The organism is Pseudomonas sp. A214 (assembly GCF_900156295.1).
GTDB classification, from domain to species: Bacteria; Pseudomonadota; Gammaproteobacteria; order Pseudomonadales; family Pseudomonadaceae; genus Aquipseudomonas; species Aquipseudomonas rhizophila.
Genome location: NZ_LT707062.1, coordinates 3,700,074 through 3,756,499 on the forward strand (window position 1 = coordinate 3,700,074; position 56,426 = coordinate 3,756,499).

Consider the following 56,426-nt stretch of genomic DNA (forward strand, 5'->3'; position numbering starts at 1 on the left):
GGATTGCGCGAATGGAGGTCTATCGGCCGTTGCAGGTCGGTCTGCTCAGCAGCGGCGATGAACTGCGCGAACCGGGCGAAGCATTGGCGCCGGGGCAGATCTACAACAGCAATCGCCATAGCCTCGCGGCACTGCTGCGCGGCTGGGGCATGGAGGTGCATGACTACGGCGCCATGCCCGACAAGCTGCTCGCCAGTCGCCAGGCCTTGAGTCTGGCGGCGGCCGAGTGTGATGTGCTGCTGACCTCCGGCGGCGTTTCGGTGGGCGAGGAGGATCACCTCAAACAAGCCATCGAAGCGCTGGGCAGCGTTGACCTGTGGCGCCTGGCAATCCAGCCGGGCAAACCGCTGGCCTTTGGCGAAGTCGCCGGCAAACCCTGGATCGGTTTGCCAGGTAACCCATCGGCGGCGCTGATTACCGCATTGATTGTCGTGCGCCCGTTCCTGTTCCGGGCCCAAGGCATGGACGAAGTATTGCCTATCTCATTGCAGTTGCCGGCCGGGTTTGACTGGCCAAAGCCCAACCGGCGGCGGCAGTACCTGCGGGCGAAACTGGTCCCCGGTGCCGATGGTTCGCTGTGTGTCGAGCTGCATCCCCAGCAAAGTTCGGCCATGTTGGCTGCCGCATGCTGGGCCGACGGTCTGGCCGTGGTCGAGTGCCAGGCGCACGTGCGCATGCTCGACAAGGTGATGTACTTGCCGTTCGCGAGCCTGATGCATTAACGGCAATTGATTGTCGTCAAGGTCGCCGCCGATGAGCTGACTAGACTGGCGGCGCTCCGAGTTTTCTCATGAGGATGCCCCATGCAACTGGTTTGCCCGGCAGGGAATCTGCCTGCCCTCAAAGCGGCGGTGCGCCAAGGCGCCGATGCCGTCTATGTCGGCTTTCGCGATGACACCAACGCCCGGCATTTCGCCGGGCTGAACATGGACGACAAACAGTTCGACGCGGCGGTCGCGCACATCCGCCAGCACCAACGCAAACTCTATGTGGCGGTCAACACCTACCCACAACCCAAGGGCTGGGAGCGTTGGCAGCGCGCGGTGGATCGCGCCGCCGATCTGGGCGTCGACGCCCTGATCGCCGCCGACCCCGGGGTGCTCGGCTACGCCAGCCAGCGCCACCCACAACTGGCCCTGCATCTTTCGGTACAAGGTTCGGCGACCCATGCCGCGGCGCTGGCTTTTTACGCCGAGCGCTACGGCATTCGGCGTGCGGTGCTGCCACGGGTGCTGTCCCTGGCCCAGGTGCGGCAGGTAGCAGCAGCGAGCCCAGTGCCGATCGAAGTCTTCGGTTTCGGCAGCCTGTGCATCATGGCCGAGGGCCGTTGTCACTTGTCCTCTTACATCACCGGTGAGTCGCCGAACCTGTGCGGCGTGTGCTCACCGGCCAAGGCAGTGCGCTGGAGCGAAGACGCCGACGGCCTGAGCGCACGCTTGAGCGAGGTGCTGATCGATCGCTACACCCCTGACGAGCCGGCCGGTTACCCGACCCTGTGCAAGGGCCGCTTCCTGGTCGGCGGCAAGCGCTTCCATGCCCTGGAAGAACCCACCAGCCTCGACACCCTGGACCTGCTGCCGGAGCTGGCGGCCATCGGCGTCGAGGCAGTGAAGATCGAGGGCCGCCAGCGCAGCCCGGCCTACGTTGAACAAGTGACCCGGGTCTGGCGCGCCGCACTGGATGCCCACCGGGCTGCGCCGCAACGATTCCGGGTGCGGGAAGAATGGCGCCAGGTGTTGGCCGGTTTGTCGGAAGGCAGCCAGACCACCCTGGGCGCTTACCATCGATCATGGCAATGAGGGAGGCCAGATGAAACTCAGCCTGGGACCGGTCCTGTTTTACTGGGACAAAGCGCAACTGGGGAATTTCTACGCCGAGATGTCGGCCTTGCCGCTGGATGTGATTTACCTGGGGGAAACCGTGTGCTCAAAGCGCCGGGCATTCTCCCTGGATCAATGGCTGGGCCTGGGGCGCGAACTGCAAGCGTGCAGCCAGGCACAGATTGTGTTGTCGAGCCTGACGCTGATCGAAGCGGCCTCGGAGCTGTCGTCCTTGCGTCGGCTGTGTGACAACGGCCAATTGTTGGTGGAAGCCAATGACATGGGCGCGGTGCAGTTTCTCGCTGAACGCAAGTTGCCTTTCGTGGGCGGCCCGGCGTTGAACCTGTACAACGGCCATGCCCTGGGGCAATTGCTCGACAGCGGCATGATTCGCTGGGTACCACCTGTGGAATGCTCGGCGGCGCTGATCGGCGATGTGCTGGAGCAGGTGCGGGAAATGGAACGCGAGGTCCCCGAGGTGGAGATTTTTGCCTACGGCCACTTGCCCCTGGCTTATTCGGCACGCTGCTTCACCGCCCGGGCCGAAAACCGGCCCAAGGACGACTGTCAGTTCTGTTGCATCAACTATCCCGACGGCCTGGCGTTGAGCAGTCAGGAGGGCCAGCAACTGTTCACCCTCAATGGCATTCAGACGATGTCCGGTGAGGTGACCAATCTGTTGGCCGATTACCCCGCGCTGATGGCCAGTGGCGCCGACGTGCTGCGTCTGAGCCCGCGCGCCCAGGGCATGGCCGAGGTGGTCAGGTCCTTCGACAACGTTCGCCAGGGCGAGGCACCACCGCTGTTTGTGGCCGGTTGCAACGGCTATTGGCACGGTCATGCCGGTATGTTGAAAGTTGAGGAGGCGGGCCTGTGCTGAGTCGAAAAAAATGGTTGCTCAAAGGCGCTGACCGGGTGCTGCCGCTGGTGGGCAAGGTGCCGTTTGTCGTACAGCGCCTGGCGTTGCAGCAGGCGCTCAACCGTTGCCTGGCCGAGCCGCTGCGCGATGGCGGGTTCGAGGTGTTGCGCGGGCGTTGGCTATGCCTGCGGGTGCCGGACCTGAAGTTGTGCTGGTACCTGACGCTGTCGCGGGATGGACTGCGCATTGCCGAACAAGCCGAAGCCCAGGTCAGCATCAGCGGCAACTGGCGTGAATTTCTCTTGCTCGCCAGTCGGCAGGAAGATCCCGACACGTTGTTCTTCCGGCGACGCCTGGTGATTGAGGGCGACACCGAATTGGGGCTGGCGCTGAAGAACCTGATCGACAGCCTCGACCCGGAGGTCTTGCCGCCCTGGTTATGGCGCAATCTGGAACGGGCGGGCAAGGGATTGGCGGCGGCCTGATGAAAGCTCCAGGCTCACTGCCCCTGGTGTACTCCTGTTCCGGTTGTTCCAACGTGGCGCAACTGGCCAACACCGTCGCCCTGCGCCTGGACCGCGCCGGCCTGGCCGAGATGTCCTGCATCGTCGGGGTCGGCGGGCATGTGCCGGCACTGGTCAACAAAGCGCGCTCGGGGCGGCGGATCATCGCGCTGGACGGTTGTCCGTTGCAGTGCGTTCAGGCGTGTTTGCAGCAGCATGATCTGGAAGCGGATGTGCATGTGATTTTGAGCCAGTTGGGCTGGCGCAAGCGTTTCGGCGTCGATTGCACGCAAGAGGAGGGGGACGCGTTGTTTGAGCGGTTGATACCGATGATCGTTGAAAATGACACAGCAGATAGTGAGTCTGGCTGAGCCTGTGGCGAGGGGATTTATCCCCGCTGGACTGCGAAGCAGTCCCAATGCGCTGTGTCAGACAGTTTGAATAGGGGCCGCTTCGCGCCCCAGCGGGGATAAATCCCCTCGCCACAAGGGAATTGGGGCTGCGCGCGTTATTGCTGGTAAGCGTCCAGCTCATCTTCGGCCAGGATGCGAATGTTGCGCCGCTCCATGGCAATCAGGCCACCGTCTACCAGGCGATGGAGAATGCGCGAAAAAGTCTCTGGCTGGATTCCCAGCTTGGAGGCCACCAGGCGTTTGGACACCTGTAGCACCACCTGGCCGTCGCGCGGGTCGCGTTCCTGAAGCAGAAAGTTGATGACCCGCCGGCTGGCGCTGGCCAGGGTCAGGTTGTCGATGTCCTTGAGGCGCTGGTGCAAATGAATACTCATGCTCGCCAGGATCGCCAGGCAGACCTTCGGCTGGTCTTCCAGGGCCTTGCGGTAATGAGTGCCTTCGATACTCACCAGTACGCTGTCCTTGAGCGCCGACGCACTGACCGGGTAGCACCGGGCCTGGCTGAACAGCAGAGCCTCGGCGAAGGTCTGCCCGGGCTGGATGATTTCCACCAGGTTTTCCTGACCTTCACCGGTGACCCGGAACAGCTTGATCTGACCGCTGACCAGCAGGAAAAACCGCTTGGCCGGGTCGCCCTGGTGCATGAGCGTGCTGTTGCACTCCAGGCGTTTGAGCACGGCCAGGTTGCACACGTCTTCGAAGACCCGCTCCGGTAACTGGCTGAACAGGTGATGACGACGCAACAGTAAAACGATGGAAGGATGAGTCAGCATGGCGTACCTCCGCGTGCCGTCATGGTAGAACCCCACGCGCCCCCGGCCTATGCCTCCGCAGGCCTACCTCGGAAGAGGGAGGTGAGTCCCCGCTCAAACACAAACCTTGTGGGAGCGAGCCTGCTCGCGATAGCGGAGGGTCAGCTTGCAGGGATGTTGAATGTGCCGCCGTCATCGCGAGCAGGCTTTGCTCCCACAGGAGGTGTGGTTTGCCGGGCTAGCCCACTCCGCGCAGATGCTCCATGGCCCACACGGCGGCTTCGACCCGTGAGCGCAACCCCAGTTTGTGCAGCAGGTTCTTCACATGGACCTTGACCGTGCCTTCGGTGATGCCCAGCTTGTGGCCGATGACTTTGTTGCTGCAGCCGCCGGCGATGGTCTTGAGTACCTGGCGTTCGCGTTCGGTCAGTTCCACGTCGGCCTGGCGGGGAGGGGAGCGCAAGGCCTGGGCCATGACGCGGGTCAGGCCGGGGCTGATCACCAGCGCGCCGTTGAGGGCATCGCGGATGTACTGCACCAGCAACTCCGGCTCCATGTCCTTGAGCAGGTAACCGTTGGCATCCAGGCGCAGGGCATCGCGAATGTCGTCCTCGGCGTCGGATACGGTGAACAGCAATACCTTGCCGGTGTAATGCATGGCCCGCAGCCGGCGCAGGGTTTCGATGCCGTTCATTTGCGGCATGTTGTTGTCCAGCAGGACCAGGTCAGGTTTGAGCGGTTCGATCAGGGTCAGGGCTTCTTCGCCGTGGCTGGCTTCGCCGACGATGTGCAAGTCGTCTTCGAGTTCGAGCATTTGGCGGATCCCTCGACGCATCATTGGATGGTCGTCGACCAGCAGGAGGGTGTGACGCAGGGGGGCGTTCATGTTGCAAGACCTTCGCTGTGTTGGCCCAGGAATTCCGGTTGGAAATGCACCTGGATACGGGTGCCCTGGGGCGTTCGGGAGATAATTTGCAGTTGGCCGCGCAAGCTGCGGGCCCGTTCGTTCATGATGTTCAGGCCGTGGTGTTCGCGCTGGTCCACTTCGCCACTGAAGCCCCGGCCATCGTCTTCGACCGACAGTCGCACGGTTTCGCCTTCCTGGCGCAGTTCGAGCCAGGCGTTCTCTGCGTGGGCATGGCGCAGGCAGTTGGAGAGCGCCTCGCGGGTGATCTGCAGGATATGGATCTGCTCACTGGCCGACAGCTCGAAGGCCAGGGTGTCGACGAACAGATGCACCCGGAAATCGCCCCGGCGGGAGAACTCTTCAGCGGTGTCCTTGAGTTCCTGGACCAGCCCGTCGTCGTGGATCTGCAAGCGGAACGTGGTGAGCAGTTCGCGCAACTGCCGGTAGGCATTGTTCAGGCCTTCGCGCAGTTCGGCGGTGACGGTTTCCAGGGTTTGCACCGGTTCGCCGCGACGCATCAGGGTTTGCATGCGGCTGACTTGCAGCTTCATGTACGACAAGGCCTGGGCCAGGGAGTCATGCAGTTCGCGGGCGATGATCGTGCGCTCATCGAGCAACAGCAGGCGATGGTCCTGTTCGCGCTGGCGCTTGAGAGACAGCGAGGTGCCGATCAGGTTTGCCAGGGCCTGGATCAGTGCGGTTTCCCAGGGTTGCGCCGCGTGACCGTCGACAAAATGCGCCTTGAGTTCACCCAGTTCCGTGCCCTGGTTACTGATGCTGAACGTCTGCGGCCGGGCGCTGTGGTGTTTCTGGCAGGTGGCGCAATCGCTGCTGGCGCAGACCTCGCGGCTGTTGGCGCCATGCAGCGACAGCAGTTGCCGGGCGGGCGCCTGCAACTGGCCTTGCAGACACAGCGACAGGCGCAGGCCCGGCAGCCGCTGCTGGAACCGGCTGATCAGTTCATCCAGCCCTTCGGCATTGGCCTGCCGCGTGGCCAGGCTGCGGCTGCTCTGGTACAGCAGCTCCAGGGCGGCATTGGCCTGTTGCAGGTTCAGGGTCTTTTGCTGGACCTGATTCTCCAGGGTGCGATGGGATTGCTCGATGGTCTCGGCCATGGTGTTGAAGCTGGTCGCCAGTTGGCCCAGTTCATCCTCTGACTGATGGTTGACCCGCACCTGGAATTCGCCACGGCGAAAGCGCTGGGTGGCGTCCACCAGTTCCTGCAAGGGCGTGACCACACCGTACTGCAATTCATACAGACCGATCAGCAGGATGATCATGGTGGTGAACAGCGCCATGCCCTGGATCGTCTGTTGCCAGGCTTGCTTGTGCTCGCTCTGGCGTTGCAACAGGGTGACGAACTGGTCCAGTTGCGCAACGAAGGAAGCGGCACTGGCCTGGAAGAACGCCGAATCGCCGCGTTCGATGGCCGGGCGCAAGGTCTGGTTCCAACGCTGCATGAGGCTCTGATAACTCTGATGCAGGGAGGTCGCCGGTCCGTCTTCCAGCACGGCGCGCAAGGACGGGCTTTCGAGACGTCGTTGCAGGCTGTCGATGATCGCCGGGACATCGTCGCTGGCCCCGGCTGCCAGTTTCCAGCTCAGGTGATAGGTCTCCATACGCACGGAACCGGCGGTGTTGATGGCGGCCGCGTCGCCCTGGCTGAACCAGGCAATCAGACCTGCGCTCAAGGAACTGGCCAGGGCGAGGATGGCGATCAGGATCACCGCCAGCCCGGCGCGAGCGGGCAGGGAACTGCGCAGCCACCGCATCATCGAGACTGGCCCTGGAGGAAATTCTGCAAACCGAACATGGGGACGCCCTGGCGTTGGGGGGGTATAGCAGCCGATCCCGGGCGCACTACCTCTAAAGAGTTGTCGGCCGCTACGTTTCGATAAAAGCCACGGCCGAAATGTTCAAAGCCTTGATAAATAAAGGTTCTTATCAACTTCAGGCTCTACCCCCTAAGAGGTAGACGGCCCCAGCATAGGCCAGTACCGCCGGGACGCACGTTGACCCAGGTCAAGTTTTTACGGGGTAGGCATCACTAGGCTGCGCTCATCGAACTGACGGGGAGTGCATCGAGATGCGAGCGCAAGTGCAACAAGGGTTGGTACTGGGGATGAGTACCCTGGCCTTCACCGTGTGCTTCATGGTCTGGATGATGTTTGCCGTGCTCGGTGTTCCGATCAAGGAAATGCTGGCGCTCAACGAAACCCAATTCGGTCTGCTGGCCGCCACGCCGGTGCTGACCGGTTCCCTGGTGCGCTTGCCCCTGGGCCTGCTGACCGACCGCTTCGGCGGGCGCATCGTGTTCTTCCTGCTGATGCTCTCCTGTGTGCTGCCGTTGTACCTGATCACCCTGGCCACGGCTTTCTGGCAGTTCCTGGTGCTGGGCCTGTTTGTCGGGCTGGCCGGTGGATCGTTCTCGGTGGGCATCGCTTATGTGGCCAAGTGGTTCGACAAGCAGAATCAAGGCTTCGCCATGGGTGTGTTCGGCGCGGGCAACGCCGGCGCCGCGCTGACCAAATTCCTCGCTCCTGCCTTGATCGCCTTCGGTTCCTGGCACCTGGTGCCGAAGGTGTTCAGCGCCATTCTGTTCATCACCGCGCTGCTGTTCTGGTTTCTCACAACCGAGAAGAAGGAGCACAGCGGCACCGGCGGCGCCACGTTGCGCGAGCAACTGAAAACCCTGAAAGAACCAGCGGTGTGGCGCTACTGCCAGTACTACTCGATCGTGTTCGGCGGCTATGTAGCCCTGGCCCTGTGGATGACCAAGTACTACGTGCAGGAATACGGCTTCAGCCTGCAAAGCGCGGCGCTGCTGGCGGCCTGCTTCTCCCTGCCCGGTGGCGTATTGCGGGCCGTCGGTGGCTGGATGTCCGACCGCTGGGGCGCCCAGAGCGTGACCTGGTGGGTGTTGTGGGTCAGCTGGATCTGCCTGTTCCTGCTCTCGTACCCACAGACCCAACTGCAAGTGCAGACCGTCAACGGCACGGTGGATTTTCATATCGGCCTCAACGCCACGCTGTTCACCGTGCTGCTGTTCGTGATGGGCATCGCCTTCGCGTTCGGCAAGGCCTCGGTCTTCAAGTACATCGCCAACGACTACCCGAAAAACATGGGCGCGGTGTCCGGCATCGTCGGCCTGGCCGGCGGCCTGGGCGGGTTCGTGTTGCCGATCATGTTCGGCGCCCTGGTGGACCTCACCGGCGTGCGCTCGTCCTGCTTCATGTTGATGTACGGCGTGGTCTGGGTCTCCCTGACCTGGATGTACTTCAGCGAAGTTCGCAAGCGCCCGCTGCTGGGTAAACAGCCGCCGGCCAGCCAATCCCCGTTTTCCAGCATTGCCCAAGGAGAAGAACATGTCCGTTCTGCAAACGCCTGAAAAGGGCCCGGTCATTCATGACTGGCGTCCGGAAGACCCCGCGTTCTGGGGCAAGAGTGGCAAACAGACTGCCCGGCGTAACCTGTGGATTTCCATCCCGGCGCTGCTGTTGGCCTTCGCGGTGTGGATGGTCTGGAGCACGGTGATCGTGCGCCTGAACGCCATCGGTTTCAGTTTCAGCACCGACCAGTTGTTCTGGCTCGCGGCGTTGCCGGGCCTGTCCGGCGCGACCTTGCGCATCTTCTATTCGTTCATGGTGCCGATCTTCGGCGGTCGTCGCTGGACGGCCCTGAGCACTGCGTCGCTGCTGTTGCCGGCGCTGTGGATGGGCTTTGCCGTGCAGGATCCGGCCACGCCTTACAGCGTGTTCGTGCTGATTGCGCTGCTCTGCGGCTTTGGCGGCGGTAACTTCGCCTCGAGCATGTCCAACATCAGCTTCTTTTACCCCAAGTCCCAGCAGGGCACAGCCCTGGGCCTGAACGCCGGGCTGGGCAACCTGGGCGTGTCGGTGATGCAGTTCAGCGTGCCGCTGGTGATTTCCTTCGGCGTGTTCGGCTTCATGGGCGGCCAGCCGCAGGTACTGGCTGACGGCAGCTCGCTGTGGCTGCAAAACGCCGGTTTTATCTGGGTGCCGTTCATCCTCGCCGTGACCGTGATTGCCTGGTTCGGCATGAACGACCTGTCCAGCGCCCGCGCTTCGTTCAGTGAGCAGGCAGTGATTTTCAAGCGCAAGCACAACTGGCTGATGTGCTGGTTGTACCTGGCGACCTTCGGCTCGTTCATCGGCTTCTCCGCCGCGTTTCCGCTGCTGATCAAAACCTCGTTCCCGGAAGTCATCGCCCTGAAGTTCGCCTTCCTCGGTCCGCTGGTCGGTGCCCTGGTGCGGCCACTGGGTGGCTGGCTGGCGGACAAGCTCGGCGGCGCGAAGGTTACGTTGTGGAACTTCGTGCTGATGATCGCGATGGTGTTCGGGGTCCTTCATTTCCTGCCCCAAGGCGGCCAGGGCGGCAGCTTCTACGGCTTCCTGGGGATGTTCATGTTGCTGTTCGTCACCACTGGCGTGGGCAACGGGTCGACCTTCCGCATGATCCCGGTGATCTTCCGCACCCTGCATGAAAAAGCCAGCCGCGGCCAAAAGCCCGAGCTACGCGAACAAGCGCTCAAGAACGCCGGCAAGGAATCGGCCGCAGTGCTGGGTTTCAGCTCGGCCATGGGCGCCTTCGGCGCGTTCTTCATCCCCAAATCATTCGGCACTTCGATGGCCCTGACCGGCGGCCCGGAGATGGCCTTCTACATGTTCGTCGGCTTTTACCTGAGCTGCATCGTGGTGACCTGGTGGTGGTATGCCCGCAAGGGCGCCGCAACACCGTGCTAAGCCGAACCTAAACCTGCGTGGGCGGGGCGCAGACCCCGCGGAGCAAGCCTGAGAGGAACACACTGTGAGTCATTTACTGGATCAACTGCGGTTTTTCAACCGCAAGCAAGGCGAGTTTTCCGAGGGGCACGGCGAGACCCGCAAGGAGTCCCGCGACTGGGAGAACGTCTACCGCTCCCGCTGGCAGTACGACAAGATCGTGCGCTCCACCCATGGGGTGAACTGCACCGGCTCGTGCTCGTGGAAAATCTACGTCAAGAACGGCCTGATCACCTGGGAAACCCAGCAGACCGACTACCCGCGCACCCGTAACGACCTGCCCAACCACGAGCCGCGTGGCTGCCCTCGTGGCGCCAGCTACAGCTGGTACATCTACAGCGCCAACCGGCTCAAGTACCCGAAGATCCGCAAGCCATTGCTCAAGCTGTGGCGCGAAGCCCGGCAGACCCTGCCGCCCGTGGAAGCGTGGGCCAGCATTGTCGAAAACAAGGCCAAGGCCGACTCGTATAAAAGCAAGCGCGGCATGGGTGGTTTCATCCGTTCCAACTGGGAAGAAGTCAACGAGATCATCGCCGCCGCCAACGTCTACACCGTCAAGCAATACGGCCCGGATCGGGTGGTTGGCTTCTCGCCGATCCCGGCGATGTCGATGGTCAGCTACGCCGCGGGTTCGCGTTACCTGTCGCTGATCGGTGGCGTGTGCCTGAGCTTCTACGACTGGTACTGCGACCTGCCGCCAGCCTCGCCGATGGTCTGGGGCGAGCAGACCGACGTGCCGGAATCGGCCGACTGGTACAACTCCAACTACATCATTGCCTGGGGCTCCAACGTCCCGCAGACCCGTACCCCCGACGCGCACTTTTTCACCGAGGTGCGTTACAAGGGCACCAAGACCGTGGCGATCACCCCGGACTATTCGGAAGTCGCCAAGCTCACCGACCTGTGGCTCAACCCTAAGCAGGGCACCGACGCGGCACTTGCCCAGGCTTTCAACCATGTGATCTTCAAAGAGTTTCACCTGGACAAGCCCAGCGCCTACTTCACCGAGTACGCCAAGCGCTACACCGACCTGCCGGTGCTGGTGATGCTCAAGCCGATGCTCGGCGTGGCGCCGGGCTCCGGCTACCAGCCTGATCGCTTCCTGCGCGCCAGCGACCTGACCAACAACCTCGGCCAGGACAATAACCCGGAGTGGAAAACCATCGCCCTGGATGCCAGCGGTGAACTGGTTTCTCCCCAAGGCTCCATCGGCTATCGCTGGGGCGAAGAGGGCAAATGGAACATCCTGGCCCGTGAAGGCGGCGAGGGCCGTGAGATCGACCTCAAGCTCAGCCTGATTGGCGATGACGTGGCTGAAGTGGCCTTCCCGTATTTTGCCGGTGAAGCCCAGGAGTACTTCCAGCATGTGGCCGGTGACGCGGTGCAGTACCGCCGGGTGCCGGTGCACAACGTGGTGCTGGCCGACGGCAGCGTGGTGAAAGTCGCCACGGTGTTTGACCTGTCGGCGGCCAACCTGGCCATCGACCGTGGCCTGGGCGGCGCCAACGTCGCCAAGGACTACGACGACGCCTCGGTGCCCGGCACCCCGGCCTGGCAGGAGCAGATCACCGGTGTGAGCCGCGAGAAAGCGATCCAGATCGCCCGCGAATTCGCCGACAACGCCGACAAGACCCGTGGCCGTTCGATGATCATCGTCGGCGCGGCGATGAACCACTGGTACCACATGGACATGAACTACCGTGGGCTGATCAACATGCTCATGCTGTGTGGTTGTGTCGGCCAGACCGGCGGCGGTTGGGCCCACTATGTCGGCCAGGAAAAACTCCGTCCGCAATGTGGCTGGCTGCCCCTGGCCTTCGGCCTGGACTGGAACCGTCCGCCACGGCAGATGAACGGCACCAGCTTCTTCTACGGCCACAGCTCGCAATGGCGCCACGAGAAGATGAGCATGCACGACGTGCTGTCGCCTCTGGCGGATAAATCGCAGTTCCCTGAGCATGCCCTGGACTACAACATCCGCGCCGAACGCGCCGGCTGGTTGCCCAGCGCGCCACAATTGAACACCAACCCGCTGAACATTTGCCGCGATGCTGCTGCCGCCGGCATGGACCCGAAAGACTACGTGGTCAAGTCCTGGCAGGACGGCAGCCTGCGGTTTGCCTGCGAACAACCCGACAGCCCGGAAAACTTCCCGCGCAACATGTTCATCTGGCGTTCCAATCTGCTGGGGTCCTCGGGCAAAGGCCACGAGTACATGCTCAAGTACCTGCTGGGCACCAAGAACGGCGTGATGAACGAAGACATCGGCTTTGGTGGCGAATCCAAGCCGACCGAGGCTGAATGGGTCGACAACGGTGCCATCGGCAAACTGGACCTGGTGACCACCCTGGACTTCCGCATGTCCTCGACCTGCGTGTATTCCGACATCGTCTTGCCGACCGCGACCTGGTACGAAAAAGACGACATGAACACCTCGGACATGCACCCGTTCATTCACCCGCTGTCAGCGGCTATCGACCCGGCCTGGGAGTCGCGTTCGGACTGGGAAATCTACAAGGGCATCGCCAAGGCGTTCTCCGCCATGTCGGTCGGGCACCTGGGTGTCGAGAAAGACCTGGTCACCGTGCCGTTGATGCATGACAGCGTCGGTGAACTGGCCCAGCCGTTTGGCGGCACTGACTGGAAAAGCGCCGGCGTGGCGCCGCAACCGGGCAAGAACGCACCGAACCTGCAAGTGGTGGAGCGCGATTACCCCAACATCTACAAGCAGTTCACCTCCCTGGGCCCGATGTTGGAGAAACTCGGCAATGGCGGCAAGGGCATCAACTGGAACACCGACGATGAAGTGAAATTCCTCGGTGAGCTCAATCACCATGAGGTCGACGCCGGTATCAGCCAGGGTCGGCCGAAGATCGACAGCGCCATTGACGCGGCCGAAGTGATTCTGTCCCTGGCCCCGGAAACCAACGGCCAGGTGGCCGTCAAGGCCTGGGCGGCCCTGTCGAAATTCACCGGCATCGATCACAGCCACCTGGCGCTGTCCAAGGCCCACGAGGCGATTCGCTTCCGCGACATCCAGGCGCAGCCGCGCAAGATCATTTCCAGCCCGACCTGGTCTGGCCTGGAAGACGATCACGTCAGCTACAACGCCGGTTACACCAACGTTCACGAAGCGATTCCATGGCGCACCATCACCGGCCGCCAGCAGTTCTACCAGGATCACCCGTGGATGCAGGCGTTCGGCGAGCAACTGATGAGTTATCGGCCGCCGGTCAACACCCGCACCATCGAAGGCGTCAAGGGCAAGCGCAGCAATGGCGAGACCGAAATCGTCCTGAACTGGATCACCCCGCACCAGAAGTGGGGCATCCACAGCACCTACAGCGACAACTTGCTGATGCTCACCTTGAGCCGCGGCGGGCCGATCGTCTGGCTCTCGGAAATCGACGCCAAGCGCGCCGGTATCGAGGACAACGACTGGATTGAATGCTTCAACGTCAACGGTGCGCTGACCGCCCGTGCGGTGGTCAGCCAGCGGGTCAAGGAAGGCATGGTGATGATGTACCACGCCCAGGAACGGATCGTGAACGTGCCCGGCTCGGAAACCACCAAGACCCGTGGCGGCCACCACAACTCGGTGACCCGCGTGGTGCTCAAGCCCACTCATATGATCGGTGGCTACGCGCAACAGGCCTACGGTTTCAACTATTACGGCACGGTCGGTTGCAACCGCGACGAGTTCGTCGTGGTGCGCAAGATGTCCAAGGTCGATTGGCTCGACGGTTCCAGTGGCGATGATCTGCCGCGTCCACTGCCAACCGATATCGAGGAGAACTGAGATGAAAATTCGCTCACAAATCGGCATGGTCCTGAACCTGGACAAATGCATCGGCTGTCACACCTGCTCGATTACCTGCAAGAACGTCTGGACCAGCCGCGAAGGCATGGAATACGCCTGGTTCAACAACGTCGAATCCAAGCCTGGCATCGGTTACCCCAAAGAATGGGAAAACCAGGACAAGTGGAAGGGCGGCTGGATCCGTAACGCCGACGGTTCGATCAACCCACGCATCGGCGGCAAGTTCCGCGTGCTGGCGAACATCTTCGCCAACCCGGACTTGCCGAGCCTGGACGATTACTACGAACCGTTCGACTTCGACTACCAGCACCTGCACACCGCGCCTTTGGGCGAGCATCAGCCCACCGCACGGCCGCGCTCGCTGGTGTCCGGCAAGCGCATGGAGAAAATCGAGTGGGGCCCGAACTGGGAGGAGATCCTGGGCACCGAGTTTGCCAAGCGGCGCAAGGACAAGAACTTCGACCAGATCCAGGCCGACATCTACGGCGAGTACGAAAACACCTTCATGATGTACCTGCCGCGCCTGTGCGAGCACTGCCTGAACCCGGCGTGCGCGGCGTCCTGCCCGAGCGGGGCGATCTACAAGCGCGAGGAGGACGGCATCGTCCTGATCGACCAGGAGAAATGCCGCGGCTGGCGCATGTGCATCAGCGGCTGCCCGTACAAGAAGATCTATTTCAACTGGAAGAGCGGCAAATCGGAGAAATGCATTTTCTGCTACCCGCGCATCGAAGCCGGGATGCCGACGGTTTGCGCTGAAACCTGCGTCGGCCGCATCCGCTACCTCGGGGTGTTGCTGTACGACGCCGACCGCATCAGCGAAGTGGCGAGCACCGCCAACGAGCACGATCTGTATGAGAAGCAACTGGAGATCTTCCTCGACCCGAACGACCCGGCGGTGATTCGCCAAGCCCTGGCCGACGGTGTGCCGCAGTCGGTGATCGACTCGGCGCAACGCTCGCCGGTCTACAAAATGGCCGTGGACTGGAAACTCGCGCTGCCACTGCACCCGGAATACCGCACCTTGCCAATGGTCTGGTACGTGCCGCCACTGTCGCCGATCCAGAACGCTGCGGCGGCCGGCACCGTGGGCATGAACGGGGTGATCCCGGACGTCGACAGCCTGCGCATTCCGCTGCGCTACCTGGCCAACATGCTCACCGCCGGCGATGAAAAGCCGGTCAAGCGCGCCCTCAAGCGCCTGCTGGCGATGCGTGCCTACAAGCGTTCCGAACAGGTGGACGGCGTGCAGGACCTGCAAGTGCTGGCCGATGTCGGCCTGAGCGTGAACCAGGTGGAAGAGATGTACCGCTACCTGGCCATCGCCAACTACGAAGACCGTTTTGTCGTGCCAAGCGCCCACCGCGAAGACGCCATGAGCGATGCGTTCGCCGAACGCTCCGGTTGTGGTTTCAGTTTCGGCAGCGGTTGCAGCGGCAGTTCCGACACCAACATGTTCGGCGCCAAGAAGGCCAACCGCCGCGACGTCATCAAAACCGTGCAGTTGTGGGAGGAATGAACATGCGCATTCTCAAGGTGATTTCGTTGCTGCTCGATTATCCGACCGAAATCCTGGTGGCCGGTCGCGACGAGCTGGAGCAGGCGATTGTGCAGGCACGGGAAATCAGCCCGAAGCAGCGCGCTGCGCTGTTCGAGCTGCTGGAACTGATCTGTGGCCAGGACCTGATGGACGGCCAGGAGCACTACGGCGCGCTGTTCGGCCGTGGGCGCTCGCTGTCGCTGCTGCTGTTCGAACACGTCCATGGCGAGTCCCGCGACCGGGGCCAGGCCATGGTGGACATGATGGCCCAGTACGAAGAGGCCGGTTTTGCCATCGGCGTGAAGGAACTGCCCGATTACATCCCGCTGTACCTGGAGTTTCTCTCCACCCGCGAAGACATCGAGGCCCGCGAAGGACTGGCCGATGTGGCGCATCTGCTGGCCTTGCTGGCTGCGCGCCTGGAAGAGCGCGAGAGTGCCTACGCCAGTTGTTTCCGTGCCTTGCTGCAAATCGCCGGGGCCGAGCCCCAGGTGGCGGTGGCCGAGTTGCGTGAGCAGGTCAAGGCCGAGCCACGCGACGACTCCCTCGAAGCCCTGGACAGGATCTGGGAAGAGGAAGCGGTGGATTTCATGAAGGCCGAGCAGCAGGACCGTTGCAGTTCGCTGCCGAGTGCGCCGGGCAAGGCCCGGGACGAAAGCGCGGTGCCGTTGCATTGGGTGGATTTTCAGCATGAAGGACGGGCCGCTGCGCCCGCCGGGGAGGTGGGCAATGTCTAAATGGGATCTGTTGATGTTCGGGGTCTACCCCTATGTCGCCTTGGCGATTTGCCTGATCGGCAGTTGGGCGCGGTTTGACCTGTCCCAGTACACCTGGAAGGCCGGCTCCAGCCAGATGCTGAGCAACCGTGGCATGCGCGTGGCGAGCAATCTGTTCCATGTCGGTGTGTTGTTCGTCCTGGCCGGCCACTTTGTCGGCCTGCTGACGCCGGCGGCGATCTATCACCATGTGTTGAGCACTGAGAACAAACAGTTGCTGGCGATGGTGTCCGGCGGGTTCTTTGGGGTGCTGGGTCTGATCGGTCTGGTGATGCTGCTCAACCGGCGGCTGAGCGACCCGCGAGTGCGCGCCACGTCCAGCACGTCGGACATCCTGGTGTTGGTGGTGCTGCTGGTGCAACTGGTGCTGGGGTTGATGACCATTGTGGCATCCACCGCCCATATGGACGGTTCGGTGATGGTGATGCTGGCCGACTGGGCACAGAACACTGTGCTGTTGCGTCCGGTGGAGGCGGCCGCGGCCATTGCGCCGGTGGGCTTGGTCTACAAGCTTCATGTGGTACTGGGCCTGACCCTGTTCGTGCTGTTCCCGTTCACCCGTCTCGTCCATATCGTCAGTGCGCCGGTCTGGTACCTGGGGCGTCGTTATCAAATCGTGCGGCAGAAGTTCTAAGGAGACGATCATGGCTAGTGGATGCGGATGTGGCGGCGGTAACGGGGGCAGCGGCGGCTGCGGTTCTTCAGCGAAAGCAGCGCCAGTGACCCCGCCGCTCAGCGATATCGAGCCGGCGGGCGCGGTGCAGTTCGAACCGGCCCAGGCCGGGCCGGTGGCCGGTGAGGAAGCCCCGGCACAATTGATTGCCAGCAGTGAGCAGGAGTGGCCGATCATCAGCGTCAACGGGGTGTCGATCACCCCCCAGGCGATGGCCCAGGAGCTGCAGTATCACCCGGCTGAGAGCCGCGAGGATGCGGTCTACCAGGCGGCCCGGGCGTTGGTGATCCGGGAGTTGCTTCAGCAACGCATCGCCGAGCTGGGGCTGGCGTTGCAGGTGGGCGCCGGTGAAAACGAAGAGGAGGCGGCCACGCGGCTGTTGCTCGAGCGTGAGGTGCAGGTGCCGCAATGTGATGAGGCGACCTGCCTGCGCTACTACGAAAGCAATCGGGCGCGCTTTCACAGCGCCCCCTTGCTGGCGGTGCGGCACATTCTGCTCGAATGCGCACCGGACGACGCCGAAGCGCGCGACCAGGCTCACGGCCAGGCCGAAACCCTGCTGCAACGCCTGGACGAGTTCCCCGGTAGCTTTGCCGAACTGGCGTTGAACCACTCAGCCTGCCCGTCCAAGGCTCAGGGCGGCTCGCTGGGGCAGATCAGTAAGGGCCAGACCGTGCCCGAACTGGAGCGCCAGTTGTTTGCCTTGCCGGCGGGCCTGGTGGGCAAACCGCTGGAAAGCCGCTACGGCTGGCATGTGATCAGCATCGATCAGCGTGTCGAAGGCCAACCGTTGCCTTATGAGGCGGTGGCGACGGCGATTCGCACCCAGCTGCAACAAGGCGTGTGGCAGAAGGCGCTGGTGCAGTACCTGCAAACCCTGATCGGTGCGGCGGACATTCGCGGCATTCATCTTCAGGGCGCCGACTCGCCGCTGGTGCAGTGAGCACCGGCTCAATCAGGGGACAGACATGAACGCCGTGTTGCAGGACGGATTTGGGCGCCAGATCGACTATCTGCGGATGTCGGTGACCGATCGTTGTGATTTTCGCTGCGTGTATTGCATGGCGAAAAACATGACCTTCCTGCCGCGCCAGCAGGTGTTGACCCTGGAGGAACTGCACCGATTGGCGCGGTTGTTCGTGGGGCTGGGGGTCAAGAAAATCCGCCTGACCGGTGGCGAACCGCTGATCCGTCCGGGCATCGTCGGGTTGTGTCGCGACATCGCGGCATTGCCCGGCCTGCGGGAACTGGTGATGACCAGCAACGGTTCGCAGCTGGGACGACTGGCCCGGCCGCTGGTCGATGTCGGGGTCAAGCGCATGAACATCAGCCTGGACAGCCTGGATGGCGAGCGTTTTCGGGCGATCACCCGCAACGGCGATCTGGATCAGGTGCTGGCGGGCATTGAAGCGGCGAAGGGCGCAGGGTTCGAGCGGATCAAGCTCAACTGCGTGGTGATGAAAGGGCGCAACTTCGATGAAGTCCCGGCGCTGGTGCAGTACGCCATCGAGCAACGCATCGACATCAGCTTCATCGAGGAAATGCCCTTGGGTGAGGTCGGGCGTGCCCGGGGCGAGTCGTTCTGTTCCAGCGATGAGGTGCGGGCGGTCATTGCCAATCATCACCGCTTGCTCGACAGCACCGAAAACAGCGGCGGCCCGGCGCGTTATGTGCGCCTGGAGCAGCACGCGCAGACCCGGATCGGTTTCATTTCCCCCAATACCCACAACTTTTGCGCCAGTTGCAACCGGGTGCGCATGACCGTTGAAGGGCGGTTGCTGCTGTGCCTGGGACAGGAAGATTCTCTGGACCTGCGCAGTTTGTTGCGGCGCTATCCGCTGGACGATCAACCGCTGATCCAGGCGGTACAACAGGCGCTGCGCGGCAAACCCCTGCGTCACGACTTCAACCCTGGCGGGGAAGTGCAGATTGTGCGGTTCATGAACATGAGTGGTGGGTGAGCCTCAGCGCAGATGTTGAATGGACCGCCGTTATCGCGAGCAGGCTCGCTCCCACAGGGATTTGTGGTGTACGCAGAAAGAGCAGACACCTGAAAACCCATGTGGGAGCGAGCCTGCTCGCGATGGGTTATACCGGTCGACATCTCAAGCGGCTGATCCACCCTCGATTCTTGATATCGATCAATTGCAACCCTCACTTTTGGTCGTACTCTCCACTGCATATTGTGTTTGAAGATTGTTAATTATCTATATGTAGTGTCTGGAGCCAAAATGCAGAGCACGTTGATCTCAGTAGGCTGTAACCGCTTGCACAAGCGCGATGGCAGTGTGGTTGCCTTCGACGCGGACAAGATCCGCCAGGCGCTGATCGCCGCCGGCAAGGCCACCGGCGAATACGCTGAGGGGGAGGCTGAAGGGTTGCTGGAAGCGGTGCTGACGCGATTGGAAGGACAGACGCGCTTGAGCGTCGAGCAGATCCAGGACCGTGTCGAGCGAGTACTGATGGACGCCGGTTTCTTTCTGGCCATGCGTGCCTATATCGTCTACCGCGAGCAACATGGACGCCTGCGCCGGGATCGTCGCACCCTGGTGGAAGTTGCCACCTCGATGAACGAATACCTGGACCGCGAAGACTGGCGCGTACAGGCCAATGCCAACCAGGGTTACTCCCTCGGTGGGCTGATCCTCAACGTATCGGGCAAGGTCACCGCCAACTATTGGCTCGACGAGGTCTACAGCCAGGCCATCGGCCAAGCGCACCGCGAGGCCGACCTGCATATCCACGACCTCGACATGCTCGCCGGCTACTGCGCCGGCTGGTCGCTGCGCACGCTGTTGCACGAAGGCCTCAATGGGGTGCCGGGACGGGTCGAAGCCGGGCCGCCCAAACATTTGAGCAGCGCCTTGGGGCAGATGGTGAATTTCCTCGGCACGCTGCAAAACGAATGGGCCGGTGCCCAGGCGTTCAGCTCGTTCGACACCTACCTGGCGCCGTATGTACGCAAGGACAGACTCAGCTACGACGAGGTCCGCCAGTCGTTGCAGGAGTTCATCTACAACCTCAACGTCCCGTCACGCTGGGGCACGCAAACACCTTTTACCAACCTTACGTTCGACTGGGTCTGCCCGGAGGATTTGCGCGAACAGATTCCGGTGATCGGTGGCGAGGAGATGCCGTTCGCCTACGGTGATCTGCAAGTGGAAATGGAATTGATCAATCGCGCCTACATCGAGGTGATGCAGGCCGGTGATGCAAAGGGCCGGGTGTTCACTTTCCCGATCCCGACCTACAACATCACCCATGACTTCCCGTGGGACAGCGAGAACGCCGACCGCTTGTTCGAGATGACCGCCCGCTACGGTCTGCCGTATTTCCAGAACTTCCTCAACTCGGACATGCAACCCAACCAGGTGCGCTCGATGTGCTGCCGCCTGCAACTGGATGTGCGCGAGTTGCTCAAGCGCGGAGGAGGCCTGTTCGGCTCGGCGGAACAGACCGGCTCACTAGGTGTGGTGACGATCAACTGCGCACGCCTGGGCTACCTGTACAAAGGCGATACCAGCGCATTGCTGCAACGCATCGATACGCTGATGGAACTGGCGAAGGAAAGCCTGGAGGTCAAGCGCAAGGTCATCCAGCACCACATGGACGCCGGGCTGTACCCGTACACCAAGCGCTACCTGGGCACCCTGCGTAATCACTTCTCCACCATCGGCGTTAACGGCCTGCACGAAATGCTGCGCAATTTCACCGATGACCAGCAAGGCCTGCATACCGAGCAAGGCCGGGCATTCGCCCTGAAACTGCTGGATCACGTGCGCGCCACGCTGCTGCGCTTTCAGGAAGAAACCGGCCACCTCTACAACCTGGAAGCCACCCCTGCCGAGGGCACCACCTACCGTTTCGCCAAGGAAGACCTCAAGCGTTACCCCGATATCTTGCAGGCCGGCAGCCCGATCGCCCCGTATTACACCAACTCGTCGCAGTTGCCGGTGGGCTTCACCGACGATCCGTTCGAAGCCTTGGAGCTGCAAGACGAACTGCAATGCAAATACACCGGCGGCACCGTGCTGCACCTGTACATGGCCGAGCAGATTTCCTCCACACAGGCCTGCAAGCAGCTGGTGCGCAAGGCCCTGGGACGCTTCCGGCTGCCGTACCTGACCATCACGCCGACGTTTTCCATCTGCCCGGTTCACGGCTACCTGGCCGGGGAACATGAGTTTTGCCCCAAATGCGACGAGGCCTTGCTGTTGCAACAGCAGTTGGCAGGCAGCGTTCACTGATCCGATCCATCGACCGCAAGGAGCTTCATCCATGAACGCATCACAATCTCTTCCGCAGGCACAGCGTCAACGTTGCGAAGTCTGGACCCGCGTGATGGGTTATCACCGTCCGGTGGCGGCCTTCAACCCAGGCAAACAGTCCGAGCATCGCGAACGGGTTCACTTCACTGAAAGCGCGGCCGGGCGTCCATGAGTCGAGCGCTACGGGTTGGGGGCATGGTGCCCCTGACCACCCTCGATTATCCGGGCCAACTGGCTTGCGTACTGTTTTGCCAGGGCTGCGCCTGGCGTTGTCGTTATTGCCACAACCCGCAACTGATCCCGCCGCGCGGCAGCGAAGAGGTGGATTGGTGTCGGGTGTTGGCATTTTTGCAACGTCGCCAGGATCTGCTTGACGCCGTGGTGTTCAGCGGTGGTGAGCCGACCCTGCAGGACGGCCTGGCGCCAGCCATGGAGCAAGTGCGGCAGATGGGTTTTCGCATCGGCCTGCACAGCGCCGGCATCAAACCGGCGGCCTTCGCCAAAGTGGTCGGGCAAGCCGACTGGGTTGGCTTCGACATCAAGGCCTTGCCCGAAGACGCCCTGGACGTGACTCGGGTTCATGGCAGCGGTGCCGCCAACTGGCGCAGCCTCGACTATCTGCTGGCCAGCGGCGTGGATTATGAATGCCGGACCACCGTGCATTGGCATTTGTTCGATCCCGAACGGTTGTTGACCCTGGCTCGCCGCCTGAGCGAGCAGGGCGTCACGCGTTTCGCTGTGCAACTGGTGCGCACGGCCCGGATGCTCGACCCCCATCTTTCCAGTGTTTCGGCACAGGCCTTGCAGCCGGAGTTGTGGGCCGCCATGCGCGAGTTGTTTCCCTCGTTCGTTTTACGCAGTTGACCGTCCCCGGGGATGAACGACCGACAGCGGTTCGGGATCGCCGGGCCGCTCTTTTTTATGGCTTTTTTTATGGTTTTCAAATGCGCTGCCAATCGGCAGGTAGTTGAACAGGGAGCATTTGATATGACCAGACTCACCACTGCCCACCGTATCGTGATCGGTTTTGCCATCGCTCCACTGGCGTTGATCGCCCTGGCGTTATACGCCTTGAACGACCTGGCCACGCTGCGCGACCAGGCGGTGCAAATCGTCAGACAGGATTGGCCGAAGATCGACCCGATCATGGTGATCGCCACGGGTGTGCGCGATAACGCCAGGAACACCCGGGACCTGTTGATCGACAAGAACAACGCGCAGGTCCAGCAATCGATCGACATGACCCGGCAACGTATTACCCAGGCCTTTACCACGCTGGAGCCGCTGTTCGACCAGCCGGAAGGCAAAGCGGCGTATGCGGCACTGAAGAAGCACCGTGAGGCGTACGTGGCCGCGTTCGTTCAGGTGCAGGCGTTGATTCGCCAGGGAGCCACGGACGACGCGATGACGCAACTCAAGCAGGGCGTGATGCCGGCCGAGCTTGAGGTCTACAAAAGCCTGGAAGGGCTGATGGCGATGCAGGGCCGGTTGTTTGTCGAGCGTGAACAGCTGGCCCAGGCGCGCTACAGCGACGCGCGGCGCAACATGCTGACACTGGTGCTGGCCTGCCTGGCCCTGGTCAGTACCGTTGCGGTCCTGGTGACCCGCAGCGTGACCCGTCCGCTGGGTGGCGAGCCCGATGATGCGGCGCGGGTGCTGAGCCAGATTGCCCAAGGCGACTTGACGATCCGCGTGCCGCTGGACGCCGGGAGTGCAAACGACAGCGTAATGAGCAACATGCATGACATGCAGCAGAGCCTCAACAGCATGGTCCGGCACATTGCGGCTTCGGTGGATCGGGTGGCCAGTTCCTCCGAAGAGCTGAGTGCGGTGAGCAGTCAGACCAACAGCACCCTGGAACTGCAAGGCCAGGAAATCGAACAGGCCGCGGCGGCCGTGAACCAGATGACGGCGGCGGTGGACGAAGTGGCGCGCAATGCGGTGAGTACCAGCGAAGCCTCGCGGATATCCGAGCAAACCGCCCAGCGCGGTCGTGAGCAGGTTCAGGAGACCGTTGCTTCGATCAGCGCATTGGCGCTTGGGGTGACGGACTCTTCGGGGCGCATCCAGCAGTTGGCAGGCAGGGTCGAGCACATCAGTTCGGTGCTGGACGTGATCCGCGGCATTGCCGATCAAACCAATCTGCTGGCCTTGAACGCCGCCATTGAAGCAGCCCGCGCTGGCGATGCCGGGCGTGGTTTTGCCGTGGTGGCCGACGAAGTCCGGGCACTGGCCCATCGCACCCAGGATTCGACTCGGGAAATCGAGGAGATGATCGGCAACATCCGCCAGGACAGCGAGCACGCCGTGACCGCCATGCAAAGCAACAGCGAACTGGTGCAGACCACTTTGCAAGTGGCCCGCCGCTCCGGCGATGCCCTGGATGAAATCGCCCGTTCGATCTCGCAGATCAACGAGCGCAATCTGATGATCGCCAGCGCCACCGAAGAACAGGCGCTGGTAGCCCGAGAAGTGGACCGTAACCTGGTGGGTATTCGCAACCTGTCCGAACAGGTATTGCTCGGGGCCCGGCATACTGATACCGCCGGTCAGGACCTGGCGCAGATGGCCGGCTCACTGCATGAGACCGTGGCGCGGTTCAAGGTCTAGGCCAGCCCCGCGTCAGCTGTTGTGAACCACACAAATCCACCGTGGGAGCAACGCTTGCACTGCGTGTTCACCATCCCCAGAACTGCAACCACCAGCCATAACCCACCAGGCCATTGGCTAATACCAGGCAGGCCATTGCGAGGGGCCTGCGGGCTGCATGTTCCAGGCGCTTGTAGCCCAGCCACAGACTCCAGGCGATTGCCGCGACCAGCAGCGCGGCCCGAGCCGGTTGTACCCAGTCGAGCAACAACCCTTCATAGCGCAGCAGTTTGACGGTGGTGGCCGACAAGCCGAGGAACAACCCTGCACCGCCGAGGGGCGTCAGGGTGATGGCCAAGGGCCAATACTGTGCAGGATCGCCCGAGAGTCTTGCCGCCAGGCGCATCAACAGCAGCAGCGACGTGCCCAACAGCAAGGCACTCATGCCCAGATAAGCGACGATGCAAAAGCCATCGAGCCAACTGAAGCTGTCATTGAGCTGCGGATAGTGGGTCAGCAACCACCAAGGGGCGTTGTCTTGCAATGGCCAGAACAGCTCATGGGCGACCAGCCATTGGGCCAGGCTCTGCTTCATGGCAATGAACCAGGGGCTGACGGTCCACTGAAAAGCCCCCATGGCCAGGCCAATGACGCCGAACAACAACAAGCGCGCGTCCCAGGGCGAAAGGGTGGTTGCGTTCGAGTGAAGGATTTCCTCGTTACTGGAACGGGCTATCAGGCGCACCGCATCGCGCTGGCCGCTGCAGCGACCACAGGCGTGGCAATCGGCGGCACCGCGCATCCGGCGAATGTCCAGCAATGGCGCGCAGTTGGGAGGCGGGCGGCGCGGCGCGGGGTTTTCCAGCCAGCGTTGCTCGTTCACCTGGAAGTGCACCGGCGCCAGGCGAGCAAGCAGGGCAAAGACGCCACTGACTGGACACAGGTAGCGGCACCACACGCGCTTGCCTCGGGCGAACAGCAGGCCAACGATCACCGCTGCGACCGTCGAGCCCCCCAGGATCAACAGCGCCGCCTGGGCATAGTCATAGACGCTGATCAACTGCCCATAGATCGTGGTCAGGCAGAACGCCAGGGTCGGCCAGCCGGCCCAACGCACCCCGCGTGGCACGCCCAGGCCTTTGCCATACTGGCTGGCCCATTCACTCAAGGCACCTTCAGGACACAGCACGCCACACCAGAGTCGACCGAACAGCACAATCGACAGCAACACGAAAGGCCACCAGATGCCCCAGAACAGAAACTGCGCCAGCAGCGTGAGGTTGTCCAACAGCCGAGCCTGGCTGCTGGGCAATGGCAACAGCGCCGGCACCACCAGCAGTACCGCATAGACCAGCACCACCGCCCATTGCACGGCGCGAATGGTTGCGCCGTGGCGCCGCATGCCGTCGCCCAGACGTTGCAGCCAGAGGTTCAAGTCGGACATGGCAGCGTTTGCGCTTTGCGTGGCCGCAGCCAGCCGGCAACCCCCAGCCAATAGCCGAGCCACACCAGCAAGGTCATGGCACTGGGACTGGCTCGATAGCCGGTGAAATCCGCCAGGAAACCACCCAGGCCGTGACCGTCATTCAATACCGCGCTGCTGTCCCAGAGCGCGTCGCCGATGCCTTGGTAGACCACTTCGGGCCAGTCCATCGCCAGCAACTGACCGCTGATCCGCTCAATGCCGCTGACCAGCAGCGCTGCCCCCAATAACAACAGAATGGTTTCGCTGATGGCAAAGAAACGCGGCCATGAGATGAACCGTCGACTGCCGTGCAGCAAGACGATGGTCAGCAGCGCCAGCAGCAGGCCGGCCACCGCGCCCACGGCGAACAAGCCCAGTGGCGCCCCTTGCAGACGTGCCCCGGCGCCATACAGGAAGACCACGGTTTCACTGCCTTCGCGGCTGACGGCCAGCAGCGCCAACACCATCAGCCCCCATCCACCCTGGCGGCTGAAACGATGGTCGGCGTGACGCGTCAGATCCTGTTTCAACGTCCCGGCGTTTCGGTGCATCCAACCGACCATTTGCACGATCAGCAGACTGGCGACCAGCGCCAACGCCGCCTGGAACCATTCATTGGCCGCGCCGCTCATGGCTTCGCCGGCCAACAGAATCAGACCGGCCAAGATGCCCGACAACAGCAAACCCAGCGCCACGCCAGCCCACACGAACTGCAACAAGCGACCGGCCTGTTGCTGCCGGCTGACCCAGGCCTGGAGTATGCCGATTACCAACAGCGCCTCGACGCTTTCGCGCCAGACAATAAACATGGATTGAGTCATGCAAACACCTCCTGTTCGCCGACTACTGGGCGAGGATGCCGCCCTCGGGCAGTTGCGGGTTGAATTCATCGAAAAACGGATAGTGCCCGGGGCGCAGCGGGTGAATGACGACAAACGTGGTAACGCCGGGCGACAGGACCTTTTCCACCCGCAGGGGCGTGCTCTCGAATTCCGCCGGACCCTGGCCGACGTTTTTCAGCACGATCTTGAAGCGCTGCCCGGCCGGTACTTCCAGCAGCGGCGGGGTGAAATGGCCGTCGCGCATGCTCAACTCGTAAGTAAGCAGTTGGGCATGGGCGATTGAAGGCAACAGCAATCCGGCCAGCATCCACCCGGCCAGCTGTCGCGCTGTTCGGCTCGTTGAACGACGCATCTTCAATACCCGCCTTTTTTGCCAATCCCGGCGTAGACGAATTCGTAATGCAGTTCACAGCGCTCGAACCACGGTGCCACGCCGGTTTCCTTGTCGGTATGACGGCCGAGGGAGCCATGGCCGCCGGGCGGCAGGACGGTGAAGGTCAATTGGTATTTGCCGGGGCCCAGCAGCTTGACGTTGTCGCCATAGTGCGGCCCGTCATTGGCCACCATGGCGTGGAAGTCGCCCTTGAGCGGGGTGTCGTTGCCTTGTTTTTTCAGTTGGAACGACACGTTGAGGTAGGGCACGAAGCTGCCTTCCTGGAAACCTTGCTGGTTGTCGGCCGTGGCCCTGATATCGGCCTCCAGGTGAACGTCAGACTCGGCGGTTGGGCGCATCATGCCGGCCGGGGCCATTTCGATCGGTTGCAGGTACACCGCGCCGACCTCCAGGCCCGGGCACATTTGCGGTTCGCCAATGGGGTATTCCTTGGCCTGGGACAGAGGGGCGAGAAACAGCAGGGCGAGAGGCAGCGGAGCGAGGGTACGCATGGGAAGACTTCCTGAGGACTATGGGATGGCCGAGTCTAGGAAGCTTTGCTGCGAATAATAATGATTCTTGTCAATTTTCGGGGCATTTAACCCGCCAGGAACGCCGATACCGTCATGCCGGTGGTTCTTGATCGATATCAAGGGCACTTCGGCCCTGACACGCTAGGGTACAGGCACACCCATCGGCTATACGGGGGCGTCATGGCAAAGCCTTTTCCAATCAGTCCGAAACATCCCGAGCGCATTTGCTGGGGCTGCGACCGTTATTGCCCGGCCAGTGCCCTGGCGTGTGGCAACGGTGCGGATCGAACCATGCACCCGGCCGAAATGATCGGGGAGGATTGGTACCTGCATGGTGATTGGGGGGTGGAGTTGGTGGACATTAGCGCCAAGGTCATCGATCCAAGCGCCACTCACCCGAAGGAATGAAGTGAACCTGTGGCGAGGGAGCTTGCTCCCGCTCGGTAGCTCAGCAACCTCAAAATCTTGGGGGCCGCTGCGCAGCCCAGCGGGAGCAAGCTCCCTCGCCACAGTGAATAAAATACGCCTCACAGGTTTTACAACTTCGGCAACTGCCCGATCCGCCCCATCATCTCGGTCACGATCTGCAGGTCCAGCAAAAACTGCTCGACGGTCTTGAACTCGTTGTCGTTATGCCCGGTGTACTTGACGTCGGGCATGGCCAGGCCGAACTGCACGCCGTTGGGCAAGTCATGAACCGAGGTGGCGCCAGCGGAGGTGCCGTACTTGTGCTCCATGCCGAGGTTTTCGCTGGCCACGGCCAACAGTGCCTTGACCCATTCACCGTCCGGGTTGCGATACATCGGCTCATCGATTGAATAATCGAACGCCACGGCGACCTCCGTCTTCTTGCTCCAGGCGGCCAGTTTGTCGGTGATTTCAGCCTTGATCGCTTCCGTCGGCTTGCCCACCGGCACGCGCAGATTGACGGCCAGCTTGAAGGCTTTGTCATCCATGCCGACATACGTCAGGGAAGCGGTCAGCGGCCCCATGAAGGCGTCGGAAAAGCCAATCCCCAGTTTGCTTCCCAGGTAGTCCAGGCCCCAGTTGTCGGCGGCATAGCGGGCGACATCGGTGATGTGGTTGTGCTTGAGCGCGACCTTGCCCTCGAGGCTGTTGATGAAGTCCAGCATCCTCGCCACCGGGTTGACCCCGGACTCTGGTTCTGAGGAATGGGCGGAGACGCCTGTGAAGGTCAGTTTGACGTCCTTACCGACGACCGCGGTGGTCACCTGGAAGTCGCCGCCATTGCCCTTGGCATACGCGGAAGCGGCTTTTTGCAGCGTCGCGGCCAGTTCAGCAGGCTGATCGCCCACGAAGGTAGCGACCGATGTGGACGGAATCTGATTGGTGGCCAGGCCACCGGTCATCGCCGTGATCTCAGCGCCTTTGCCCTGGGCCGCACGCCGGGCGAAGTTGGCCATGACGGTGCCATAGCCTTTTTCGGCAATCACCACCGGGTAGCCGCCATCCAGCGCCAGGTTGTAGTTGGGGGTTGGGTTGCGCTCGAAGTAATAGGGGATGGCGTCGCCGGTGGTTTCCTCGGTGGTATCTACCAGCAGTTTGAAATTCCTCGCCAGCGGCAGCTTTTCTTCCTTGATGATCTTCATGGCGTACAGCGCCACGACAATGCCGTTCTTATCATCTTCGGTGCCCCGGCCGTACATGCGGTCGCCCACCAAGGTGACCTTGAACGGATCCAGACGAGTGCCGTCTTTCAATACCCAGTTTTCCGGGGTCACCGGCACGACGTCGGCATGGGCGTGAATGCCCACGACTTCGTCGCCACTGCCATGCAGTGAAATCTCGTAGACGCGGTTGTCGATGTTGCGAAAGTCCAGGTTGAAGGCTAGGGCAAGGCGCTTGATCTTGTCCGCGATCTTGAGGAACTCGGGGTTCTCGTGCTGGGCAACACCGTCCTTGCGAAAGGTCGGGATCGCCACCAGTTCGCGCAGGGTTTCGGTAGCGGCGTTGCCGTATTTCACCCGTGCATAGAGGCCGAGCAGACGATGAATTTCGTTCTGCTGCTCAGCCGTAAGGGGTTTGTTGTCGAGGAACGTGCTGATGGCCGGGCCAAGCTTGGCGGTTTCGGCCAACTCGCTTCTGGCCACGTTTCCCAGGAACTGCCTGAAGTCGGTGACGGAGGTGTCAGCGAGGGTTTTGACGAGGGCCGAGCTCTGTTGCGCAGTGATGTTGGCCAAGGCGGGTGGGGTGATCGACGCCAGGCTGGACAGCAGCAGGGTGCTCACGGCCAGGTGCTTGAGGGATAAGTTCATTGGTAGAGGCATTCCTTTGCAGACGGTGGGAAAGAAGTGACTGATTGATGGAACACTCACTTACAACCTAGCACCGAGAAGGACCTGCCGGGAGTTTTGTAATCAACATTAATGCATGCCGATCCATTGCTATCGCGAGCAGGCCCGCTCCCACAAGGGATTAGAGGTGGTCACACGATCTTGTGTCCACTTTGCAATCCCTGTGGGAGCGAGCCTGCTCGCGATTGCTTAATGCGGCGCGCGAGGGATCGTCTTGAGCAGGTCTTCCGGGCTGATGTGACCGACGATGGGCTCCGCGCTGCTGCCCGGCAGCGGCAGGTCGAGGATGTGCCCCTTGATCTTGCCGACCACATGCATCTCGCAGGGTTTGCAGTCGAACTTCAGCGTCAGCACCTCGTCACCATGGATCAACTGCATCGGCGCAACCTTGGTGCGCACGCCGGTGACGCCCTTGGCCTGCTTGGGACAGAGGTTGAACGAGAAACGCAGACAGTGCTTGGTGATCATCACCGGTACTTCACCGGTTTCTTCGTGGGCTTCGAACGCCGCATCGATCAGTTTCACACCGTGGCGATGATAAAAATCCCGGGCCTTCTGGTTGTAGACGTTGGCCAGGAACGACAGGTGCGACTCCGGGTACACCGGCGGTGGATTGGTCTCGGCCTTGCGCCCCCCTCGGGGATGGGCCTCGACACGGGCGGTGGTCAGGGCTTCGATGACTTCGCGGCGCACCGCCTTGAGCTGCGAGTTGGGAATGAAATACGCCTGGGGCGCATCCAGCTCGATGGCGGTGGCGTGGTACTCGGTGGTGCCCAGTTGGCCGAGCAGGTCGTGCAGTTGCTCCAGCGCCTGCTCCGGCTTGTTCGCCAGGCCGAATGGCCCGTCCAGGCTGACGCTGGCGCTGACGCCTTCCTCGCTGGTAGCAGTCAGCTCCAGGCGCTCTTCACGCAGGCGTGCGACCCAGGCAACGCCCACCCGGCGCTCGGCGGAGGTCTTGAGCAGCGCTTGCTGCCAGTTGTGGTCCAGGTTACGACTCAGCGGGTGGTTGGGGCGTAATGTGTGCAACCCTGCCGGCATTTCATTGGGCTCGACGCGGTAGCGGTAACGCTTCTGGCCGTCTTCCTCGAATTCGCCCTTGGGCTCGGCGATGTTGGCGCGAAAACCCACCACTTCACGCTTGACCAGCACGTTGAGGCCATCGCCGTTGGACAGCGGATCAAAGGTCACGACTTGCAGGTCGCGCTTGCCGACTTTCTCCACCACGCCCACCGGCACGCCGGTAAAGGTCGGGGAATCGAAGGCGCCGATGTCGATCTTGCGCTCGCTGACGAAGTAGTCGGTGCTGCCGCGGTGGAACGTCTTCTCCGGGTCGGGCAGGAAGAAGTGCGCGGTGCGACCGCTGGAGGCGCGGGCCAGGTCCGGACGGTCTTCGAGGACATCGTCCAGGCGCTGGCGGTAGTAGGCGGTGATGTTCTTCACATAGCCCATGTCCTTGTAGCGTCCTTCGATCTTGAACGAACGCACACCGGCTTCGACCAGGGCGCGGATGTTGGCGCTCTGGTTGTTGTCCTTCATCGACAGCAGGTGCTTCTCATAGGCAACCACCCGGCCCTGATCATCCTTGAGGGTGTAGGGCAGGCGACAGGCCTGGGAGCAATCACCACGGTTGGCGCTGCGGCCGTTCTGGGCGTGGGAGATATTGCATTGGCCGGAAAACGCCACGCACAGCGCGCCGTGGATAAAGAACTCGATGGCCGCGTCGGTTTCGTCGGCGATGGCGCGGATTTCCTGCAGGTTCAACTCCCGCGCCAGTACCAGTTGGGAGAAACCGGCCTGATCAAGGAACTTTGCCCGTGCCAGGGTACGGATGTCGGTCTGGGTGCTGGCGTGCAGTTCGATCGGCGGGATGTCCAGTTCCATCACCCCTAGATCCTGGACGATCAACGCATCGACACCCGCATCGTACAACTGGTGGATCAACTGGCGGGCCGGCTCCAGTTCGTTGTCATGCAGGATGGTGTTGATCGTGGTGAACACCCGGGCGTGGTAGCGATGGGCGAACTCCACCAACCGGGCGATATCACTCACCTCGTTACAGGCGTTGTGACGCGCGCCGAAACTCGGGCCACCGATGTACACGGCGTCAGCGCCATGCAGGATGGCCTCGCGGGCGATGGTCACGTCGCGGGCGGGGCTGAGCAATTCCAGATGATGTTTGGGCAAGGACATTTGTTTTTAGTCAGGCTGATCACGGTCGAAGCGCGCATTGTAGCCGCCAGGCGCCCGGCCGGCACCTGTGGACTTGGATTTGCGCGATATGACCGATATGCGGCTTCGCCCCGTGGGTCATCCCGGCGAAGCATCAGGGCTGCACCAGCGGTTTCTCCCGGTGTTTTTTGCCAGATACAAGAACGCATCAGCGGCCTTGATCAGCATGGCCGGGGTCACGTCCTCGGTGCTTGGCCGGCAGGTGGTGATGCCCGCGCTGGCGGTGACCAGGCCCAAGGGATGGTCGCCGTGTTCGATGTTCAGCGCCCTGATGGACTCCAGAATCTCTTGTGCGATCGTGGCGGCCCCCGCGCTGTGGGTGTCGGGCAGCAAAATGGTGAATTCTTCACCCCCGTAGCGCACCGCCAGGTCGCCGGGCCGTTTGATCGCTTGCTGGATCGCCCCCGCGATCGCGCGCAGACAGTCGTCCCCGGCAGCATGGCCGTATTTGTCGTTGTAGCGTTTGAAGTAATCGACATCAAGCATGATCAAGGCCAAGGAGGCGTGCTGACGCCTGGCCCGGCGAATCTCATCGGCCAATGCAATGTCCAGCCGTCTGCGGTTGCCCAAACCGGTCAGGCTGTCGGTCAGTGCCATGTCCCGCATGGTTTGGTGGGCGCTGCGAATCTGTTTCTCCATGGTCATTCTGTAGCGCAACTGGCTCAACACGATCAGCCCAAAGCCGACGAGTATCACGATCAGGAATATCAGTACGAAGCCGGTCTTGAGCAGATCGTGACGCCAGGGGGTGATGATCGATTCGCGAGACAATCCGGCCTCGACCACCAGCGGATAAGTGGTCAAGGCTCGGTAGCCATAAATGCGTTCAGTGCCGTCGACGACGGCCCTGGCCTCGGCGACGCCCTGATTGGAGTTGGGCAAGTGGTCACGGAAGATCACGCTATTGACCAGGCTCTTGCCGACCACCGAGGCGACGAAGGGCCGCCGGACCAGAATCGTGCCATCTCGAAGGGCCAGGACCAGGGCTCCCTTGTCGTCGATCTTGAAGTCGCCGTAGTAGTCCACGAAATAGCTGACCTTGACCGTTCCCAGCAACACACCGGCGAACGAGCCGTCAGGATTGTTCAAGCGGCGGGAGATGGGGATGATCAGGTCATTGGTGGATCGGCTCCTGATCACTTCGCCGATCCGCACGTTTCGGTCCTCGTGGGTGCGGTGATACTGGAAGTAGTCGCGGTCGGCATTGTTCGCCGAGTCTGGCGTTGTTTGCTTGTCTGTCACTATCCACTGCCCGTCGGGGCCGTAGATAAACAAACCGTGCAACTGCGGCATGATGGCCGACTGTTGCACCAGCAGTTTATGGATGCGCGGGATGTCGATGTTCTGCAGGCCATCGCCTTCCACTCGCTCGCTGAGTGCGGCGGTCACCACGTCCACTTGCCGGATGGTGTCTTCGGCGTGCTGGGCCGTCGCTCGCGCCAGGTTTGTCACCGAATCGCGGGCCGAGGCAAAGGCAGAGCGATAGTCACGCCATGTTCTCCAGCCTTCAACGGCCAGGAACACCATCACCACCACCAGCATGAAAGTGATGGTGAGCCGCAGGGCAGCTCCGGCCCGCGCTACCTGAGGGGGAAAGGATTCGTCAGCACTTTCTTTCTTTAGCTGCGGCCGTTCACGTCCGAGCATTAACATTTCCTTCTACAGCAGCGCGACTGCGCATTATTAGGGCGCAGGCTACCTTATCCGATAACAGCACGTTAGCTGAAGGATTCGAGGCAGGCACAGATCGCCAAAGCACGGGTGGATATAAAAGGCCATAACTCGCGAATCCACTCAAAAAAGCTGTACAAATCATACTTCATGTACAACTATTGAGCGACCTTCGGCAATCCAGTGATGTTTTTTCAATGGCAAGGTCGTTTGCCTTCAAGAAAAGCCTGAGCCGGTTCATGGCCTGCGTTTTGGTGCTTTACGCCAGCCAGGCTCTGTGCGACTGGCGCACGGTACTGCCTGACGCCCGTCTGGTGGGGCAAGCCGATTATTCCTGGTACGGGTTCGATCTCTACCAGGCCAGGTTATGGAGTGCGGCCTCGCAACCCAGCCTGGAAACGCCGCTGGCACTTGAGCTGAATTACCGCCGCGCGATCAGCAAGCAAACCTTGGTGCAAGCGAGCATGGAGGAGATGCGCCGAATCGCGGGTAAATCCCTGGACCCAGTACAGCTCGACAGCTGGAGCGATGACATGCGGCGGTCCTTCGTCGACGTCAGGCCAGGCAGTCAAATCACCGGGCTTTACCTGCCCGGCAAGGGTTGCCGCTTTTATGTCGACGGGCGCTTGACCCATGAAGTCGCCGACTCATCGTTCGCTCGAAACTTCTTCGCCATCTGGCTCGATCCCCGCACCCGGCATCCGGAGTTGCGGCAACAGCTGCTGGGGCTCAATAACGCGCGCGTAGGGGGGCAAACACCATGACTCGGCTAATGGTTGTACTGCTTTTAATGATGAGTTTGACCAGTTGCGGGAACGTGAATGTCGATCGTTATGCCGACCAGCAACCGCAGCTGGATCTGGTGCGCTTCTTCAGTCAGCCAATCAAGGCCTGGGGCATCTATCAAAAACGTTCCGGCGAGGTCATCAAGCGTTTCGAGGTTGAGATATTGAGTCACCGTGAAGGTGAACGGCTGATTCTCGATGAGCGCTTTCTCTACAGTGATGGCAGCCGACAACGGCGCGTATGGACGCTGACCGCCGATGGCCCGGGGCTCTGGCGCGGTCGCGCCGACGATGTGATCGGCGAGGCGCGGGGAGAGGTGGCCGGCAACGCGCTGCGCTGGCGCTATCGATTGAACCTGCCAGTAGACGGATCGACTTACGAAGTGACTTTTGACGACTGGATGTACTTGATGGACGAAGACACGATGATCAACCGCTCGAGCATGAGCAAGTTTGGCGTCGAGTTGGGCCAGGTCACGCTGTTTTTCCGGCGCCAGGGCGCAGGCCTGCCATGAACCTGCAAACCCTGATCGAGCTGGCCATCGAAGGCCGGGTACACGAGCTGGAGTTATGGTCGCTGGAGGGCGGTATCTACGTGTTGCGTGCGCGACTGGACCGCGGGTTTCGTACGTTGCTCGACGACTCCGGACGAACATTGCATTTGCGATCCACCACCCATTTGCGTGAGTTGCTGCGTGACGCGCCGCGGTTACCCTGCATGTTGGTACAGCATGTCGTTCACGACGAAATGTGTGGCCAGCGCGAGGGGCCGATAGAGCCTTTGCGTGTGCCACTTTTTCTGGATGAACCTTGGTAATAATGTTCGCCTGGCGCGGGTTCTGACCTCAATGGGGATCAGCCAGGCGCAACGCCAACGGCAGCCAGAGTGCCCACAAGGGCGCTAGCACCAGAGCGGTTCCCACGATGCCAAGCGGCAGCGCAACGCCGGCCAGTGGAGCGCCTGCGCAATAGGCTAGCGGACCGCCGACCATGCCCACCAACGCACCGCGCCAAACAGGCTGTACGGCCCAGGCCAGGCTGTGCCGCAAGCTTGTGGCAAACACCAGCCAGAGCAGCGCAAGCCAGAGGGGCAGGGCGGTCTGAGCGAATCCGAACAGACCCAGCACGCCCAGGCTCCAGTCCAGCACCATGCCGCACAGCCCCACGCGCATCACTGCACGCAACTCGGCCCGGGGCTGTGGACAGAAGCTCAGGTGAGCCAGCAATCCTGCCGCCACAGCCAGGAGCCACCAGGCATTCTGTGCGCCCAGTACACAACCCCACCAGCCCAACTGGACCCAGAGTGCGTTGACGATCAGGCCCGCGCGACTCATCAAGCCTCCCGCCGCTCCAGCAAAGAGAGCTGACGCGCCCCGGGAGCGGCAAAGAGCAGTTGCGCGACGCCGATGGCACGCTCCTGGAATCCGCCTTCGCAGTAACACAGGTAGAACTCCCACAGGCGTTGGAAGGTTTCGTCGTAACCCAGCTCCAGCAGCGCTTGGCGTGATTGCCGGAAGTTCTCGTGCCAGTGCTTCAGCGTGCGGGCGTAGTGCGCGCCGAAGTCTTCCAGGTGCAGCAGGTTGAGCGGTGTTTGACGGCTGGCGGTGTTTAGCAGAACGGACAACGATGGCAGCGCGCCGCCGGGAAAAATATGCCGCTGGATGAAGTCCACCGAGCGGCGTGCCTGCTCATAACGCTGGTCGCGAATGGTGATGGCTTGCAGCAACATCAGGCCGTCATCCTTGAGCAGAGCGCAGCAGCGTCGGAAGTATTCGGGTAAATAGCGATGACCGACAGCTTCGATCATTTCGATCGAGACCAGCTTGTCGTAGCGCCCCTCCAGATCGCGATAGTCCTTGCACAGCACCTCAATGCGCTGCTGCAGACCCAGTGCCTCGACGCGCCGGCAGGTATGGGCGTACTGCTCGTGCGACAACGTTGTGGTGGTCACCTTGCAGCCATATTGGCTGGCAGCATAAATCGCCAGGCTGCCCCAGCCGGTGCCGATTTCCAGTAGGTGGTCGCCGGGGCGCAGGTCGAGCTTGCGACAGATGCGTTCGAGCTTGTTGAGCTGGGCTTCTTCCAGGCTTTGTTCGGGGCTTTCGAACATGGCGGCCGAGTACATCATGGTGGGATCGAGCAAACGCTCGAACAAGTCATTGCCCAAGTCGTAATGGGCAATGATGTTGCGCCGAGAGCCGCGCCGGCTGTTACGGTTGAGCCAGTGCAGCCAACGCAGCACCGGGCGGCCGAGGCGAGCCAGACCACTGTCCATCGCATCGAGCACGTCCAGGTTGGCGACGAACACGCGGGTCACCGCCGTCAGGTCGTTGCTGCGCCAGTACCCCTGGATATAGGCCTCACCGGCGCCGATCGAACCGTTACTGGCGAGCATGCCCCAGACGGCGTCGTCAAGAATTTCGACTTCGGCCTGCAGAGCACTGGCCGGATCGCCGAAGTTTAGCGATTCCCCATCGAGCAGCAGGCGCAAGTGGCCTTGGCGCAGGTGTCGTAATTGGCCGAGGGCGACTTGCTTGAAGACGCCGCCGTTGAACAGGCGAAAGCTGCCGGCCTTAGTAACGCTCAGGGTGGGTTCGGGCATGGTCGGGGTCCTTGTGGGCGGTTTCGCCGACGCTCAGGCCGTTTTGGCTGGCCTGATGGTCGTGCAGGGGCGTGCGTTTGAAGAGCAGGCGCAGGGCCTGCCAGTAAATGGCGCTCAAGGTGCGCAGGCTCATCCACGGGAAGGCCAGGAAGTGACGACGCACAGCCGCGGCATCGAGAGGTTGGCGCTTGAGCGCAAGGTCGGCCTCGAACACCTTGCTGCCATCGCGCCAGTTCTCCATATGCACCCGGATATGTGAGTCCGCGATCAGAAAGCGCATGCGGTAGTCCATGTCCCGAGGCAGGAACGGTGATACATGGAACGCCTTGGCCACCCGGAACGCATGGGGTTCACCGGGGCTTACCGGCAACACATAGTGATAGCGCTCGCGCCATGGGGTGTTGCGGACCTCACAGAGAATGGCCGCCAGACGCCCATCGGTTTCGTGGCAGAAATAGAAACTCACCGGATTGAAGGACAGCCCCCAACTGCGCGGTTGGGTCAGCAGCTGGATTGCGCCTTGGGGCGCGGTGCCCAGGGCCTGGGCAAGCAATTCGCGCACCGCGTCGACCAAGGGGACGCCCAGACGTGTGCGAGCGGGCAGGTAATCGCGCTCGCGCCAGCACAGCGGTGCCAAGGGCCACCCTCGCAGCAGGCGGGACAGGCCCAGCACCTGGCTTTGTTCGGCGAGGTCCAGATAAAGCATGCCGATGGGGTATCGGAATCCATGGGCGCGGGGTGAATAGCGGCGATGGTCGATCCAGCCGCGGCACAGGCTGCTATTCAAAGGTATTCTCCAAAATGCCCGGCCACATCCAGCCCACTGACCACACCGTCTTCGTGGAAACCATTGGCCCAATAGGCGCCGCAGAAATAACTGTGCTGACGCCCTTGCAGATCACCCTGGCGAGCCTGGGCGGCGACGCCGGCGAGGCTGTATTGCGGATGCGCATACTCGAAGCGAGCCAGGACTTTGGCCGGATCCACCACGTCACTCTGATTGAGGCTCACGCAGAAGGTCACCGGGGCGTCCAGACCCTGGAGGATGTTCATGTTGTAGGTCAGCGCAGCAGGCGCTCGCACCGAACCACCCAGTCGGTAATTCCAACTCGCCCAAGCCTGGCGGCGCTGCGGCAAGACACCGGTGTCGGTATGCAGCAGTACTTCGTTGCTGGCGTAGGCCAGGGCACTGAGCACCTCACGCTCCGCTTTGCTTGGCGTTTCAAGCAGCGCCAGGGCCTGGTCGCTGTGGCAGGCAAACACCACTTTGTCGAAACGCTCAAGTCCCGCCGCGCTGAGTATGTTCACGCCTGTCGCGTCGCGGCTCACGCGCTGCACCGGGCAGTTGAGCCGGATATGCTGGCGAAAGTGCGCGCATAACGGGTCGATATAACCCCGCGAGCCGCCCTCGATCACTCGCCATTGTGGGCGTCGGTTGACCGATAGCAGGCCGTGGTTATGGCAGAAGCGCACGAAGAACTGCAGCGGAAACTCCAGCATTCCGGCAGGCGACATCGACCAGATCGCCGAGCCCATGGGCACGATGTAGTGGTCGATGAACCGTTGTCCATAATTGTGGACATGCAGGTAATCGCCCAGCCGGGTGGTGCTGTCGATGCGCTGCGCCTTCAAGTCGGCCGTGGCCTGCCGGTTGAATCTGAGGATGTCCTGCAACATGCCCCAGAAGCTCGGCGACAGCAGGTTGCGTCGTCGGGCGAAAAGGCTGCGCAGGGTATGCCCCTTGTACTCTTGGCCAGTGGCCGGGTCATGCACCGAAAAGCTCATTTCAGTGGCACGGGAAGTCACGCCCAACTGGTCCAGCAAGCGGATGAAGTTCGGATAGGTCCAGTCGTTGTAGACAATGAAACCGGTGTCCACCCCATAACGCTGGCCTTGCCATTCCACGTCCACGGTGTGGGTGTGGCCGCCGATCCGCTCGTCGGCTTCGAACAGGGTGATCTGGTGCTGGCGAGCCAGCAGGTACGCGCATGTCAGCCCCGATATGCCGCTGCCGATGATTGCGATGCGCATGTTTCAAGACTCCTGGGAAGAGCGTGCCAGACACCGGCCAAGGGCCAGGCGCCAACGGGCGGGCAAGCGTCCGAGCGAACGCAGGACGAAGGTGAAAAACCATGGAAAAGCGATGTCCAGCGGTCGCGCGGGCAGGCGCTGGGTGATATGCCGCGCTGCGCGCTGGGCCGACCAGCGCATGGGCATCGGAAAGTCATTGCGGCGGGTCAGCGGGGTGTCGACGAAACCGGGGCTTACCAAGGTGACATCGATACCCTCGGCGGCCAGATCGATGCGCAACGACTCAAACAAATAGCGCAGCGCCGCCTTGGACGCGCCATACGCGCCGGCACGCGGCAAAGCCAGCCAGGTCACTGCGCTGCACACCCCCACCAAATGCGGGCGTTGGCCTCTGCGCAGCAAGGGCAGGGCGGCTTCCAGGCAGTGGCTGGTGCCCAGCAGGTTGGTGGTCAATACCCGTTCGACCAGTCGCGTGTCGAAGTGCCCAGGCTCCAGGTATTCGCAGGTTCCGGCATTGAGAATCACCAGGTCCAGCGCCCCCCATCGAGCGTCGATGGTCCGGCAGATATCGGCCACTTGCGCTGGATCGGTCAGGTCTCCCGGCAGCACCAGGACCTGATCCTCATAGCGAGTCGCTAACGCTTGAAGGGGGGCGACCTGTCGCGCACTCAGCGCCAGACGGTGTCCTTGCTCAAGAAGCTGCGAGGCCAATGCTGCACCGATACCGCTACTGGCGCCGGTCAACCAGATGCGACTCATGCCAGCCTCCGCTTCAGCCAGCCGATCACCGAGCCAAACAGTGGAAGGTGCTCGTAGAGCAGGGCACCCGCGTCGAAGAAGTCCTGGTGCAGGTAGACCCGTTCGTTCCAGCGCAAATAACTGCAGCCTTGCAGGGAGATAAGTGCGCCGCCGGCCAGACGTGGGTGGCTGTAATGCAGCGTCCAGCGTAGATAGCCCTCGCCGGGGCCGACCTCATCAAAGCCATGAAAGTCGTAGCGCACCTGATCGACGTTGGCATACATCTGCGCGAAGTAGTTGCGCAGGGCAGGCAGGCCTTCGATCCGATGCAATGGGTCCTGGAACTTAATGTCAGCGCTGTAGAGGGTATCGAGCTCGGCCAGGTGACTGGCGTCCAGCTCGGCGAAGGCGCGGGCAAAACGCTGGAGGTAGGCAGACATGTCAGGCTCCGAATTATTGTACAGATAGTTATTCCTGTACAAGTTTTCGAAGCCTACTGCACGAATTGTACGTTTTAAAGTGTTTTGTATAGGTATTTGTAAATTTGTATAACTTTGCTGCTGAACGAGCCTGGTCATGATCGGGCTCGGCTGGTTCAGTGCAACGGCTGAATGTCAGTCAAGTGCGTTGCAGAAACCACGAATCGCTTCGCAGGCCTGGCGCAAAGACGCATCGTCCAGGGCGTAGGCGATACAGCAGTTTTTTCCTTGCCTGCAACGATAAAAACCCTCGTTTCGCAAATTCCCGCCTGCCGACAGAATCGCTTCGACACCTCTTGTCGATCGTCGCAAACGCAGAACTACAAAAAATCCAAACCCGAGGCGGCGTCATGCCGGCCTGAACCATCCCACTGCCGGAAGTGCACAGACATGCCCGTTGAGACCCTACAGATAGATACGCTTGTTATAGGCGCCGGCCAGGCCGGCGTGGCCATGAGTGAACATTTGAGCCGCCAGGGAGTGCCTCATCTTGTGGTGGAGCGCAACCGCATTGCCGAGGCCTGGCGCACCGCGCGTTGGGATTCGCTGGTGGCTAACGGCCCGGCCTGGCATGACCGCTTTCCGGGGCTGCAATTCCAGGGGCTCGACCCTGATGCCTTCGCCACCAAGGATCAAGTGGCCGATTACTTCCAAACCTATGCCAATACAATCAACGCACCGATCCGCACCGGTGTGGAAGTCAGGGAGGTACAGCGTAATGTCGGCCGCCCAGGCTTCAGCATTGAAACCAGCGAGGGCCCGATCGAGGCCATCCACGTGGTGGTCGCCACCGGGCCCTTTCAACGGCCGGTGATTCCACCTATCGCCGCGGATATGGCGCAAGTCACCCAGATGCACTCCGCCCAATACCGCAATCCCCGGCAGCTGGCCGAGGGCGCTGTACTGGTGGTCGGGGCGGGCTCGTCGGGGGTACAGATCGCCGATGAGTTACAGCGCGCTGGCAAGCAGGTCTACCTCTCGGTGGGCGCCCATGATCGCCCGCCTCGGGCCTATCGCAACCGGGATTTCTGCTGGTGGCTGGGTGTGCTCGGCGAGTGGGATGCGGAGGCCGTCCAGCCGGGCAGGGAGCATGTGACCATCGCCGTGAGCGGTGCCCGCGGCGGCTATACAGTGGACTTTCGCAGGCTGGCCCATGAGGGCATCACCCTGGTGGGCCTGACGAAGTCGTTCAACGGTAGTGTCGTGACGTTTGAACCCAACCTTGCCGAAAACATTGCCCGTGGCGATGAAAACTACCTGGCGCTGCTGGATGCCGCCGATGCCTACATTGCCCGCAACGGCCTGGACCTGCCGCCGGAGCCAGAAGCCCGCCGGCTGTTGCCTGACCCGCACTGCCTGACCCATCCGATCCTGGAACTGGATCTGGTGGACGCTGGGGTGACCACCGTGATCTGGGCCACTGGCTACTCGGTGGATTACAGCTGGCTGAAGGTCGACGCGCTGGACGCTAACGGCAAGCCACGGCACCAGCGGGGTGTTTCCAGCGAACCGGGTGTGTATTTCGTCGGCCTGCCCTGGCTGTCACGGCGCGGGTCGGCGTTCATCTGGGGCGTGTGGCACGACGCCCGGCATATCGCTGACCACATCGTGAAACAGCATACCTATCTCAACTATCGAGACGCTTCGCAGCGCCAGAACGACGACGTTCAAGCCCCGGCGCTCGATAGCGATTCGAACAGTTCGAAAACCAGCCTCATGGGAGTCCGTTGATGCCTACCCACACTCGCATCCGCATGTTCAACACCAAAGACACCTATCCCAACCAGACGCTGGACAACGACTTGTGCCAGGCCGTGCGCGCCGGCAATACCGTCTACGTGCGCGGTCAGGTTGGCACTGATTTCAACGGCCAGTTGGTAGGTCTGGGCGATCCGCGTGCCCAGGCTGAACAGGCCATGCGCAACGTCAAGCAATTGCTGGAAGAGGCCGGCAGCGACCTGAGCCACATCGTCAAGACCACCACTTACCTGATCGACCCGCGCTATCGCGAGCCGGTGTACCAGGAGGTGGGCAAATGGCTCAAAGGGGTGTTCCCGATTTCCACCGGGCTGGTGGTCAGCGCCCTCGGCCAGCCGCAATGGCTGATGGAAATCGACGTGATCGCAGTGATCCCCGAATAAGGAGAGTGGAGCATGACTTTTTCCATTGTCGGGCGCTGCGTCGAGACGGGCCAGTTGGGCATCGCCATCAGTTCCTCGAGCATTGCCGTCGGCGCCCGTTGCCCCTGGTTGCGGGCTGGTGTCGGCGCGGTGTCGAGCCAGAACATCACGCTGCCGGCCCTGGGTCCGCAGATCCTCGACGAACTGGCCGGCGGCCTGGCCGCCCAAGAGGCTGTCGACCGCGCCCTGGCGCGCAATGGCTACAGCCAGTACCGCCAGGTGGCGGTGGTGGATGCCCACGGGGGCACGGCGATTTTCAGCGGCAGCCACGCCTTGGGCACCCATCGCGCGCTGGCCGGTGAGCAATGCGTGGCGGCCGGCAATCTGCTGGCCAGTGTGGACGTGATCGACGCCATGGTTGCCGCATTCGAACACAGCGAAGGTTGCCTTGCCGCGCGCCTGCTGAGTGCGTTGCAGGCCGGGCAGAGCGCAGGTGGTGAAGCCGGAGCGGTGCATTCTGCGGCGCTGTCGGTGGTGGATGAACTCACCTGGCCGATCGTCGATTTGCGTGTCGACTGGGCCGAGGAAAACCCCATTGGTGAGCTGGAAAAACTGTGGCTGGCCTATCAACCGCAACTGCAGGACTACCTGACCCGCGCCCTCGATCCGACCCTGGCCCCCAGCTACGGAGTGCCGGGTGATGAGTGAGCTGCGCAGCCGCGCACTGCTCGCCAGCCTCGTGGGCTTTGCCACGGTCAGTCGCGAGTCGAACCTGGCGCTGATCGAGTTCGTGCGTGGCTACCTCCACGATCTGGGCGTGAGTTGCGAACTGATCTACAACCCCGAGCGGACCAAGGCCAACCTGCTGGCGAGCATCGGCCCAGCGGTGCCCGGTGGGGTCGTGCTGTCCGGTCATACCGATGTAGTGCCGGTGGACGGACAGCACTGGACGGTCGATCCGTTTTGCCTGAGCGAGGTCGGCGGCAAGCTGTACGGCCGGGGCACCGCCGACATGAAAGGTTATTTGGCTTCAGTGCTGGCGGCGGTGCCGATGTTCCTCGCCAGCCCGCTTCGCCGGCCCGTGCATCTGGCGTTCTCCTATGACGAAGAGGTCGGTTGCCTGGGCGTGCGCAGTCTGCTGCAAGTGCTGGCGCAACGCATTCCCCAGCCTGCGTTGTGCCTGATCGGCGAGCCCACCCAACTCCAGCCGGTGTTGGGCCACAAGGGCAAGTTGGCGATGCGTTGCCATGTCAAAGGGGCGGCCTGTCATTCGGCCTATGCGCCCTACGGGGTGAACGCCATCGAGCAGGCAGTGCGCCTGATCGGTCGGTTGGGGGAGATCGGCGCGAATCTGGCCGAACCTTCACAGCACGATGCGCGCTTCGATCCGGCGTACTCCACGGTGCAGGTGGGCGTGATCCAGGGCGGTACCGCGTTGAACATCGTCCCGGCCGATTGCCGCTTCGATTTCGAAGTGCGCGCCTTGCCGGATTTCGCCCCAGAAGTCGTCGTCGAGCAATTGCGCGATTACGCCGAGCAGGCGTTGCTGCCGGCGATGCGGGCCGTGCAGGGCGACACCGCGATCCGGTTTGAACCACTGTCCGCCTACCCGGGCCTGGCAACCCGACCTGACAGCGCCGCTGCGCGTCTGGTGGCCGAGCTGTGCGGCAGTGATGCCTTCAGCACCGTGGCATTCGGCACCGAAGGCGGCCTGTTTGATCAGGCCGGAATCCCGGCGGTGGTCTGCGGCCCCGGCAGCATGGATCAGGGGCACAAAGCCGATGAATACGTGAGCGTTGAACAGATGGCGGCCTGCGACCGATTGATGGATCGCCTGGCGAGCCATCTCAGCGAACCCAACGACTTCTGAGACAAGGAATTTGCGGTGAACGATTTCAATGTTTGGAAAACCCGGGCCGCGCAACTGCGCCTGAAGGATAACGCCCTGATTGACGGCCTGCCTCGTGAGGCCGGCACTCTGGGCCGGATGATCATGGCCCCGGCGCTGGTAGCCAGCCATGCCGACATCAACGAACTGGTCGACAAGACCCGTATTGCTGTAGATCGCACCGCCCGCGCTTACGGTCGCCTCTGAGTCCCGTCGCCGGCTCGTGCGGGCGAGCCGGCCTTTCGAGGAACCGCTTCATGTCCAGATCCTTGCGTTGCAATATCGCGTGTGCCCTGGTGCTGCTGAGTAGCAGCGTCCTGGCCGCGCCACAGAGCCTCACCGTGATCTCCTTTGGTGGCGCCACCAAGCAGGCCCAGGACAAGGCCTACTTCCAACCCTTCAACGCCAGCGGTGCAGGAAGCATTGTCGCCGGCGAATACAATGGCGAGTTATCGAAGATCAAGGCCATGGTCGCGGCCGGCCACACCAGTTGGGATGTGGTCGAAGTCGAAAGCCCCGAGCTGTTGCGCGGTTGTGAGGAGGGCCTGTTCGAAGGGCTCGATTTGAGCGCCTTGGGTGATCCGGCGAATTTTGTGCCGGGAACACTCACTGAATGTGGCGTGGCCACGTATGTCTGGTCGATGGTCCTGGCCTATGACCAGAGCAAGTTGGCCAAGGCCCCCAAGTCCTGGGCGGATTTCTGGAACGTCACCGAATACCCGGGCAAGCGCGGGTTGCGCAAGGGGGCCAAGTACACCCTGGAAATTGCCTTGCTGGCCGACGGGGTCGAGGCGCAGGAGTTGTACAAGGTGCTCAACACCCCCGAAGGCGTGTCGCGGGCGTTCGCCAAGCTGGATCAGATCAAGCCGAACATCCAGTGGTGGGAGGCCGGTGCGCAACCGGCACAGTGGCTAGTGGCGGGGGACGTGGCGATGAGCGCTGCCTACAACGGTCGCATCGCTTCGGCGCAAAAGGAAGGCATGAAGCTGAGTATCGTCTGGCCGCAAAGCCTGTATGACCCGGAGTACTGGGCGGTGGTCAAGGGCACGCCGAACAAGGTCCTGGCCGAGCAATTCATTGCCTTTGCCAGCCAGCCGCAGGCGCAGAAGGTGTTCTCGGAAAACATCCCTTATGGGCCGGTGCATCGCAAGGCGCTGGCGTTGTTGCCTGGAGCGGTCCAGGAGCAGTTGCCTACCGCCGAGGCCAACCTGGCCGAAGCCCGGGCCGTGGATGCCGAGTTCTGGGTTGACCATGGTGAGGAACTGGAGCAGCGCTTCAACGCCTGGGCCGCTCGCTAGTCACAACGTTCCATATCAATGGCTGGCTCAGGCCAGCCATTGTTTGAACTGCTCTTTGCAGTAATCCACGAACAACTGCGCAGGTTTGGTCAGGTGCGCGCGCTTGAGCCATCCTGCCACCAGGGCCGAACCGGTGACGTCCTCGGCGATGTTGACGCACACCACTTGCTGCCCATCGTAGGTGCAGGTGGAATGTGGCCGGGTTACCAGCAGCGCAAAGCCGAACGATTGCCCGACCATGCCGCGCACCATTTCGATCGAGGGTGAGCTGAATACAATGTTCGGTGTCAGGCCCAACTCCTCGAATATGCTCACGAAATAGGTCCGGCTGGGTTGCACGTCCAACAGAATCATCGGCTCCAGCGCCAGATCGCGCAGGGACACCTGAGCCTGGCTGGCAAAGCGGTGCTCCGCCGGCAGCAGCGCGTATGGTTGTTGAGGCGCCATCAGCGCCTCGGTCTCGATGGTGCCGTCGAGGTCGTGCTCATAAAAAATCGCCAGATCAAAACGCCCCCCCGTCAAACCTTGCACCAGTTCCTGTTGCTCGCCGTCCTGTAGACGGATCTCCACGCCTGGATAACGCTGGCGAAAACCGGCGATCAATCGTGGCAAGTACAGGGGCGCGACAGTCTCGAAACAGCCAATGTCGATCTGACCGCTGACCACGTCGTTGTCGGCCAGTGCGTTCTGCTCGAACTCTCGCGCCATGCGCAGCAGTTCCTGGGCTTTGCGATAGAAGCGAGCGCCGCTGGGGGTTAGCGACACACCCTGGGCGTGGTGACGGATGAGCAACTGCACGCCGAAACTGTCTTCCAGCCCTTTGACGGCGGTCGCAATCGAGGGCTGGGCGATGTACAGCTTGCGGGAGGCTTCGGCGACGCTGCCACATTCGACGGTGGTGACGAAGTACTTCAGCTGACGCAAGGAATAGGACGCCACGGCACACCTCGATCCGGATGATTTTTGCCTACCTTACCTTGTGCACAGAGGGCAGTGGGCGGGCATTGCGACGGATTTTACTGGGCAGTGACGATATTCAGACTGGCTTGGGGACGAGCGCCTGAAAAAAAACGCCTGCCCAAGCATCATCGGCAGGCGTCTGGGAAAGACCGGCGCAGAAAGGAGGGACTGGCCGGGGTCGGAAACGGACTCAGGCCACCGGGATCAACGGGTCGGCGGCGGCCAGTGCGGTCGCGCGATCAGCCGCGGGCGGATAGATCCACACGGTGTTGATCTGGGTCTTGAGCTCCTTGGCTTCCTGCCCGACCAACTTGAGCTGGCGATCCCAACCCTCGGTATACACCGCGCCCCAGGCACCCAGGTCCAGACAGGTCACGTACTTGGGTTGGCTGTAGGCCATCGGCGCGACGCCCAACAAGTCGGCCGCGACGTTGTTGCCGGCATAGCGGCCCAGGGCGATGGCGTGCTGGCAGGACATGGCCGCGTAGTTACCCAGGGTGTCGGTGGCGGCATAGGCCACGTCGCCGGTGGCAAATATGTCGTTCTGGCCCAGGACTTTCAGGTTGGCATCGACGTGCAGGCGACCCTGGCGATCGCGAGTGCCGGGTATCTGTTGGGTCAACGGACTGGCGCGGAACCCCACGGTCCAGATCACAGTATGGGACTCGATACGCTGGCCGCTCGACAGGGTGACGCCACCGGCATCCACCGATTCGACCGAGTCGTTGACGATCCACTCGATACCCAGATGCTCGGACGCTTGGACAATGGACGGACGAATGCCGTCGCCCAACGCTGCGCCGATCTGCGACCCGCGATCCACCACGATGACCCGGATGTTAGCGTCTTCACCCAGGACCGCGCGCAGGCGTGCCGGCATTTCGGTGGCGGTTTCGATCCCGGTAAAGCCTCCGCCGGCCACCACCACGGTGTTGCGGGCCGGGCTGTCCGGAAGATTTTTCAGGGACTTGATATGGGCTTCGAGGCGGGTTGCCTGTTCGATTTCATCAACGTCGAAGGCATGCTCGATCATGCCTTCAAGGTCTGGGCGGACCAGTTGGCTGCCCGCCGCGAGCACCAGGCGGTCGTAGCCCAGGCTGCCCTCGGTGCCGAACACATCCACGTAGCCAACCTGTTTGTTGTCGACATCGATACGGCTCGCCGAACCTTGTACGAATTTCACGCCCACCGCGTCGAACAGGCCACCCAGCGGGGCGGCCATGGTGTGGACGTCCGGCTCATAGAAACGAGGACGGATGCGCAGCTCAGCCTGGGGGGCCAGGACGCTGATCTGCACGTCATTACGATCGTGTTGGTCCAGCAGCCGGGCGGCGCTCAATGCACTCCAGACCCCGCCGAAACCTGCGCCAACAACCAGAATATGTTGTTTCATGATGAGCTCCCGAAGACAAAATCGATACGTTGAATTGTTTAACTGTTTCAGCGTGACCGTGTCGCGAACTACTCCAAAAGCGCCTGGCTGCAATGAGTTGCCATCGAGCACATTCAATTTCAGTTCGCTGTAGGGAAGCTTATTGGCAGGGCCTGTGTTTAACACTTCTACATAAGGTCATCCGGCCTATGCCTGGGTAGGGGGGATCTATACAAAGGTATGAGGTCGCGACGATGGCGCGGCATCAGGAAGGCCGGCCAACTATCGATTCGATGCAGGCGATCAATTGAGCGCAGTCGAAGGGCTTCGGGAAAAACGCCACCGGCTCGGGCGCCCCGGCGCTGACACGGGGTGGCACGCCAGGGTATCCGCTAATGAAAATGATCGGGATATGAATGCCCAGGGTCGACAGTCGATCGTACATCTGAATACCGGTCATGCCAGGCATTTGAATATCCGATATCAGGCACGCTGTGTTTTCAAGTTCACAAGAAGATAAAAAGTCCAAGGCGCCCGCGTATGTTGTAACCCGATATCCGTGGGAACGTAACAAGCCATCCAGTGCAATTCGAACTGACTCGTCATCATCAACAATTGAAATAGTTGCGGTATTGGACATGTCGATACCTGGGGTGATATCAGGTAGCCATAAAGGCGCCTGTATCACTGCAAGATACGCCGTCCAATAGTCCCGCCAAGTATACGTGTGTATGAACTTTCTACTGCTCGCCGCGCCATTCCAGCACCTGGGCCATGCGGACCAGATCGGCAAACGAGCCTGCGCACATTTTGCGCATGGCTTGGCCGCGGTGAATCTTGACCGTGATTTCGCTCAAGCCCAGTTCCCCGGCGATCTGCTTGTTCATCAGGCCTGACGCCGCCAGCGCCATGACCTGTTGCTCGCGCGGGGTCAATGTGGTGTAACGGTCAAGCACTTGCTGATGGCTGCGTTCGGCGTCGCGCCGCCGGCAGTCCTGTTGATGGGCGGCGGTCACGGCGTCGATCAGGTCTTGTTCGCGAAACGGCTTGGCGAGGAAATCCACGGCACCGGCCTTCATCGCCCGCACGGTCATGGCGATGTCACCGTGGCCGGTCATGAACACGATGGGCAGATGGACGTTGGCCGCGACCAGCGCCCGTTGGCACTCCAGGCCGCTGGTGCCTTGCAGCCGTACATCCAGAACCAGGCAACTGGGCAGGTCGGGCCTGGAATGGTTCATGAACTGTGCGACCGAATCGAACAGATGCACCTGCAGGCCGATGGAGCGCAGGAGGCTGCCGAGGGCTTCGCGCAGCGGTGCGTCGTCGTCAACGATATAAACGATGGGCTCGTTGCCGAGGACCGGTTTCGTGGGCTGCATGGCGTTCATTGCCCGCTCCCCGACACAGCGGTGCAAGTGAGCCGCGGCAGCGCGAACCTGAATGAGGTGCCTTGGCCGGCCTCGCTGGTCGCCCAGATCCTGCCGTCATGGAAGTCGATGATGGACCGGCAGATGGAAAGGCCCATGCCCAGACCGTTTTCCTTGGTGGTAAAAAACGCATTGAACAAGGACGGCAGGACCTCGGGGGCAATGCCGGTTCCGTGGTCAGTCACCTCCAGCAGCACTTCGTTATCCTCCATCCAGGTGCGTATGTGCAGGGTTCGTTCGTGTACCTTGACTGCGTCCATGGCGTGACAGGCATTGATGATCAGGTTGATGATCACTTGCTGCAGTTGCACCCGGTCTGCGCTGACCTGGCTGTCGGTCGCTGCCAGCTCCACCTTCGCCCGGACTTTATGATGAGCCAGTTGCTGCTGGACCAGGTTCAGGGTCTCGCGGACGATGTCGTCCAGCGGCTCGGGCTGGCGCACCGGGTCGCATTTGCGCGACAGCGCTCTGATACCGCTGATGACCTCGCTGGCGCGACAGCCGTTGGCGACGATTCGGTCGAGGCAATCCAGGGCTTCCCCGAGATCGGGCTCCGGACGTTTGAGCCAGCGGCGGCAGGCCTCGCCACTGCTGGTGATGGCCGTCAGTGGCTGATTGACCTCGTGGGCGATGGACGCGGCCATTTCCCCCAGGGAGGTCAAGCGCGTGACGTGGGCCAATTGGCTCTGGGCGCGGAACAATGCGTCTTCGGCCTGCTTGCTGGCAGTGACGTCCATGAGCGCGCCCAAGTACTGGAAACGGCCATGCTGGACGAGCAGGGGGCTGGCGATCATGTGGATGTGCTTGATGCGCCCATCAGGCATCAGCAGGCGCAGCTTGACCTCGATCTGCGGTTCACCAGCGGCGGCCTGTTGGAAAACCCCGCGTGCCAACTCCAGGTCTTCAGGGTGAGTGCGCGCCAGCATCATCGACACCGTCGGTGTCTTGCTGGGCGAGTACTCGAAAATCCGTGCCGACTCCTGCGACCAGGTCAACGCTTGGCGATCGCCGCGAAAGCCCACGCTGCCGGTCTGGCTCAGGCGCTGGGCGCCGATCAGATAAGCCTCGTTGTGCCGCAGGCTGTCGGAAGCCTGCTTGCTGCGCAGCGCCAGGAACGCAATGGCGGACAATGCGGTCAGGCAGCGAAAGAAACCGGTGGTCGATTCCCAGCGGTGATAGCCGCCGTTGTACAAGAACATCGCGGTGAGCAAGCCCATGCACATCAGCGCGACGGTGATCACCAGATTGATGGAGAACAGGTTGGCCGCCATCAATAACAAGGTGATGTACAGCAGGGTCGGCGCCAGGTCGGAATGGGTCTCGGAGTTGATGATGACAATCCCGCAAGCCACCACCAGGCCTACCAGCCAGCCGAGGGCGTTGACCAGCGGATGGGTACTGATTCCCATCGACAGTCGCGGCCCCTTCTGGCATGGGGCGTATCGCAGGCTGTCATAGACGTTCTTGAGCATCGCGGAGGGTAGGGGCACGCTGGCAGACCTTTTGTTTTTACGTGGTCTCGCTCTGGGATGTCGGGGGACAGAGCATCGGTTCGTATCTTAGAAGCGCCGCTTGGGCTGAGGTAGGACATAAAACCCTGAAATTCCGCCAGGCCGTGCCAATACTTTATTTGTGGCGAGGAGATTTATCCCCGCTGGGCTGCGCAGGGGCCCCCAAACCAGGCAACTCGGTGTGCCAGGAAGATTGAGTTCACTGCTTTAGGGCTGCTGCGCAGCCCAACGGGGATAAATCCCCTCGCCACAAAGGCAGTGTTCGCCACAGGGCTTGGTATATACCGAAGTATCGATGAAGCCGCCCAAAGGGTGGGTGGAGTGTCCCCACGTACAACAGACACTGGCTTGCCTCGGGGATTACGCTTTCAACACCTCGTCGCCGTAGGCCTTGATGGAGGACGCAGGCGATGATCTTGTCCACTCCTGACTCAATGGCCTGGCGCCTGGGGCGACGACGATGATGAACAGAAATGACCTGCGTCGTGCTGACATCAATTTGCTGGTGGTCTTCGAAACCATGATGCACGAGCGAAACGTGACCCGCGTCAGCGAAAAGCTGTTCCTCGGCCAGCCAACGATCAGCAGTGCCCTGGCACGCCTGCGGTTGATGTTCGATGATCCCTTGTTCATCCGTTCGGGGCGGTTGATGGAACCGACCTCCCGGGCGCGGGAAATCTTCTCCAATCTATCACCGGCGCTGGACAGCATCGCCGCAGCCTTGAGCCGCTGCCAGGCGTTCGAGCCAGCCACCAGCGAGGCGACCTTCCATATCGGCCTTTGCGATGACGTCGAGTACGCACTGCTGCCGGAGTTGTTGCGGCGCCTGCGGGTCGAGGCACCGGGCACCACCTTGGTGGTGCGCCGGGCCGATCAATGGCAGGTGTCCCAGCTGTTGACCAGCGGCGAGATATCCCTGGGCATCAGCCCGACCCTGGAGCTGCCGGCCAATGCCCGGCGCAAGACGCTGCGGCCGATTCGACCGATGCTGCTGCGCGCCGATTCGCAGCCCGGCGAACTGACCCTGGATGAATTCTGCCGTCGGCCCCATGCCGTCGTGTCGTCCATGGGCAATGTCATCGATGATTCGGACCGGGCGTTATGCCTGATGGGCCGACAGCGCCGGGTGGTGTTGACCGTGCCGCAGTTCAGCGCCTTGCCCGTGCTGTTGGCCGGGAGCGACATGATTGCTATCGTGCCGGATTACGTTGCCCTGGCGATGGCCGTGCTGGCTGGCATGCGGGCTCAAGCGGCCCCGATCTGTTTGCCCCAGCACGAGCTTTCCATGGTCTGGCGCGGTGCTTCGCACAATGATCCGGGGGAGCGTTGGCTGCGCTCCCGTTGCAGCGCACTCCTGGCTGAGCAGGGCGACTCGCAGGCGCGATCCTGGAAAGTGGCCTGACAGGCCAGTAGCGCAAGTTTCGCGCTTAACGGGAAAACCGGCTGCGATACTCGCGGGGGGAAATCGACAGGTGACGCTGAAATGTGTGACGCATTCGTTCCTCGTCACCGAAACCGCAGGCGCGGGCGATCTGGTCGATGTTGCGCTGAGAGTCTTCCAGCATTCGCCGCGCCGCCTCAAGGCGGAACATCTCGATGGCTTTGGCCGGGGTGCGGCCGGTCTGGCGTTTGTAGACCCGGGCAAAATTGCGCGGGCTCATCCTGGCCTCGCGGGCCAGTCGCTCGACGGTGAGGTTGTTGTCGTCCAGATGTGCGCAAATCCACACGTGCAGTTCATCGAAGCCGGCGCTCTCCTGCATCTGCAATTGCAACAGTTGGCTGAACTGCGCCTGACCGCCGGGGCGTTTGAGAAACACTACCAGCTCACGGGCCACCTGCAGGGCCACGTCGCGACCGCAATCGGCTTCGACCAATGCCAGGGCCATGTCGATGCCCGCGCTGACACCGGCCGAGGTCCAGACGTTGTCCTGCTGGATGAAGATCGCATCAAGATCCACCTCAACCGACGGGAAACCACTCTTGAGCATCTCGCACATGGCCCAATGGGTGGCGGCCCGGCGTCCGTCCAGCAAGCCGGCCTGGGCCATGAGGAAAGTGCCGCTGCACACCGATGCGGTGCGCCTGGCCTGGACCGAGGCAATGCGCAGCCATTGCACCAGGTCGACACAGTCGATCATCGCCTGCCGAATGTCCGGTGCGCCGGGGACAATCAGCGTATCGATGAGCGTCCCGTCGAGCTCCCGCAGGGCACGGGTATCCACGACCAGGCCTTCGGCGCTTTGCATCAATCCGCCTGCCAGACTGGCGGTGTGCATGGCGTAGCCGGGCAGGCCGCGTTCGGTCATGGCCTTGGTGGCGGCCCAGAACACTGTTTGGGCGCCGGTCAGGTCCAGCAAGCCCATCTGCGGATAGGCCAGGAATACCAGGGTGCGCGGTTGGGAAATGGACTCGGCGGCGAGGCCGACATCCAGGGTCATCTCGTTCATGATCGTTTCGCGCGGGGTGTTTGTCAGGGCCGGTGAAAGAGTCTATCCGTTTTCGGCACAATTGAACGAATGGCCTACCCAGCGGAATGGAACTTGCCTGAGCTTTGATCCATAAGCCCTGGAATCATCAAAGGTCGGGTCAATGAACAATGACAACATGGCGCAACCAGCGGTCTCGTCGGAGGGACTGCCGATGCTGCCGATCAATCGGTTCCGCACCACAGACATCGACGAGCACGCCCGGAACATGGGCGGTTGGCAGGTTTGCTACGACCAGTTGACCCCCGGGCGCTTCGACGGCGAGTTGATCGAGTTCCGCTCGGAGTGGATGCAACTGGTGCGCGACCGCTCTAATCAGGCTCTGACCAAGCAAGGCACGGCCTGGGAGGGCGCCATCACCTTCAGCGTGCCGCTGAGTGCGGACGGGCCGGTCTTTTGCTCCGGGCACCCGATTGTCGAGCCCAGCCTGTTGGTCGCCCGTGGGCATAACCTGCCCGAGCTGCGCACGCCCCAACATCTGGATCTGCTCGGTGTCGCCATCGACGAGCAGGCGTTGGAGCATGTGCTGGAACGTCAAGGCAGCCGCTTTCGAATTACCGATCTTCCCAAGTGTTACCGTCTCGGCAACTCGACGCTGCCCGCCGAGCTTGCGGCGTTATTCGATGAGCTTGAAGGGGGCGAGCAGGGGCGTGACTCGTTGCTGGGTTACGAGTCGATTCGTCGTGGCCTGCGTGACACGGTGATGCTGCACATACTGGAACTGGTGGCACCGGACGAGGCACCGCCGCTCAATCCCACGGCGCGCAAGCGCATGGTCGACCGCGCCCGGGAGTACGCCTTGGCCCATGTCGATGAGCCGCTGTCGATCCTCGACCTGTGCAACCACATCGGGGCCAGCCGACGCAAACTGCAGTATTGCTTCCAGGAAACCCTGGGTATCAATCCGGTGGCCTATTTACGGGCGTTGCGCCTCAATGCCGTGCGTCGTGAACTGCGCAACGGGGATCAGGCCCTGGGCGTCCAGGAGGTGGCGGCACGCTGGGGCTTCTGGCACTTGAGCCGCTTTTCCAGCGATTATCGGGTGCTGTTCGGCGAGACACCTTCCCAAACCCTGCGTCGCACGCATCTGTGCTGAAAACGGATAACGGCTGACCGGCCGGCTCCCTAGGATGACCCCAACACCACAGGGTTGGAGGGGCATTCGATGAATCAAAATAAAAAAGCAAACGCCTGGCGCTGTACTTGGTTGACCTTGGGGCTGATCGGTATGGGGGGCGCTGCCCATGGCACCGAAAACGGCGCGCCGACCACGGCGGTCGGGGTCTATGATTTCGGCGCGGGCATGATGCCGCCGGCCACGCCCTTTGGCACCGTCGGCCTGCGCACCGCGTTCTATTCGGCCAACGTGCAGAAGGACCGCCACGGCAAGTCCGTGGACAACAATTTCTCTCTGGATGTGCTGTCCATCGGCGTCGCCTATATGCGCATGACCGATTACACCGTGCTGGGCGCCAAATATGGCTTCGGCGCCGTGGTGCCGTTCTTCCAGATGGACGCTTCGGTACAGGTGCAGACGCCTATCGGTCCGCTGGACCTTGCGGCCGATCCGTTTCGCATGGCCGACATCCAGTTGTTGCCGCTGATCCTGCAGTGGACCCTATCGCCCAACCTGTTCGTCAACACCCAGTTCCAGATCCAGGCACCGACTGGCGACTATGACAAGAACCGGCTGATTTCACCGGGGCTCAACCACTGGACCTTTTCGCCGATCCTCAACGCCACTTACATCTCCGACAGCGGCTTCGAAGTGTCTTCCAGTTTCGAAGTCGACATCAACACACGCAACCCGGCCACTGACTACAAGAGCGGCGTCGAGTACCGCCACGAATTCGCGGTGGGCCAGCACGTCGGGCCCTGGACCGTGGGCGTGGGCGGGTATTACTACCGCCAGTTCAGCGATGACGATGCGCCAGGGCTGCAATCGGGCAATCGCGCCCGGGTGATGGCCGTCGGGCCGGCGGTGAGCTACTTCAAGCCCGGTATGCCGCCGGTATGGCTGCACGTCTACAAGGAGTTCGACGCGCGTAACCGTGCCGAGGGCTACACCACGGCACTGCGCATTTCTCACAGTTTCTAAAGGGGCTCCCATGAACCAATCAAGTTCCATTTCAACGGCCGCAGCCCCGTCACGCCAGGCCACGGGTCGGCGTGAAGGGCTGGTGCTGATGCTCGGCAGCAGCCTGACCATCATGGGCTCGGTGATGGTCGCACCCATCTTGCCCCGTTTGGGCGCCGAATTCGGTCCCATGGAGCCGCGAGCCGATCTGCTGGTGCCGCTGGCGATCACCGGGCCGGCCCTGACCATTGCCCTGTGCGCGCCGTTGGCCGGTTGGCTGGCGGACCGGGTCGGGCGCAAGGCGCTGCTGGTGATTGCCACGTTGCTCTACGCAGTGCTCGGCGCGCTGCCGGCGATGCTCGATAACCTGCCGGCGATTGTCGGCACCCGGCTGCTGTTCGGCTGCGCCGAAGCGGCGGTGATGACCTGTTGCGCGGCCCTCATTGCTGACTACTGGCACGGCGAAGAGCGCTTGCGCTACGTCAACCGGCAAGTGGTGACCATCGGCCTGGTGGGGGCGCTGTTTTTTGTGGTGGGTGGGGCGCTCGGGGAGCATTCGTGGCGCTCGCCGTTCCTTTTGTACCTGCTGCCATTGTTGCTGGTGCCCGCCATGATGAAGGTGCTGTGGGAGCCGTCGATGGCCAAGCGGCCAAGGGCCGAGCAGCAAGCGGACGAATCGGGTCCGGCCAAGGTCGCGGTACGGTCGCTGGTGATCGGTTACCTGATGATTCTGGGCGGCATGGTGCTGACCTTCATCGTGCCGATCCAGGCGCCGACGCTGTTGGTCAGCCTGGGCATCACCTCCAGCACGCTGATCGGCATGGCGGCAGGCTTGAGTCTGCTGGCGACCCTGGGCGGTTCGTTGATGTGGCCCTTGCTGCGCCGTCGCTTCGGCATTGCCGGTTGCAACGCGCTGTTGCTGAGTCTGATAGGGCTTGGGCTCTGGCTGCTGATGCGCGCCCAGAGCTACAACGCCGTGCTGGTGGCGGTCTTCATTCAGGGCCTGGGTTCCGGATTGCTGGTGCCCAACGTGATGGCTCCCGTGATGAATGCCTTGACTGCCAGCACCCGCGGCCGTGGCCTGGGTGGGTTCACCTCGTTTCTGTATATCGGCCAGTTCGTCAGTCCGCTGGTGGTGGCCTCTGTGGGCGCCTTCGCCAGCGATCTGCGCCAGTCGATCCAATGGCTGGCAGTCGCCAGTTTTGCCGCCGCGCTGCTGTGGATCGCTGTCGGTCTGCGTACTCGAGGCCATGGTCAGGCGACCACTCTCGGCTCCCGTCAATCGTCATGAAACAAGGAATCTGAAGCATGGGCATGCAAGACATCCACCACTTGATGGACAACGAAGACGCCAGCGCACTGGCCGAGTGGGTCAGGCGCGGCGAGATCCGCCCCGGCGAACTGCTGGAGGCGGCCATCGAACGTCTTGAACGGGTCGAACCGCAGCTCAACGCGGTGGCCGAGCGGTTATACGATTCGGCGCGGGAAGCGGCCGACAC

53 protein-coding genes and 1 pseudogene (2 of these 54 cut by a window edge) are annotated in these 56,426 nt (G+C 62.0%); 32 read left to right on the forward strand and 22 right to left on the reverse strand.

The genetic code is table 11. The features are described from left to right. The 5 genes from BW979_RS16550 to BW979_RS16570 all read left to right on the forward strand — a co-directional run. Positions 1-722, forward strand: partial view of a molybdopterin molybdotransferase MoeA gene (locus BW979_RS16550; RefSeq protein ID WP_047225847.1) — the 3' portion only. It extends 526 nt beyond the left edge of the window; 722 of the gene's 1,248 nt are visible here — the last part of the coding sequence; the start codon falls outside the window, past its left edge; it ends in the stop codon at positions 720-722. Between the two features lie 81 nt (positions 723-803). Continuing rightward, positions 804-1,799 (forward strand): ubiquinone anaerobic biosynthesis protein UbiU, encoded by a 996-nt coding sequence (gene ubiU, locus BW979_RS16555; protein WP_047225848.1) that lies wholly within the window; start codon positions 804-806, stop codon positions 1,797-1,799. Between the two features lie 10 nt (positions 1,800-1,809). Next, the gene (locus BW979_RS16560) at positions 1,810-2,700 is read left to right on the forward strand and encodes a U32 family peptidase (protein ID WP_047225849.1); all 891 of its coding nucleotides are present in this window, start codon (positions 1,810-1,812) and stop codon (positions 2,698-2,700) included. Next, entirely contained in the window at positions 2,694-3,164 is a 471-nt protein-coding gene (gene ubiT, locus BW979_RS16565) for a ubiquinone anaerobic biosynthesis accessory factor UbiT (RefSeq protein WP_047225850.1), read from the forward strand. Before BW979_RS16560 ends, ubiT begins: the two co-directional genes overlap by 7 nt. Then, positions 3,164-3,553, forward strand: coding sequence for a putative zinc-binding protein (locus BW979_RS16570; protein WP_076384509.1), 390 nt, complete (start codon positions 3,164-3,166; stop codon positions 3,551-3,553). Before ubiT ends, BW979_RS16570 begins: the two co-directional genes overlap by 1 nt. A 137-nt stretch (positions 3,554-3,690) precedes the next feature. Here the strand turns inward: BW979_RS16570 and BW979_RS16575 are convergent, their stop codons facing one another. The 3 genes from BW979_RS16575 to BW979_RS16585 all read right to left on the reverse strand — a co-directional run bounded on the left by BW979_RS16575 (position 3,691) and on the right by BW979_RS16585 (position 7,029). Then, positions 3,691-4,368 carry a Crp/Fnr family transcriptional regulator gene (locus tag BW979_RS16575; protein WP_047225852.1) on the reverse strand — a complete coding sequence of 226 codons (678 nt, stop codon included), beginning with the start codon at positions 4,366-4,368 and terminating at the stop codon, positions 3,691-3,693. Between the two features lie 217 nt (positions 4,369-4,585). After that, positions 4,586-5,233 carry a two-component system response regulator NarL gene (narL, locus tag BW979_RS16580; protein WP_047229176.1) on the reverse strand — a complete coding sequence of 216 codons (648 nt, stop codon included), beginning with the start codon at positions 5,231-5,233 and terminating at the stop codon, positions 4,586-4,588. Continuing rightward, entirely contained in the window at positions 5,230-7,029 is a 1,800-nt protein-coding gene (locus BW979_RS16585; RefSeq protein ID WP_076384511.1) for a HAMP domain-containing protein, read from the reverse strand. Before BW979_RS16585 ends, narL begins: the two co-directional genes overlap by 4 nt. 311 nt (positions 7,030-7,340) lie before the next feature. Between BW979_RS16585 and BW979_RS16590 the strand changes: the two genes are divergently transcribed. The 12 genes from BW979_RS16590 to BW979_RS16645 all read left to right on the forward strand — a co-directional run bounded on the left by BW979_RS16590 (position 7,341) and on the right by BW979_RS16645 (position 23,743). Continuing rightward, on the forward strand, positions 7,341-8,642 hold the full coding sequence (locus tag BW979_RS16590; RefSeq protein WP_047229174.1) for an MFS transporter: 1,302 nt from the start codon (positions 7,341-7,343) through the stop codon (positions 8,640-8,642). Beyond that, positions 8,620-10,017: a NarK family nitrate/nitrite MFS transporter gene (locus BW979_RS16595; protein WP_047229173.1), complete on the forward strand. Its 1,398-nt coding sequence runs from the start codon at positions 8,620-8,622 to the stop codon at positions 10,015-10,017. Before BW979_RS16590 ends, BW979_RS16595 begins: the two co-directional genes overlap by 23 nt. Before the next feature lie 64 nt (positions 10,018-10,081). Continuing rightward, positions 10,082-13,855 (forward strand): nitrate reductase subunit alpha, encoded by a 3,774-nt coding sequence (locus tag BW979_RS16600; RefSeq protein ID WP_076384513.1) that lies wholly within the window; start codon positions 10,082-10,084, stop codon positions 13,853-13,855. Position 13,856: 1 nt separating this feature from the next. Beyond that, a complete protein-coding gene (gene narH / locus BW979_RS16605) occupies positions 13,857-15,395 on the forward strand; it encodes a nitrate reductase subunit beta (protein WP_076384515.1) in 1,539 nt (512 codons plus the stop codon). 2 nt (positions 15,396-15,397) lie between these two features. Next, positions 15,398-16,153, forward strand: a complete 756-nt coding sequence (narJ, locus tag BW979_RS16610; RefSeq protein WP_076384517.1) for a nitrate reductase molybdenum cofactor assembly chaperone — start codon at positions 15,398-15,400, stop codon at positions 16,151-16,153. Further along, a complete protein-coding gene (gene narI, locus BW979_RS16615; protein WP_047229169.1) occupies positions 16,146-16,826 on the forward strand; it encodes a respiratory nitrate reductase subunit gamma in 681 nt (226 codons plus the stop codon). The genes narJ and narI overlap by 8 nt, the downstream gene beginning before the upstream one ends. Positions 16,827-16,836: 10 nt before the next feature. Further along, the gene (locus tag BW979_RS16620; protein ID WP_076384519.1) at positions 16,837-17,808 is read left to right on the forward strand and encodes a peptidylprolyl isomerase; all 972 of its coding nucleotides are present in this window, start codon (positions 16,837-16,839) and stop codon (positions 17,806-17,808) included. 25 nt (positions 17,809-17,833) lie between these two features. Further along, positions 17,834-18,826 carry a GTP 3',8-cyclase MoaA gene (gene moaA / locus BW979_RS16625; protein ID WP_076384521.1) on the forward strand — a complete coding sequence of 331 codons (993 nt, stop codon included), beginning with the start codon at positions 17,834-17,836 and terminating at the stop codon, positions 18,824-18,826. A 270-nt stretch (positions 18,827-19,096) separates the two neighbouring features. After that, positions 19,097-21,112, forward strand: a complete 2,016-nt coding sequence (locus BW979_RS16630; protein ID WP_047229166.1) for a ribonucleoside triphosphate reductase — start codon at positions 19,097-19,099, stop codon at positions 21,110-21,112. Between the two features lie 31 nt (positions 21,113-21,143). Then, the gene (gene nrdD, locus BW979_RS16635; RefSeq protein ID WP_003182303.1) at positions 21,144-21,305 is read left to right on the forward strand and encodes an anaerobic ribonucleoside-triphosphate reductase; all 162 of its coding nucleotides are present in this window, start codon (positions 21,144-21,146) and stop codon (positions 21,303-21,305) included. Then, positions 21,302-21,997 (forward strand): anaerobic ribonucleoside-triphosphate reductase activating protein, encoded by a 696-nt coding sequence (locus BW979_RS16640; RefSeq protein ID WP_047229165.1) that lies wholly within the window; start codon positions 21,302-21,304, stop codon positions 21,995-21,997. The genes nrdD and BW979_RS16640 overlap by 4 nt, the downstream gene beginning before the upstream one ends. A gap of 123 nt (positions 21,998-22,120) precedes the next feature. Continuing rightward, positions 22,121-23,743, forward strand: coding sequence for a methyl-accepting chemotaxis protein (locus BW979_RS16645; RefSeq protein WP_076384523.1), 1,623 nt, complete (start codon positions 22,121-22,123; stop codon positions 23,741-23,743). 67 nt (positions 23,744-23,810) lie between these two features. On the opposite strand, the gene BW979_RS16650 is transcribed toward BW979_RS16645, so the two are convergent. From BW979_RS16650 to BW979_RS16665, 4 genes are read right to left on the reverse strand one after another with little or no spacing between them, the layout of a single operon-like run. Beyond that, entirely contained in the window at positions 23,811-25,166 is a 1,356-nt protein-coding gene (locus BW979_RS16650; protein ID WP_076384525.1) for a 4Fe-4S binding protein, read from the reverse strand. Then, positions 25,154-26,008 (reverse strand): FTR1 family iron permease, encoded by an 855-nt coding sequence (locus BW979_RS16655; RefSeq protein ID WP_076384527.1) that lies wholly within the window; start codon positions 26,006-26,008, stop codon positions 25,154-25,156. The genes BW979_RS16650 and BW979_RS16655 overlap by 13 nt, the downstream gene beginning before the upstream one ends. A 22-nt stretch (positions 26,009-26,030) precedes the next feature. Beyond that, positions 26,031-26,381 (reverse strand): cupredoxin domain-containing protein, encoded by a 351-nt coding sequence (locus tag BW979_RS16660; protein ID WP_076384529.1) that lies wholly within the window; start codon positions 26,379-26,381, stop codon positions 26,031-26,033. Positions 26,382-26,383: 2 nt separating this feature from the next. Next, positions 26,384-26,914: an iron transporter gene (locus BW979_RS16665; protein WP_076384531.1), complete on the reverse strand. Its 531-nt coding sequence runs from the start codon at positions 26,912-26,914 to the stop codon at positions 26,384-26,386. 201 nt (positions 26,915-27,115) lie between these two features. Here BW979_RS16665 and BW979_RS16670 point away from each other — a divergent pair, with 201 nt between their 5' ends. Further along, on the forward strand, positions 27,116-27,343 hold the full coding sequence (locus BW979_RS16670) for a DUF3079 domain-containing protein (protein WP_076384533.1): 228 nt from the start codon (positions 27,116-27,118) through the stop codon (positions 27,341-27,343). A gap of 128 nt (positions 27,344-27,471) precedes the next feature. Here the strand turns inward: BW979_RS16670 and BW979_RS16675 are convergent, their stop codons facing one another. The 3 genes from BW979_RS16675 to BW979_RS16685 form a co-directional block, all read right to left on the reverse strand. Then, positions 27,472-29,211: a dipeptidase gene (locus BW979_RS16675; RefSeq protein ID WP_076384535.1), complete on the reverse strand. Its 1,740-nt coding sequence runs from the start codon at positions 29,209-29,211 to the stop codon at positions 27,472-27,474. Between the two features lie 228 nt (positions 29,212-29,439). Then, a complete protein-coding gene (locus BW979_RS16680) occupies positions 29,440-31,440 on the reverse strand; it encodes a peptidase U32 family protein (RefSeq protein WP_076384537.1) in 2,001 nt (666 codons plus the stop codon). A gap of 117 nt (positions 31,441-31,557) precedes the next feature. After that, on the reverse strand, positions 31,558-33,126 hold the full coding sequence (locus BW979_RS16685) for a sensor domain-containing diguanylate cyclase (protein ID WP_076384539.1): 1,569 nt from the start codon (positions 33,124-33,126) through the stop codon (positions 31,558-31,560). A 221-nt stretch (positions 33,127-33,347) separates the two neighbouring features. Here BW979_RS16685 and BW979_RS16690 point away from each other — a divergent pair, with 221 nt between their 5' ends. From BW979_RS16690 to BW979_RS16700, 3 genes are read left to right on the forward strand one after another with little or no spacing between them, the layout of a single operon-like run. After that, complete coding sequence (locus BW979_RS16690) at positions 33,348-33,914, forward strand: chalcone isomerase family protein (RefSeq protein WP_076384541.1); 567 nt, start codon at positions 33,348-33,350, stop codon at positions 33,912-33,914. Beyond that, positions 33,911-34,450: a DUF3833 domain-containing protein gene (locus tag BW979_RS16695; RefSeq protein WP_076384543.1), complete on the forward strand. Its 540-nt coding sequence runs from the start codon at positions 33,911-33,913 to the stop codon at positions 34,448-34,450. Before BW979_RS16690 ends, BW979_RS16695 begins: the two co-directional genes overlap by 4 nt. Next, positions 34,447-34,752 carry a DUF6482 family protein gene (locus BW979_RS16700; protein ID WP_047229154.1) on the forward strand — a complete coding sequence of 102 codons (306 nt, stop codon included), beginning with the start codon at positions 34,447-34,449 and terminating at the stop codon, positions 34,750-34,752. Before BW979_RS16695 ends, BW979_RS16700 begins: the two co-directional genes overlap by 4 nt. A gap of 28 nt (positions 34,753-34,780) precedes the next feature. On the opposite strand, the gene BW979_RS16705 is transcribed toward BW979_RS16700, so the two are convergent. Genes BW979_RS16705 through BW979_RS16730 form a run of 6 tightly spaced genes read right to left on the reverse strand, consistent with a single transcriptional unit; the run spans position 34,781 to position 39,746 of the window. Next, complete coding sequence (locus BW979_RS16705; protein ID WP_047229153.1) at positions 34,781-35,269, reverse strand: DUF2878 domain-containing protein; 489 nt, start codon at positions 35,267-35,269, stop codon at positions 34,781-34,783. Continuing rightward, complete coding sequence (locus BW979_RS16710) at positions 35,269-36,537, reverse strand: SAM-dependent methyltransferase (RefSeq protein ID WP_047229152.1); 1,269 nt, start codon at positions 36,535-36,537, stop codon at positions 35,269-35,271. The genes BW979_RS16705 and BW979_RS16710 overlap by 1 nt, the downstream gene beginning before the upstream one ends. Beyond that, positions 36,509-37,324, reverse strand: coding sequence for a DUF1365 domain-containing protein (locus BW979_RS16715; protein WP_047229186.1), 816 nt, complete (start codon positions 37,322-37,324; stop codon positions 36,509-36,511). The genes BW979_RS16710 and BW979_RS16715 overlap by 29 nt, the downstream gene beginning before the upstream one ends. Beyond that, on the reverse strand, positions 37,321-38,568 hold the full coding sequence (locus tag BW979_RS16720) for an NAD(P)/FAD-dependent oxidoreductase (RefSeq protein ID WP_076384545.1): 1,248 nt from the start codon (positions 38,566-38,568) through the stop codon (positions 37,321-37,323). Before BW979_RS16720 ends, BW979_RS16715 begins: the two co-directional genes overlap by 4 nt. Positions 38,569-38,571: 3 nt before the next feature. Beyond that, complete coding sequence (locus BW979_RS16725) at positions 38,572-39,327, reverse strand: SDR family NAD(P)-dependent oxidoreductase (RefSeq protein WP_076384547.1); 756 nt, start codon at positions 39,325-39,327, stop codon at positions 38,572-38,574. Beyond that, positions 39,324-39,746 (reverse strand): nuclear transport factor 2 family protein, encoded by a 423-nt coding sequence (locus tag BW979_RS16730; RefSeq protein WP_047229149.1) that lies wholly within the window; start codon positions 39,744-39,746, stop codon positions 39,324-39,326. The genes BW979_RS16725 and BW979_RS16730 overlap by 4 nt, the downstream gene beginning before the upstream one ends. Before the next feature lie 429 nt (positions 39,747-40,175). Here BW979_RS16730 and BW979_RS16735 point away from each other — a divergent pair, with 429 nt between their 5' ends. From BW979_RS16735 to BW979_RS16760, 6 genes and pseudogenes are all read left to right on the forward strand, one after another. Further along, the gene (locus BW979_RS16735; protein ID WP_076384549.1) at positions 40,176-41,516 is read left to right on the forward strand and encodes a flavin-containing monooxygenase; all 1,341 of its coding nucleotides are present in this window, start codon (positions 40,176-40,178) and stop codon (positions 41,514-41,516) included. Beyond that, positions 41,516-41,926, forward strand: a complete 411-nt coding sequence (locus tag BW979_RS16740; RefSeq protein ID WP_003201555.1) for a RidA family protein — start codon at positions 41,516-41,518, stop codon at positions 41,924-41,926. The genes BW979_RS16735 and BW979_RS16740 overlap by 1 nt, the downstream gene beginning before the upstream one ends. A gap of 12 nt (positions 41,927-41,938) precedes the next feature. Beyond that, positions 41,939-42,613 (forward strand): DUF1028 domain-containing protein, encoded by a 675-nt coding sequence (locus tag BW979_RS16745; protein WP_076384551.1) that lies wholly within the window; start codon positions 41,939-41,941, stop codon positions 42,611-42,613. Beyond that, positions 42,606-43,775, forward strand: coding sequence for an acetylornithine deacetylase (gene argE / locus BW979_RS16750; protein WP_076384553.1), 1,170 nt, complete (start codon positions 42,606-42,608; stop codon positions 43,773-43,775). The genes BW979_RS16745 and argE overlap by 8 nt, the downstream gene beginning before the upstream one ends. A gap of 102 nt (positions 43,776-43,877) precedes the next feature. Beyond that, a pseudogene (locus BW979_RS27815) lies at positions 43,878-44,000 on the forward strand (hypothetical protein); the annotation flags it as partial. Between the two features lie 50 nt (positions 44,001-44,050). Continuing rightward, positions 44,051-45,091, forward strand: coding sequence for an ABC transporter substrate-binding protein (locus BW979_RS16760; protein ID WP_076384557.1), 1,041 nt, complete (start codon positions 44,051-44,053; stop codon positions 45,089-45,091). A 27-nt stretch (positions 45,092-45,118) separates the two neighbouring features. Here BW979_RS16760 and BW979_RS16765 read toward each other — a convergent pair whose 3' ends face one another. The 5 genes from BW979_RS16765 to BW979_RS16785 all read right to left on the reverse strand — a co-directional run bounded on the left by BW979_RS16765 (position 45,119) and on the right by BW979_RS16785 (position 50,262). Continuing rightward, positions 45,119-46,030 carry a LysR substrate-binding domain-containing protein gene (locus tag BW979_RS16765; RefSeq protein ID WP_076384559.1) on the reverse strand — a complete coding sequence of 304 codons (912 nt, stop codon included), beginning with the start codon at positions 46,028-46,030 and terminating at the stop codon, positions 45,119-45,121. A 211-nt stretch (positions 46,031-46,241) separates the two neighbouring features. Continuing rightward, positions 46,242-47,444, reverse strand: coding sequence for an NAD(P)/FAD-dependent oxidoreductase (locus BW979_RS16770; RefSeq protein ID WP_076384561.1), 1,203 nt, complete (start codon positions 47,442-47,444; stop codon positions 46,242-46,244). A gap of 244 nt (positions 47,445-47,688) precedes the next feature. Continuing rightward, the gene (locus tag BW979_RS16775) at positions 47,689-48,063 is read right to left on the reverse strand and encodes a response regulator transcription factor (protein WP_047229142.1); all 375 of its coding nucleotides are present in this window, start codon (positions 48,061-48,063) and stop codon (positions 47,689-47,691) included. Between the two features lie 100 nt (positions 48,064-48,163). Beyond that, complete coding sequence (locus BW979_RS16780; protein WP_047229141.1) at positions 48,164-48,814, reverse strand: response regulator transcription factor; 651 nt, start codon at positions 48,812-48,814, stop codon at positions 48,164-48,166. Beyond that, positions 48,811-50,262 carry a sensor histidine kinase gene (locus BW979_RS16785; RefSeq protein WP_047229185.1) on the reverse strand — a complete coding sequence of 484 codons (1,452 nt, stop codon included), beginning with the start codon at positions 50,260-50,262 and terminating at the stop codon, positions 48,811-48,813. Before BW979_RS16785 ends, BW979_RS16780 begins: the two co-directional genes overlap by 4 nt. A 562-nt stretch (positions 50,263-50,824) precedes the next feature. Here BW979_RS16785 and BW979_RS16790 point away from each other — a divergent pair. Next, positions 50,825-51,766, forward strand: coding sequence for a LysR substrate-binding domain-containing protein (locus BW979_RS16790; protein ID WP_076384563.1), 942 nt, complete (start codon positions 50,825-50,827; stop codon positions 51,764-51,766). Between the two features lie 25 nt (positions 51,767-51,791). On the opposite strand, the gene BW979_RS16795 is transcribed toward BW979_RS16790, so the two are convergent. Further along, on the reverse strand, positions 51,792-52,802 hold the full coding sequence (locus tag BW979_RS16795) for a GlxA family transcriptional regulator (protein WP_047229184.1): 1,011 nt from the start codon (positions 52,800-52,802) through the stop codon (positions 51,792-51,794). A gap of 151 nt (positions 52,803-52,953) precedes the next feature. Between BW979_RS16795 and BW979_RS16800 the strand changes: the two genes are divergently transcribed. The 4 genes from BW979_RS16800 to BW979_RS16815 form a co-directional block, all read left to right on the forward strand. Next, positions 52,954-53,946 (forward strand): helix-turn-helix domain-containing protein, encoded by a 993-nt coding sequence (locus BW979_RS16800; protein ID WP_076384565.1) that lies wholly within the window; start codon positions 52,954-52,956, stop codon positions 53,944-53,946. Between the two features lie 69 nt (positions 53,947-54,015). Then, complete coding sequence (locus tag BW979_RS16805; protein WP_076384567.1) at positions 54,016-54,948, forward strand: SphA family protein; 933 nt, start codon at positions 54,016-54,018, stop codon at positions 54,946-54,948. Positions 54,949-54,958: 10 nt separating this feature from the next. Next, positions 54,959-56,218: an MFS transporter gene (locus BW979_RS16810; RefSeq protein ID WP_076384569.1), complete on the forward strand. Its 1,260-nt coding sequence runs from the start codon at positions 54,959-54,961 to the stop codon at positions 56,216-56,218. A 17-nt stretch (positions 56,219-56,235) separates the two neighbouring features. Next, positions 56,236-56,426: the 5' portion of an amidase gene (locus BW979_RS16815; protein WP_083714407.1), read on the forward strand. The gene runs 1,267 nt beyond the window's last position; the window shows 191 of its 1,458 coding nt (coding positions 1-191); its start codon is at positions 56,236-56,238; the stop codon falls past the right edge of the window.

Bases quoted from the DNA above. Each gene is read 5' to 3' on its own strand.
- BW979_RS16770 (WP_076384561.1), bottom strand. From the start codon at position 47,444: ATGAAACAACATATTCTGGTTGTTGGCGCAGGTTTCGGCGGGGTCTGG.
- BW979_RS16680 (WP_076384537.1), bottom strand. From the start codon at position 31,440: ATGTCCTTGCCCAAACATCATCTGGAATTGCTCAGCCCCGCCCGCGAC.
- BW979_RS16760 (WP_076384557.1), top strand. From the start codon at position 44,051: ATGTCCAGATCCTTGCGTTGCAATATCGCGTGTGCCCTGGTGCTGCTG.
- BW979_RS16800 (WP_076384565.1), top strand. From the start codon at position 52,954: ATGAACAATGACAACATGGCGCAACCAGCGGTCTCGTCGGAGGGACTG.
- BW979_RS16630 (WP_047229166.1), top strand. From the start codon at position 19,097: ATGCAGAGCACGTTGATCTCAGTAGGCTGTAACCGCTTGCACAAGCGC.
- BW979_RS16790 (WP_076384563.1), top strand. From the start codon at position 50,825: ATGATGAACAGAAATGACCTGCGTCGTGCTGACATCAATTTGCTGGTG.
- BW979_RS16640 (WP_047229165.1), top strand. From the start codon at position 21,302: ATGAGTCGAGCGCTACGGGTTGGGGGCATGGTGCCCCTGACCACCCTC.
- BW979_RS16670 (WP_076384533.1), top strand. From the start codon at position 27,116: ATGGCAAAGCCTTTTCCAATCAGTCCGAAACATCCCGAGCGCATTTGC.
- narH (WP_076384515.1), top strand. From the start codon at position 13,857: ATGAAAATTCGCTCACAAATCGGCATGGTCCTGAACCTGGACAAATGC.
- BW979_RS16795 (WP_047229184.1), bottom strand. From the start codon at position 52,802: ATGACCCTGGATGTCGGCCTCGCCGCCGAGTCCATTTCCCAACCGCGC.
- BW979_RS16560 (WP_047225849.1), top strand. From the start codon at position 1,810: ATGAAACTCAGCCTGGGACCGGTCCTGTTTTACTGGGACAAAGCGCAA.
- BW979_RS16710 (WP_047229152.1), bottom strand. From the start codon at position 36,537: ATGCCCGAACCCACCCTGAGCGTTACTAAGGCCGGCAGCTTTCGCCTG.
- narI (WP_047229169.1), top strand. From the start codon at position 16,146: ATGTCTAAATGGGATCTGTTGATGTTCGGGGTCTACCCCTATGTCGCC.
- BW979_RS16785 (WP_047229185.1), bottom strand. From the start codon at position 50,262: ATGGGAATCAGTACCCATCCGCTGGTCAACGCCCTCGGCTGGCTGGTA.
- BW979_RS16745 (WP_076384551.1), top strand. From the start codon at position 41,939: ATGACTTTTTCCATTGTCGGGCGCTGCGTCGAGACGGGCCAGTTGGGC.
- BW979_RS16575 (WP_047225852.1), bottom strand. From the start codon at position 4,368: ATGCTGACTCATCCTTCCATCGTTTTACTGTTGCGTCGTCATCACCTG.
- BW979_RS16675 (WP_076384535.1), bottom strand. From the start codon at position 29,211: ATGAACTTATCCCTCAAGCACCTGGCCGTGAGCACCCTGCTGCTGTCC.
- BW979_RS16660 (WP_076384529.1), bottom strand. From the start codon at position 26,381: ATGCGTCGTTCAACGAGCCGAACAGCGCGACAGCTGGCCGGGTGGATG.
- BW979_RS16665 (WP_076384531.1), bottom strand. From the start codon at position 26,914: ATGCGTACCCTCGCTCCGCTGCCTCTCGCCCTGCTGTTTCTCGCCCCT.
- BW979_RS16705 (WP_047229153.1), bottom strand. From the start codon at position 35,269: ATGAGTCGCGCGGGCCTGATCGTCAACGCACTCTGGGTCCAGTTGGGC.
- BW979_RS16590 (WP_047229174.1), top strand. From the start codon at position 7,341: ATGCGAGCGCAAGTGCAACAAGGGTTGGTACTGGGGATGAGTACCCTG.
- BW979_RS16690 (WP_076384541.1), top strand. From the start codon at position 33,348: ATGGCAAGGTCGTTTGCCTTCAAGAAAAGCCTGAGCCGGTTCATGGCC.
- BW979_RS16735 (WP_076384549.1), top strand. From the start codon at position 40,176: ATGCCCGTTGAGACCCTACAGATAGATACGCTTGTTATAGGCGCCGGC.
- narJ (WP_076384517.1), top strand. From the start codon at position 15,398: ATGCGCATTCTCAAGGTGATTTCGTTGCTGCTCGATTATCCGACCGAA.
- BW979_RS16810 (WP_076384569.1), top strand. From the start codon at position 54,959: ATGAACCAATCAAGTTCCATTTCAACGGCCGCAGCCCCGTCACGCCAG.
- BW979_RS16725 (WP_076384547.1), bottom strand. From the start codon at position 39,327: ATGAGTCGCATCTGGTTGACCGGCGCCAGTAGCGGTATCGGTGCAGCA.
- argE (WP_076384553.1), top strand. From the start codon at position 42,606: ATGAGTGAGCTGCGCAGCCGCGCACTGCTCGCCAGCCTCGTGGGCTTT.
- BW979_RS16740 (WP_003201555.1), top strand. From the start codon at position 41,516: ATGCCTACCCACACTCGCATCCGCATGTTCAACACCAAAGACACCTAT.
- BW979_RS16775 (WP_047229142.1), bottom strand. From the start codon at position 48,063: ATGTCCAATACCGCAACTATTTCAATTGTTGATGATGACGAGTCAGTT.
- BW979_RS16595 (WP_047229173.1), top strand. From the start codon at position 8,620: ATGTCCGTTCTGCAAACGCCTGAAAAGGGCCCGGTCATTCATGACTGG.
- BW979_RS16700 (WP_047229154.1), top strand. From the start codon at position 34,447: ATGAACCTGCAAACCCTGATCGAGCTGGCCATCGAAGGCCGGGTACAC.
- BW979_RS16805 (WP_076384567.1), top strand. From the start codon at position 54,016: ATGAATCAAAATAAAAAAGCAAACGCCTGGCGCTGTACTTGGTTGACC.
- BW979_RS16720 (WP_076384545.1), bottom strand. From the start codon at position 38,568: ATGCGCATCGCAATCATCGGCAGCGGCATATCGGGGCTGACATGCGCG.
- BW979_RS16685 (WP_076384539.1), bottom strand. From the start codon at position 33,126: ATGCTCGGACGTGAACGGCCGCAGCTAAAGAAAGAAAGTGCTGACGAA.
- BW979_RS16650 (WP_076384525.1), bottom strand. From the start codon at position 25,166: ATGTCCGACTTGAACCTCTGGCTGCAACGTCTGGGCGACGGCATGCGG.
- BW979_RS16655 (WP_076384527.1), bottom strand. From the start codon at position 26,008: ATGACTCAATCCATGTTTATTGTCTGGCGCGAAAGCGTCGAGGCGCTG.
- nrdD (WP_003182303.1), top strand. From the start codon at position 21,144: ATGAACGCATCACAATCTCTTCCGCAGGCACAGCGTCAACGTTGCGAA.
- ubiU (WP_047225848.1), top strand. From the start codon at position 804: ATGCAACTGGTTTGCCCGGCAGGGAATCTGCCTGCCCTCAAAGCGGCG.
- narL (WP_047229176.1), bottom strand. From the start codon at position 5,233: ATGAACGCCCCCCTGCGTCACACCCTCCTGCTGGTCGACGACCATCCA.
- BW979_RS16620 (WP_076384519.1), top strand. From the start codon at position 16,837: ATGGCTAGTGGATGCGGATGTGGCGGCGGTAACGGGGGCAGCGGCGGC.
- BW979_RS16585 (WP_076384511.1), bottom strand. From the start codon at position 7,029: ATGATGCGGTGGCTGCGCAGTTCCCTGCCCGCTCGCGCCGGGCTGGCG.
- BW979_RS16645 (WP_076384523.1), top strand. From the start codon at position 22,121: ATGACCAGACTCACCACTGCCCACCGTATCGTGATCGGTTTTGCCATC.
- BW979_RS16695 (WP_076384543.1), top strand. From the start codon at position 33,911: ATGACTCGGCTAATGGTTGTACTGCTTTTAATGATGAGTTTGACCAGT.
- moaA (WP_076384521.1), top strand. From the start codon at position 17,834: ATGAACGCCGTGTTGCAGGACGGATTTGGGCGCCAGATCGACTATCTG.
- BW979_RS16570 (WP_076384509.1), top strand. From the start codon at position 3,164: ATGAAAGCTCCAGGCTCACTGCCCCTGGTGTACTCCTGTTCCGGTTGT.
- BW979_RS16780 (WP_047229141.1), bottom strand. From the start codon at position 48,814: ATGAACGCCATGCAGCCCACGAAACCGGTCCTCGGCAACGAGCCCATC.
- BW979_RS16730 (WP_047229149.1), bottom strand. From the start codon at position 39,746: ATGTCTGCCTACCTCCAGCGTTTTGCCCGCGCCTTCGCCGAGCTGGAC.